The organism is Arthrobacter sp. Sr24 (assembly GCF_054511175.1).
On sequence record NZ_JBTNDB010000015.1, the window covers coordinates 1 to 57671 of the forward strand.

The 57671-nt window shown below is 60.3% G+C and carries 42 protein-coding genes and 4 tRNA genes (1 of these 46 running past the window's edge); 25 read left to right on the forward strand and 21 right to left on the reverse strand.

Going from position 1 to position 57671, the window contains the following annotated elements; genetic code table 11:
* Positions 1-109: 109 nt before the first annotated feature.
* The 5 genes from ACX80D_RS10985 to ACX80D_RS11005 all read right to left on the reverse strand — a co-directional run bounded on the left by ACX80D_RS10985 (position 110) and on the right by ACX80D_RS11005 (position 6661).
* Positions 110-1039, reverse strand: coding sequence for a dihydrodipicolinate synthase family protein (locus ACX80D_RS10985; protein WP_459322706.1), 930 nt, complete (start codon positions 1037-1039; stop codon positions 110-112).
* Positions 1040-1076: 37 nt separating this feature from the next.
* Positions 1077-1904 carry an ATP-binding cassette domain-containing protein gene (locus ACX80D_RS10990; protein ID WP_459322707.1) on the reverse strand — a complete coding sequence of 276 codons (828 nt, stop codon included), beginning with the start codon at positions 1902-1904 and terminating at the stop codon, positions 1077-1079.
* The gene (locus ACX80D_RS10995) at positions 1901-3940 is read right to left on the reverse strand and encodes a dipeptide/oligopeptide/nickel ABC transporter permease/ATP-binding protein (protein WP_459322708.1); all 2040 of its coding nucleotides are present in this window, start codon (positions 3938-3940) and stop codon (positions 1901-1903) included. The genes ACX80D_RS10990 and ACX80D_RS10995 overlap by 4 nt, the downstream gene beginning before the upstream one ends.
* Before the next feature lie 3 nt (positions 3941-3943).
* On the reverse strand, positions 3944-4900 hold the full coding sequence (locus ACX80D_RS11000) for an ABC transporter permease (protein WP_459322709.1): 957 nt from the start codon (positions 4898-4900) through the stop codon (positions 3944-3946).
* Positions 4901-5038: 138 nt separating this feature from the next.
* A complete protein-coding gene (locus tag ACX80D_RS11005; protein WP_459322710.1) occupies positions 5039-6661 on the reverse strand; it encodes an ABC transporter substrate-binding protein in 1623 nt (540 codons plus the stop codon).
* Positions 6662-7036: 375 nt separating this feature from the next.
* Here ACX80D_RS11005 and ACX80D_RS11010 point away from each other — a divergent pair, with 375 nt between their 5' ends.
* The 3 genes from ACX80D_RS11010 to ACX80D_RS11020 all read left to right on the forward strand — a co-directional run bounded on the left by ACX80D_RS11010 (position 7037) and on the right by ACX80D_RS11020 (position 9419).
* Entirely contained in the window at positions 7037-7768 is a 732-nt protein-coding gene (locus ACX80D_RS11010) for a FadR/GntR family transcriptional regulator (protein ID WP_459322711.1), read from the forward strand.
* Positions 7769-7926: 158 nt separating this feature from the next.
* Positions 7927-8664 (forward strand): alpha/beta fold hydrolase, encoded by a 738-nt coding sequence (locus ACX80D_RS11015; RefSeq protein ID WP_459322712.1) that lies wholly within the window; start codon positions 7927-7929, stop codon positions 8662-8664.
* The gene (locus ACX80D_RS11020) at positions 8661-9419 is read left to right on the forward strand and encodes an esterase/lipase family protein (RefSeq protein WP_459322713.1); all 759 of its coding nucleotides are present in this window, start codon (positions 8661-8663) and stop codon (positions 9417-9419) included. The genes ACX80D_RS11015 and ACX80D_RS11020 overlap by 4 nt, the downstream gene beginning before the upstream one ends.
* A 214-nt stretch (positions 9420-9633) precedes the next feature.
* Here ACX80D_RS11020 and ACX80D_RS11025 read toward each other — a convergent pair.
* Positions 9634-9706: transfer RNA gene (locus ACX80D_RS11025), tRNA-Arg, on the reverse strand.
* A 289-nt stretch (positions 9707-9995) separates the two neighbouring features.
* On the opposite strand from ACX80D_RS11025, the gene ACX80D_RS11030 reads away from it, so the two are divergent.
* A complete protein-coding gene (locus ACX80D_RS11030) occupies positions 9996-11825 on the forward strand; it encodes a phosphoenolpyruvate carboxykinase (GTP) (RefSeq protein WP_459322714.1) in 1830 nt (609 codons plus the stop codon).
* A gap of 129 nt (positions 11826-11954) precedes the next feature.
* Here ACX80D_RS11030 and ACX80D_RS11035 read toward each other — a convergent pair whose 3' ends face one another.
* The 4 genes from ACX80D_RS11035 to ACX80D_RS11050 all read right to left on the reverse strand — a co-directional run bounded on the left by ACX80D_RS11035 (position 11955) and on the right by ACX80D_RS11050 (position 15706).
* Complete coding sequence (locus ACX80D_RS11035) at positions 11955-13127, reverse strand: globin domain-containing protein (RefSeq protein ID WP_459322715.1); 1173 nt, start codon at positions 13125-13127, stop codon at positions 11955-11957.
* 109 nt (positions 13128-13236) lie between these two features.
* Entirely contained in the window at positions 13237-13686 is a 450-nt protein-coding gene (locus tag ACX80D_RS11040; protein WP_459322716.1) for an RrF2 family transcriptional regulator, read from the reverse strand.
* A gap of 3 nt (positions 13687-13689) precedes the next feature.
* Positions 13690-14196 carry a hypothetical protein gene (locus ACX80D_RS11045; protein WP_459322717.1) on the reverse strand — a complete coding sequence of 169 codons (507 nt, stop codon included), beginning with the start codon at positions 14194-14196 and terminating at the stop codon, positions 13690-13692.
* A 91-nt stretch (positions 14197-14287) separates the two neighbouring features.
* Positions 14288-15706 (reverse strand): phosphomannomutase/phosphoglucomutase, encoded by a 1419-nt coding sequence (locus ACX80D_RS11050; protein WP_459322718.1) that lies wholly within the window; start codon positions 15704-15706, stop codon positions 14288-14290.
* A gap of 96 nt (positions 15707-15802) precedes the next feature.
* Between ACX80D_RS11050 and ACX80D_RS11055 the strand changes: the two genes are divergently transcribed.
* Complete coding sequence (locus ACX80D_RS11055; protein WP_459322719.1) at positions 15803-17968, forward strand: RecQ family ATP-dependent DNA helicase; 2166 nt, start codon at positions 15803-15805, stop codon at positions 17966-17968.
* 112 nt (positions 17969-18080) lie between these two features.
* Here ACX80D_RS11055 and ACX80D_RS11060 read toward each other — a convergent pair whose 3' ends face one another.
* Both ACX80D_RS11060 and ACX80D_RS11065 read right to left on the reverse strand, forming a co-directional pair.
* Complete coding sequence (locus ACX80D_RS11060; protein ID WP_459322720.1) at positions 18081-18836, reverse strand: SDR family NAD(P)-dependent oxidoreductase; 756 nt, start codon at positions 18834-18836, stop codon at positions 18081-18083.
* Positions 18833-19735, reverse strand: coding sequence for a fumarylacetoacetate hydrolase family protein (locus ACX80D_RS11065; RefSeq protein ID WP_459322721.1), 903 nt, complete (start codon positions 19733-19735; stop codon positions 18833-18835). Before ACX80D_RS11065 ends, ACX80D_RS11060 begins: the two co-directional genes overlap by 4 nt.
* A 206-nt stretch (positions 19736-19941) precedes the next feature.
* Here ACX80D_RS11065 and ACX80D_RS11070 point away from each other — a divergent pair, with 206 nt between their 5' ends.
* The 8 genes from ACX80D_RS11070 to ACX80D_RS11105 all read left to right on the forward strand — a co-directional run bounded on the left by ACX80D_RS11070 (position 19942) and on the right by ACX80D_RS11105 (position 28761).
* Positions 19942-21291 (forward strand): L-fuconate dehydratase, encoded by a 1350-nt coding sequence (locus ACX80D_RS11070; protein ID WP_459322722.1) that lies wholly within the window; start codon positions 19942-19944, stop codon positions 21289-21291.
* A gap of 5 nt (positions 21292-21296) precedes the next feature.
* Positions 21297-22625: an alpha-L-fucosidase gene (locus ACX80D_RS11075; protein WP_459322723.1), complete on the forward strand. Its 1329-nt coding sequence runs from the start codon at positions 21297-21299 to the stop codon at positions 22623-22625.
* A gap of 71 nt (positions 22626-22696) precedes the next feature.
* Positions 22697-23011 carry an L-rhamnose mutarotase gene (locus ACX80D_RS11080; protein ID WP_459322724.1) on the forward strand — a complete coding sequence of 105 codons (315 nt, stop codon included), beginning with the start codon at positions 22697-22699 and terminating at the stop codon, positions 23009-23011.
* A complete protein-coding gene (locus tag ACX80D_RS11085; RefSeq protein WP_459322725.1) occupies positions 23008-23982 on the forward strand; it encodes an aldo/keto reductase in 975 nt (324 codons plus the stop codon). Before ACX80D_RS11080 ends, ACX80D_RS11085 begins: the two co-directional genes overlap by 4 nt.
* Entirely contained in the window at positions 23975-24916 is a 942-nt protein-coding gene (locus ACX80D_RS11090) for an amidohydrolase family protein (protein WP_459322726.1), read from the forward strand. The genes ACX80D_RS11085 and ACX80D_RS11090 overlap by 8 nt, the downstream gene beginning before the upstream one ends.
* Positions 24917-25138: 222 nt before the next feature.
* Positions 25139-26686 (forward strand): sugar ABC transporter ATP-binding protein, encoded by a 1548-nt coding sequence (locus tag ACX80D_RS11095; protein ID WP_459322727.1) that lies wholly within the window; start codon positions 25139-25141, stop codon positions 26684-26686.
* An 18-nt stretch (positions 26687-26704) separates the two neighbouring features.
* Positions 26705-27727 carry an ABC transporter permease gene (locus ACX80D_RS11100; RefSeq protein ID WP_459322728.1) on the forward strand — a complete coding sequence of 341 codons (1023 nt, stop codon included), beginning with the start codon at positions 26705-26707 and terminating at the stop codon, positions 27725-27727.
* A gap of 59 nt (positions 27728-27786) precedes the next feature.
* Entirely contained in the window at positions 27787-28761 is a 975-nt protein-coding gene (locus ACX80D_RS11105) for a substrate-binding domain-containing protein (RefSeq protein ID WP_459322729.1), read from the forward strand.
* A 223-nt stretch (positions 28762-28984) separates the two neighbouring features.
* Here the strand turns inward: ACX80D_RS11105 and ACX80D_RS11110 are convergent, their stop codons facing one another.
* The 3 genes from ACX80D_RS11110 to ACX80D_RS11120 all read right to left on the reverse strand — a co-directional run bounded on the left by ACX80D_RS11110 (position 28985) and on the right by ACX80D_RS11120 (position 32372).
* Positions 28985-29656, reverse strand: coding sequence for a FadR/GntR family transcriptional regulator (locus tag ACX80D_RS11110; RefSeq protein ID WP_459322730.1), 672 nt, complete (start codon positions 29654-29656; stop codon positions 28985-28987).
* A gap of 384 nt (positions 29657-30040) precedes the next feature.
* A tRNA-Ser gene (locus ACX80D_RS11115) sits at positions 30041-30128 on the reverse strand.
* A gap of 93 nt (positions 30129-30221) precedes the next feature.
* Positions 30222-32372 (reverse strand): prolyl oligopeptidase family serine peptidase, encoded by a 2151-nt coding sequence (locus tag ACX80D_RS11120; RefSeq protein WP_459322731.1) that lies wholly within the window; start codon positions 32370-32372, stop codon positions 30222-30224.
* Positions 32373-32570: 198 nt separating this feature from the next.
* On the opposite strand from ACX80D_RS11120, the gene ACX80D_RS11125 reads away from it, so the two are divergent.
* Complete coding sequence (locus ACX80D_RS11125; protein WP_459322732.1) at positions 32571-34541, forward strand: FAD/NAD(P)-binding protein; 1971 nt, start codon at positions 32571-32573, stop codon at positions 34539-34541.
* 400 nt (positions 34542-34941) lie between these two features.
* On the opposite strand, the gene ACX80D_RS11130 is transcribed toward ACX80D_RS11125, so the two are convergent.
* Entirely contained in the window at positions 34942-39801 is a 4860-nt protein-coding gene (locus ACX80D_RS11130) for an ExeM/NucH family extracellular endonuclease (protein WP_459322733.1), read from the reverse strand.
* Between the two features lie 574 nt (positions 39802-40375).
* Positions 40376-40463, reverse strand: a tRNA-Ser gene (locus ACX80D_RS11135).
* A gap of 96 nt (positions 40464-40559) precedes the next feature.
* Between ACX80D_RS11135 and ACX80D_RS11140 the strand changes: the two genes are divergently transcribed.
* Positions 40560-41543, forward strand: coding sequence for an NAD(P)H-quinone oxidoreductase (locus ACX80D_RS11140; RefSeq protein WP_459322734.1), 984 nt, complete (start codon positions 40560-40562; stop codon positions 41541-41543).
* On the opposite strand, the gene ACX80D_RS11145 is transcribed toward ACX80D_RS11140, so the two are convergent.
* Entirely contained in the window at positions 41540-42076 is a 537-nt protein-coding gene (locus ACX80D_RS11145) for a hypothetical protein (RefSeq protein ID WP_459322735.1), read from the reverse strand. The genes ACX80D_RS11140 and ACX80D_RS11145 overlap by 4 nt on opposite strands.
* A 198-nt stretch (positions 42077-42274) precedes the next feature.
* On the opposite strand from ACX80D_RS11145, the gene ACX80D_RS11150 reads away from it, so the two are divergent.
* From ACX80D_RS11150 to ACX80D_RS11195, 10 genes are all read left to right on the forward strand, one after another.
* Complete coding sequence (locus ACX80D_RS11150; protein ID WP_459322736.1) at positions 42275-42922, forward strand: PadR family transcriptional regulator; 648 nt, start codon at positions 42275-42277, stop codon at positions 42920-42922.
* On the forward strand, positions 42919-43644 hold the full coding sequence (locus ACX80D_RS11155; protein WP_459322737.1) for an ABC transporter ATP-binding protein: 726 nt from the start codon (positions 42919-42921) through the stop codon (positions 43642-43644). Before ACX80D_RS11150 ends, ACX80D_RS11155 begins: the two co-directional genes overlap by 4 nt.
* Position 43645: 1 nt before the next feature.
* Positions 43646-46573 (forward strand): FtsX-like permease family protein, encoded by a 2928-nt coding sequence (locus ACX80D_RS11160; protein WP_459322738.1) that lies wholly within the window; start codon positions 43646-43648, stop codon positions 46571-46573.
* Positions 46574-46892: 319 nt separating this feature from the next.
* Positions 46893-49160, forward strand: a complete 2268-nt coding sequence (locus ACX80D_RS11165) for a carbon starvation CstA family protein (RefSeq protein ID WP_459322739.1) — start codon at positions 46893-46895, stop codon at positions 49158-49160.
* Positions 49161-49162: 2 nt separating this feature from the next.
* On the forward strand, positions 49163-49363 hold the full coding sequence (locus tag ACX80D_RS11170) for a YbdD/YjiX family protein (protein ID WP_459322740.1): 201 nt from the start codon (positions 49163-49165) through the stop codon (positions 49361-49363).
* A 136-nt stretch (positions 49364-49499) separates the two neighbouring features.
* On the forward strand, positions 49500-50135 hold the full coding sequence (locus ACX80D_RS11175; protein ID WP_459322741.1) for a bacterial proteasome activator family protein: 636 nt from the start codon (positions 49500-49502) through the stop codon (positions 50133-50135).
* A gap of 5 nt (positions 50136-50140) precedes the next feature.
* Positions 50141-50638 (forward strand): hypothetical protein, encoded by a 498-nt coding sequence (locus ACX80D_RS11180; RefSeq protein ID WP_459322742.1) that lies wholly within the window; start codon positions 50141-50143, stop codon positions 50636-50638.
* A gap of 147 nt (positions 50639-50785) precedes the next feature.
* A complete protein-coding gene (locus ACX80D_RS11185; protein ID WP_459322743.1) occupies positions 50786-51850 on the forward strand; it encodes an iron ABC transporter substrate-binding protein in 1065 nt (354 codons plus the stop codon).
* Positions 51851-51912: 62 nt separating this feature from the next.
* Positions 51913-53469, forward strand: coding sequence for an ABC transporter permease (locus ACX80D_RS11190; RefSeq protein ID WP_459322770.1), 1557 nt, complete (start codon positions 51913-51915; stop codon positions 53467-53469).
* A complete protein-coding gene (locus ACX80D_RS11195) occupies positions 53466-54695 on the forward strand; it encodes an ABC transporter ATP-binding protein (RefSeq protein ID WP_459322744.1) in 1230 nt (409 codons plus the stop codon). The genes ACX80D_RS11190 and ACX80D_RS11195 overlap by 4 nt, the downstream gene beginning before the upstream one ends.
* A gap of 577 nt (positions 54696-55272) precedes the next feature.
* On the opposite strand, the gene ACX80D_RS11200 is transcribed toward ACX80D_RS11195, so the two are convergent.
* From ACX80D_RS11200 to ACX80D_RS11210, 3 genes are all read right to left on the reverse strand, one after another.
* Positions 55273-55348, reverse strand: a tRNA-Thr gene (locus ACX80D_RS11200).
* Between the two features lie 105 nt (positions 55349-55453).
* Entirely contained in the window at positions 55454-57004 is a 1551-nt protein-coding gene (locus ACX80D_RS11205) for an alpha/beta hydrolase (protein WP_459322745.1), read from the reverse strand.
* Between the two features lie 18 nt (positions 57005-57022).
* Positions 57023-57671, reverse strand: partial view of a DNA polymerase III subunit delta' gene (locus ACX80D_RS11210; protein ID WP_459322746.1) — the 3' portion only. 521 nt of this gene lie beyond the right edge of the window; the window shows 649 of its 1170 coding nt (coding positions 522-1170); its start codon lies off the right edge, out of view — the gene reads right to left on this strand; its stop codon occupies positions 57023-57025.

The window sequence follows — 57671 nt, forward strand, 5'->3', positions numbered from 1 at the left end:
AAAAAAAACAGTTTTTTTTTTGGGGGTGGTGTCATCGCCGGCGCCCCCCCCACCCCAGGGGCCCCCGACCGAACCCGCACCAGCGGATTCGGTCGGGGAAGGCATGGGGTTAGATCAAGCCCGTGCGCTCAAGGATGACCTTGATTGCTGCGGTCTCATCTTCGTCCAGCGCGAGCATCGGAGCGCTCATGACATTGGTCTTGATGATGCCCATCAGGACCAAGGCGGTCTTGAAGGCGCCCAAGCCTGCAGCGTTGCCGGAAACACGGCCCGGCTTCGGGGTGTAAACGATGTTGAAGACATCGGCAATGCGGTCCTGCTCTGCAGCGGCACCGGCCCAGTCGCCAGCTACGGAGAGATCGTACAGGCGGCGGTAAGCGGCCGGGTCAACGTTACCCAGGCCCGGAACAACGCCCTGGGCGCCGCCCAAGAGTGCACCGTCAACAACCACTTCGTGGCCGGTGAAGATGTCGAAGTTCGGGATGTCCTTGGCGCCGATGAGCAGCTGGCGGAAGGAAACGTCGTCACCGGAGGAATCCTTGACACCGGCGATGACGCCTTCGCGGCCCAGCTCCAAGAGCAGGTCAGTGGGCATCTTGAAGTGGGTGCGAACCGGGACGTCGTAGACGAACAACGGCACGTCAACAGCGGCAGCAACCGTGCGGATGTGGCGGCCGGTCTCTTCGGCGTTGCTGATGGCGTAGTACTGGCTGGTGGCCACGATGCCGTCGGCGCCGAGGGAAACCATGCGCTGGGCTTCTTCAACGACACGGTTGGTGGTCTGCTCAACAGCGCCTACCAACAGGGGAACCTGACCGGCGTTGACGCCGGCGATGGTGGCCATCACGGTGTCGCGCTCGGCGTTGGTCAGGTGGGTGACTTCGCCGGAGGAGCCGTTGACGAACAGGCCGGTCACGCCGCCTTCGAGCAGGTGGCGGGTGAGGTTTTCCAGCGAGGGGACGTCAATGGCGCCATCAGCTGTGCGGGGGGTGCAGACGGGAGGGATAACGCCCTGGAAACGGGTAGCGACGGTAGTCACGTGAATTGCTCCAAATTTGTATTGATTGAGTGAAAAATTAGATGTGAAGAAGTGACGGCGCAGCGCCGAGGAGCTTCTTCGTGTAGTCACTGCTGGGGTTGTCGAAGATCTGCTCCGCGGAGCCTTCTTCCACGATTTTCCCGTAGTACATGACTGCAATGCGGTCGGATACGTAGCGGACCGTCTGGATGTCATGGCTGATGAAGACCATGCCCAGATTCAGTTCGCGCTTCAGATCCGAGAGCAAGTTCAAAACCTGGGCGCGGACGGAAACATCCAGCGCGGAGGTGGGTTCATCGGCCACGATGATGTCCGGATCCAGCGCCAATGCGCGGGCAATAGCCACACGCTGACGCTGTCCACCGGAAACTTGCGACGGCGTGACCTCGGCTGCCGACTGCGGCAAACCAACCAGCGAGAGCAGTTCCGCGACCTTGGCCAGGCGGGATGCGCCGTTGCCAATGCCGTGAATGGTCAGCGGGTCAACCAGGATGTCCTGGATGGTCATGCGCGGGTTCAGCGCGGTTGAAGGGTCTTGAAAGACCACGGACACCGAGCGGCCGAATTCCTTGCGCATGGCGGCGTTCCGCTTGATGGCCGGTTTGCCATGGAAGAGCACTTGACCCGAGGTGGGCGTCTGCAACCCAACCAGCACGGAGGCCAAAGTTGATTTGCCACAGCCGGACTCGCCCACAATGCCAACGGTTTCGCCACGGCTGATGGAGAAATCCACGCCATTGACAGCCTTGACATAACTGGGCTTGAACAGGCTTCCGGAACGGGTCCGGTGATGGACGTGCAGGTCCTTCAACTCAATGACAGGTGTCTTGCCGCTGGCGGCTGCTCCTGATGCGTGCTTGCTCATGAGGCACCTTCCATATCTGCTCCGGTGGAAACCGTGGGGGCATCTTCTGATCTGTGGCTTGCCCAGAAATGCTCAATTGTCTTGCCGTCGCGGACAACAGGAACAAAGGACAGCTTCTGGGCGGGGTCAGCGTCGGGACGCTGGGAACGGCTTGCGAAACGATCGCCGTTGGCAAACTCACGCGGTGAGGGAACCGTGCCGGGGATCTGGTGCAGGCGGGCGGCGTCGGACTCAATGGAGAGTACGGCACCCAACAGTCCACGGGTGTATTCGTGGGTGGGGTGTGCCAGCAGTTCCGAAGCTTGACCGGATTCAACAACCTGGCCGGCGTACATGACGGTGATCTTGTGCGCCAGTGAAGCGACCAAGGCCAGGTCATGACTAACAAACACCATGGCGAAACCGAGCTGCTCGCGCAGTTCGTTCAACAGATCAACAACCTGCTTCTGAACTGTCACATCCAAGGCGGTGGTGGGCTCATCGGCGACCACAATCTTGGGTGAACGCGACAGTGCCATGGCGATCAAAACGCGCTGACGCTGGCCACCAGAAAGCTCATGCGGGTAGCTCTTGAGGGTTCGTACGGGATCGAGCTTGACCAATTCGAGCAGTTCTGCCGGGGTCTTGCGGCCGTTGCGGCGGGTGAGCTGCAACATCTGATCCTTGATCAGCATGGACGGGTTGAGGGAGCTCAACGCATCCTGGTAGACCATGGCGATCTGCTCGCCGCGCAAACCTTCGTAGGCCTTTGCTGAGCTGTGCTTGGTCGCAGGGTCGAGAAGTTCCTTGCCATCAAATTTGATGGAACCGGTGACCTCGGCGGTCTTGGGCAACAATCCCATGACAGCCAGTGAGGTGATGGACTTGCCGCAACCGGATTCACCCACCAGACCCATGGTCTCGCCTTCACGCACTGTGAAGGAGACGTCATCAACAATGGCCGTTTGGTCAAAGCGGCCGGGGAAGCGGATCGAGAGGTTCTTCACTTCAAGGATCACGCGAGCGTCGGAGTCAACCTGCGGGAGACGGTCCGAGCGGGACAGTTCCACAGCCTGCAGGCGGAGCAGTTCGGCATCCAGTGCAGCGAAAGGGTTCTCAATCACTGCGCGGGCAGCAGCATCAGCCTTGGCGAGCGCCAGAGCGGCAGCTGCCGAACCGTCGTCGTCCTTCACCGGAGCAGCCTTCTTGATGCGCGGGTTCACCATCGCATCGGTGAGGCCTTCCGCCAGAATGTTCAGTGCCAAAACCGTCAGCAAGATGACCAGACCGGCAAAGGTGGTTGCCCACCAGCCGCCGGAGAGGACCAGGTTGCGGCCGTAGGAGATGACGTTACCCCAGCTGGGATCGGGGTCCTGAATACCAGCGCCCAAGAAGGACAAGGAGGCTTCGAGGATGATCGCGTCGGCCACCATGACTGTGGCAAACACCAAAACGGGCGCGGCGGTGTTACGCACAATGTGCTTGAGCATGATGTATGTACGGCCAGCACCAATGACGCGCTCGGCACGAACGTAGTCTTCGCCGTACTGCGAGAGCACATTGGCGCGGACCACGCGGGCCAGCTGCGGGGTGTAGATGATGGCGATGGACAAGATGATGGTGGGGACCGAGTTGCCGAAGGAGGTCAGCAATACGGCGGCCAGGGCGATACCCGGGAACGCCATCAGGATGTCCATGATGCGCATGATGATTTCGTTGACGGCCTTGGAGGAGGTGGCCGCCAAGGCACCCAAGGTGGCGCCGATAATGATGGCCAGGGCAACAGAGCCAAGACCAATCATCAACGATGCCTGGGCGCCGTACATCAGACGCGAAAGAATATCGCGACCAATACGGTCAGTACCAAACCAGTGCGTGCCGTTGGGAGCTTGGGCTGGATCGCCGGTCTCCAGCGGATCATGCGGGGCAATGAATGGTGCCAAAATGGCGACGAGGGCAATGAAGACCAGGAAGAGTAACGCCAGTTTAGAACCAAAGGACAGAGCCTTGAAGCGCAGGCCTGGCGCGCTGAGCCGTTCGGCTAGTTTGCTACGCATGACTTAGACCGTCCTGATTCTGGGGTTGATGAGCAGGTAAAGTAGGTCCACCAAGATGTTGACCAGCACGAATGTCACGGCGATAACGAGAACAACGCCTTGGACCAGGTTCGTGTCAACGCTGGTGATGCCGTTGAGGATCTGCTGTCCCATGCCGGGCAAGGAGAAGATCATTTCAATAACGACGGCGCCACCGAGCAGGTAGCCAACGCGCAGACCCAACACGGTCACCGGCGTAACAAGGGCGTTGCGGAGCACGTTCTGGGAGACAACGGTCCGGTAGGGCACGCCGTTGCCGATCGCAGTACGGACGTAATCGCGGTCAAGTTCCTCAACCATGGAGGTACGCACCACGCGGATCAGAGATGCCGAAACGGGGATCGCAAGGGCCAAGGCCGGAAGGGCCATGGAGCTGAGCCAGCCGCCAAAACCGTCGTCCGGGTCGGCGAGACCGCCGGAGGGGAACCAGGATTTGTCGCCCAGTGCGAACCACTGGATGAGCAGAATGCCCAACCAGAAAGACGGCGTGGCAATGGCTGCGACGGAGAACACGCGGATAGCTTGATCTACCCAAGTGTCGCGGTACAGGGCTGCGAGGACGCCGAAGACTAGCGAGATGACAACGGCGATAATGACGCCCAGGAAGGTCAACTGCAAGGTCACGGGGAAAGCGCTGGCGATCACTTCAGTGATGGGCTTTGCTGGCGGCAGCGTGGTGCCGAAGTCTCCCGTAATGAGTTTGCCCAGGTAGTGGAAGTATTGAAGGAAGAGGGGATCGTTTAATCCGTTGACCTCGCGGTATTGGTCGAGGGCCTCTTTTGAGGCGCCTTCACCCAAGGCTGCTACGGCACGGTCGCCAGGCGCGAACTGCAGCACCACGAAGACGAGCAGGGTTACACCCAGGATCATCAACGGTAGTGCTGCGAGCCGGCGTCCCAGCAGTCGCAAAAAGTTTGCCAATGTACTTACTCCGGTTCTATTTGCAACAGCACAGAAGGGGGAACTGTGTGCTGCATCATAGGATAAATGGTTTCAGACCAGAGGGGCCGTGGCCAAGGAGCGGCCACAGCCCCTCTGGTCTGTGTTGAAACGGTCTAGCTATGCCGTGCGGCCAACTCCGACGAAGGACATGCCCGTGGTGGGCAGCGGCGCGAAGCCGGTGAGCGTCTTGGAATCCCAAGCTGTGGGCAGCTTGCGGTGGAAGATCGGGTACAGCGGAGCTTCTTCAGCAATGATGTTGATGATCTCGCTGTAGAGCTTCTTGGCGTCTGCCTCGGGTGCAGCCAAAGCGGCATCCAGCTTGGTCTGAACTTCCTTGTACTCTGCGGAATCGCTCCAGCCAAAGCGGTTCTTGGCCCAGGTGTCGCCGCGGTAGAACCAGCTCAGCAGGATGTCTGCGTCGTTGCCGAAGACAGAGGGATCGCCGGGGGCGGCCAGGATATCGAAGTTCAGGCCACCAACCTTCTCCGGGCCGTAAACAGCCGAGGAGGCCAAGGGCTCCAGCGTGGTCTGAACACCAATGGCGTCCCAGTTCTTCTTGATGAGCGGGATAACGTCCTTGACCCAAGCGGTGTCGGTGCTGGTCAGGGTAACCTTCAGGTCCTTGACCCCGGCTGCTTCCAACAAGGACTTGGCCTTGTCAGCGTCAAAGCCGTAAACGGTGGCAGCCTTCTGGTAGTTGGCGCTTCCCTCTTGGAAGTAGGAGGTTGCAGCGGCTGCGTTGCCCAAGAGTGCGGTCTTGATGATCGCATCCTTGTCCAGTGCGTAATGCAGCGCCTGGCGGACTTCCTTCTTATCGAAGGGAGCCTTGGAGAGGTTGAACATGAGGAACATGAGACCGAAGGACTGGACCGACTCAACGTCAACCTTGCCCTTGAGTGCGTCAACGTCCAAGTAGGGGACATCCTCAATGGCCTGAACGCGGCCGGACTGCATAGCGGTAACGCGTGCTGAAGCATCAGAGAGCAGGAACCAGGTCATGTCCTTGGCCAGTGCAGGCTTGGGGCCGTTGTAATCGTCGTTGCGAGCGAAGACGATCTTGTCGTCCTTGGCTGCGGAAACGAACTTGTACGGGCCGGTACCAACGGGATTGGCGTCGAAAGCAACCTGATCTGCGGAAGCAACAGCCTTGGGAACAACCTTGACCACGGAGATGCGCGGGCCGAAACCAGCGAATGCAGTGTTCAACTTGAACTCAACTGTCTTCTCATCCACGACCTTGACGCTGTCAATGAAGAAGATGAACTGTGCGAACAGGGCCTTGTTGGCCGGGTCCAGAACACGCTCGAAGGAGTACGCCACGTCCTCGGTGGTGACCGGGGTACCGTCGTGGAACTTGGCGCCGTCGCGGATAGTGGCCTGCCAGGTGAGGTCATCGATCTGCTTGGGATCTTCCTTAGCCAAGGCGTTGTAGGGCTCACGCGTTGCCGGGTGAAGTTCAACAAGACCTTCGAAGATGTGCAGGTTGGCAGCCAAGGGAGTGGCGCCCGAGGAGCTCATGGGATCAAAGCCGGTGGACAGCGAGTAAGAGATGCCAGCTTCGATGCTGAGATCCGTGTTTGCTGCTCCGGTGGATTCCGTACCGGTGTTGGTTTCGTCGGAGGAGCCGCAAGCGGCCAGGGTGGCGGTGAAGGCCGTTGCTGCGCCAAGGACGCCAGCGGCCTTGAGGAAGGTGCGCCGCGAAGCCGGGGTCGCAGGCAGGTTCTGAAGAGTATTGCTCATTCTGTTGACTCACCATTTCGTCTATTAGTTATCGGATGTAGGACGTCCGATGCTTATAATGAAACTGTAATAGCGATCACACGGGTTGGTCAAATGCTTTGAGGTCTCATTTTGGTATCCATGCCTCTGAGCTGGCATATAGCAGTGTTGCCGCCACGCCGTTGCTTGGCGGTAGCGTGTCAGATCATAGGACCCTGTTCGGACATCCGATATCCTATGGTCTGGATCACTTGGGCGCGCAGGTGGCGGCATGGCCCATAAATGGCGCTATTACAACGTTTAGGTTTGACGGCGGTTGGAGCGAGTCTGTTCCAAGGTTTCGCCAGTGAAGTGATAAATGCCAGTCCCGGCAGTGTTAGTTTCTGAGGAGTTTTGTTGCCTATTTCAACGGTTGTCCCAAGGGCCCGGTTCAGTGCACAGGCGCGGCTGCGCGCCCTACAAGCTGACATCATGGAGCTCATACTTGACCGGGATCTGGCTGCAGGAGACCCGATGCCCACCGAGAGTGAGCTCTGTGAAGTTCTCGGTGTGGGGCGCAATACCCTTCGTGAATCACTCAAAGTCCTGCAGGCCCTGGGTGTCATTGAAATCCGACACGGATTTGGCATGTTTGTGGCACCCAGTAATTTCGACGCTCTGGCCGATGGCCTGACTTTCCGTGGCCGACTGTCGCTGCGCCACGAAGGTTTGGAAGCGTTGCAGCTGGTGGATATCCGCCAAGCCCTCGAATCTGGTCTGATCAGCTCCTCTATTGCGTTGGTCAGCCCCGAACACCTAGCGCTTATTGAAGCCACCGTGGTCAAGATGGAGGAACTGGCAGCGCGGGCCGAACCATTTGCGGAGACCGACGCCGAATTCCATCGCCTATTGTTCGAACCGCTGGGCAATGATCTGCTGATGAACCTCATGAGCGTTTTCTGGAAGGTCTACAGGAAAATCCACGTGGAAATCGGTACCGACGGGCTGGATCTAGTGCACACCGCGGGCGAACACCGGGCAATCTACGACGCCGTTGTTGCTAAGGACGGACCGCAGGCCGCGGAGCTGCTCACCCGCCACTTCGACGGCATTCGCAAGAAGATCAGGAAGTTTGTCGAGCCCGAGTAGTCCCCGACTCGCTGGCCCGGTGAATCTCCGACAAATCTCCGACGAGGTTAATCTGACGAGGTTGACCGGGACCATGGAGCCCGTGGGCCCAGCCCCGGCTTTGCGCCAGCTGGCCCTTCTCCCGCTCCCAGCCCCGGCTTTGCGCCATACTGTGATGCATGAGTGTGCGAAAAGTTGTCTTGGGTGATCTCGAAATCATCACGACCGACACCGATAAGGTCGCCGACCGTACCTTCTTGCTGGTGCACGGCATTGGTATGGGCATCTCCTATTTCGCTCAACTCAGTTCCGAGCTGGAATCCTATGGCCGGGTGGTGGCCATTGACCTGCCCGGATTTGGTGATGCAGCCGAACCTGAAGCCGCTATGACCATGGCCCAAATGGGTGCCCTATTGGTCGAATTCGTCGAGGTTGAGGAACTTGGTAGACCGGTATTGGTGGGTCATTCCATGGGTACCCAGGTCGTTGCCGAGGCCGCCGCTCAGCGTCCGGAGCTGTTCCCAGAACTGGTGCTCGTGGCGCCCACCGTCAATCGTGTGGAACGCAGCATCAGGGCGCAGAGTTGGCGCATGATGCAGGACCTCTTTGGAGAGAGCCCCCGCGTCGTTTACCTTGGTGCCCAAAATTACGCCAAAACGGGACCGCGCTGGTTCGGCAAGAAGCTTCGGGCCATGATGACCCACACCGTCGAAGACACCCTGCCGCAGATTCAAGCGCACACACTGGTGATCCGGGGTAGCCGCGACCGAATCTGCCCGCGGAGCTGGGTCGAGGAAGTCACCGCGTTGATCCCGGACGCCACCATGGTGGAAGTTGCCGGTCGCGGCCACGAAACCATGGTCAAGGACGGTGCGTGCGTGGCCGGGTATATTGTGGCGCACGTGGGAGCTGCATGACATCCGTGCAGCAGCTGGGTTGGTGGACTCTGGACTACCTGTACGCGGGCCGGCAACAGCTCGCGTCCCTCTTCCGCGCCAGCCTCCCTGCCCGGTATGGTGCCGGTGATCCCGGTTTACCGCTGGTGGTGCTCTTGCCCGGCGTGTACGAAGGATGGCTGTTCCTCGAGCCCGCTGCCGCCCGGATAAACGCTCTGGGCTACCGGGTAGTTTCAGTCCCTGGTCTTGGCCTAAACCTTCGATCCCTGCCGGATTCTGCGGCCCTGGTCACCAAATTTCTCTCCCAGCTGGGGGAGTCGGAGGGTGACTCTGGGTGCATCTTGGTGGCGCATAGCAAGGGTGGGCTGATTGGCAAGCGGGTCATGCTTGATGCCGTGCTGTCCCATGACACCGCCCTGAAACACGACGCCGGAGCAACGGTGCCAGCCCCATCCTCCCCAGTGGATGTACTGGGGCTGGTATCGGTGGCAACTCCCTATTCCGGTTCGCCCTATGCCAGGTACTTGCTGTCTCGTACCTTGCGGGATTTCTCTCCGATGGATGCTGCACTGCTGGCGCTTCAGGCCGAGACGGCGCTGAATCACAAGGTCTTTTCGATCTATCCGGAATTCGATCCACACATCCCCGGTGGAAGCGCCTTGGACGGCGCCGTCAATATTGAGCTGCCGGTGGCCGGTCACTTCCGCACCCTGCGAGATGAAACTGTCCTGAATGCTGTCACAAAAGCCGTCGAGATACTCGCAGCAGGGCGCTAGCCCCCTAACTCGCTGTCCTTTTTTGCTTTCTGGGCCCTTCCTGGACGCGAGACCTCACGTTTGGCCCCCTCCGAGGCCGTGAGGGGGCCAAACGTGAGGTCTCGCGGAAGCCCGCGGAGCCCGGAAGTCGGCGCCAAGACCGTATAAGACCAGGGGTCGAGTTGGTGGTTAAACAAAAGAGTCCCAAGCCGAAGCTTGGGACTCTTTTATCAAGTGCGCGCGAAGGGATTCGAACCCCCAACCTTCTGATCCGTAGTCAGATGCTCTATCCGTTGAGCTACGCACGCATATTTTGTTTCTTTGTTTCTTTGTTGACCCTCGGGCCGTGAATAACTCTAACCCACCTTGGGCGGAGAGTACAAATCGAAGTGGTTCTAAATCGCGGTGTTCCCCGCCACTAGACCGGTATAGGTGACGTAGGTCACTTTTGGTAACGATCACAAAGTTGGAAAAGACCTAGATCCTGCGGAATCTATGGCACCCCCGAGGGGCATGTCCCATGTCCCATGCTGTCGACGGTCCAAAAACGAGTCATAGCATTTAGACACCACCTACCACCCAATGAAGGGAAACACGATGGGCCACGCGCCAGTGCAGGAATCCGTTGAGCAGGCAATGACTACCCACGAGGGCCTTGCCGCCTGGGTGGCTGAGGTTGCTGCTTTGACCTTGCCGGATAGCATCCGCTGGGTAGACGGGTCTGCGCAGGAATATGCCCTGTTGACGGACAACTTGGTAAACGAAGGCACCTTCACTCGCCTGAACCCGGAACTGTTCCCCAATTCCTTCGCAGCCTTCTCGGATCCCAAAGATGTGGCCCGCGTTGAGGATCGCACCTTCATCTGCTCCGAAAAGGAGCGAGATGCGGGTTTCACCAATAACTGGATGGACCCAGCCGCTATGAAGGCGATCCTGGAAGAAAAGTTCGCTGGCAGCATGCGCGGTCGCATCATGTACGTCATCCCGTTTGTTATGGGCTCGATCGATGCCGAAGATCCCAAGTTCGGGGTGGAGATCACTGACTCCGCCTACGTGGTGGCTTCCATGCGCATCATGGCCACCATCGGCACCAATGTTCTGCGCAAGATCGAAGACACCAATGCCTTCTTCGTCCCGGCGCTACATTCCGTAGGAGCTCCGTTGGTAGACGGCGAGAAGGATGTCCCATGGCCTTGCAATGAAGAGAAGTGGATTGTGCACTTCCCTGAAGAGCGCTCCATCTTCTCGTTTGGCTCGGGTTACGGCGGAAACGCGCTGCTGGGCAAGAAGTGCTTTGCGCTGCGCATCGCCTCGGTCATGGCTCGAGATGAGGGCTGGCTCGCAGAGCATATGCTGATCCTCAAGCTCATCAGCCCGGAGCAGAAGACCTACCACGTGGCCGCTGCTTTCCCCTCGGCCTGTGGCAAGACCAACCTAGCCCTACTGGAGCCGACCATCCCGGGATGGAAGGCCGAGACCCTTGGCGATGACATCAACTGGATGCGCTTTGGCAAGGAGGGTGAGCTGCGTGCAGTAAACCCGGAAGCTGGTCTTTTCGGCGTTGCTCCAGGTACGGGCTGGGCCACCAACCCCAATGCCATGGCTGCGATCGTCAAGGGCAACTCCATCTTCACCAATGTTGCTTTGACTGACGACGGCGGAGTGTGGTGGGAAGGCATGACTACCGAGGTGCCCGCTCACTTAACCGATTGGCAGGGGCAGGATTGGACGCCGGATTCGGGCCGGACCGCCGCGCACCCTAACTCGCGCTTCGCCACCCCGATCGATCAGGTCGATATGTTGTCAAAGGACTACTTCAGCCCAGAGGGTGTTGAAATCAGCGCCATCCTCTTCGGTGGCCGCCGTAAGACGACAATCCCCTTGGTCACCGAAGCTCGGGACTGGACCCACGGTATTTTCATGGGTTCCACGCTCTCCTCAGAAACTACCGCTGCTGCTACTGGCGCCGTAGGCGTAGTGCGCCGCGACCCCATGGCTATGTTGCCGTTCATCGGCTACGACGCCGGCGACTACCTCAACCACTGGATCAATCTCTCAGCCAAGGGAAACCAGGCCCGGCTGCCTAAGATCTTCTTGGTCAACTGGTTCCGTCGCACGGAAACTGGTGGCTTCGCATGGCCCGGATTCGGCGAAAACAGCCGCGTGCTCAAGTGGGCCATGGAGCGCATCGAAGGTAAAGCCGACGCCGTGGAAACACCTATCGGCTTCATCCCGACCCCTGATGCGATTGATATCGAGGGCTTGGATGTAACGGAGCCGGACTTGAAGGAAGCCCTGAGAGTGGTTCCGGCTGAATGGGAGGCAGAGCTGAAGGGTATTGATGAGTGGTACGCCCGCTTCGGCGACTCCCTTCCGGCCGCGTTGTCCGCTGAACTCAGCAGCCTGAAGGAACGCTTCGCCGCCTAACCACGTCTGAAGTCGAGCAATGCCGCCGATAATGCTCCACGCCGCTGACATATCAACGGCGTGGAGCATTATCGGCGGCATTTTTGCGTGGCGGTGGGGGGCCGACAGCCGAAGCCTTGCCTGCTGTGCTTATGCGGCGGTGCCGGCCAGCCAAACGTCGGGGCCGAAGACCTCGTAGTGGATCTTCGTCGACGGAATACCGGCTTCGATGGCCTGGTTGCGGATCGCCTTCATGAACGGCAGGGGACCGCACACATACATGGAAGCGTCGGTCGGCAGCTCTAGACCGTCAAGGGTCATGAAGCCCTTGTTGAAGCCCTCGGTGGGCTCCTCCAACCAGAGCTGCAATTTGGCGCCGTCGATGGCGTCAACATCAGCAGTCATCTGCTCGCGCAGGGCCCAGGCCTCGAGATTCTTCTCAGCGTGCAGCACCAGAACTTCGCGGTCCGCGCCTGCCGTGGCCAATGCCCGGAGCGCCGACGCGGAGGGGGTGCAGCCGATCCCTGCCGTTGCAAACACAACCGGGCCTTCGCCGTCGAGTGTCACATCGCCGTAAGGGTTGGACAGTTCGACGACGTCTCCGACCTTTACATCGCGGTGCAGCACGGGTGAGACCTCGCCGCCGTCGTCGCGCTTGGTAGTGAAAACGCGGCGGGTGGTGGCTTCCACATCAGCTGACAGTGAGTACTGGCGGACCTGCAGCAGGCCGTCTGGAAGGGCCACCTTGACGCTGACAAACTGGCCCGGACGGGCAACGGTGACCGGGGTGGAATCGGCAGGCTCGAGCACAAACGTCATGGCGTCGGTGCCGGCAGGATTCTTCTCAATGACCCTCCAAGGCATCCACATTTGATCGTTGGCCTGGAGAGCGTAGAGGCCCTTTTCAATCTTGATCAGGGCGTTGGCCATGAGCCAGTACACCTCGGTCCAAGCTTCGGCGATTTCGGCCGTGATGACATCGGCAAGCTCTTCGGCAATGGCTTCGAAGAGGTACTTGTAGACGATCTGGTACTGGTCTTCGGTGATGCCCAAGGCCGTGTGCTTGTGGGCGATTCGGCTGAGTAACTGCTCCGGAATAAGGTTCGGATTGGCCACCAATGCTGAGGCGAAACCGGCAATGGAAGCTGCTAGAGCCTTTTGCTGCTCCCCGTTGTTCTGGTTCGCGCGGCTGAATAATCCGTCGAGGAGTTCAGGGTGTGCGGCAAACATGCGGCTGTAGAAGTTCGGGGTGATGACGCCCAAACGCGAACCGACCAAAGGCAGCGTGGCTTCAATGAGTGGTCGCGATTTTTCCGAAAGCATCTTTACTCCTTGGGTAAAAGTCATGGTGACAAATCCAAAGTAGCATTTTAAATGCGAGTTTAAATCTACAACTTCTACGAGATGTAGAAAAATGCTGACGCGCCGCGGTTTAGTTCGGGCGCGATGTGCTTAAGCTCACAGGGATTGGACCTTGGTTGGTCTTCCCGGCAAGACTGTAAATGGTCACATTATCTAGCGAAGTGTAGAATGCCTCGCGAGCATGATTGAGGGCTCCGCGCAGGCCGCAATCATGCACCAAGGGGCAGTCGCCCATGTCGGTTTGGCATCCTGCGACGTCCGAATGGTCATCGAGCACACGCAGTACCCGCCCCACAGTGGCCTGTTTACCTGCGGGGGAAATGCGCACGCCACCGCTGCGACCACGGATGGCCTCCACGAGACCCATTTGGCGCAATTTGAGCACGGCTTTGCTGACGTGGTTGTAGGGGGTTCCTACCTGTTCGGCGAGTTCGCGCGTGGTGGGCAGGTCGTTCTCGGGCATGGAACTGAGCACCATCAGGAGCCGCAAGCTCACATCCGAAAACGAGTTAATCCGCATGATTTATTGCCATATCGTGATCTCGCCGGCTTCTAGGAAAGGATCGCCGAATTCCCATCCGGTGGGCGTTTGGCGGTAGGGTCGCACCGCCGAAACGCTCACTCCCGTGCTGTGCTCGGCCATCACGTGGATGGCGTCGGTAGCATCGTCCGGCAAATTGATATCACAGACGACGGCGGCCGCCCGGTTTTGTTCGCGCTGCTGGCGAAGTGCCTCGAACAGGTCAGCCACCATCTCATCGGCGTCCAGCTCTTCCTCACCTTCGCCTTCGACGGCGTTGGGGGAAACCGCCACCAAGTTCAGATCATCCTCGTGAGTGAGAACCAGACCCACCGGGAGGAATGCGCCATGAGACTCAAGCTGATCTCCGGCTACGCCCAACGCGGTGCCGATGAGCTTGTTTAGATCATCTTGCACCAGCTTGTCTGTTTTAGCCTGTGCTGTTTCAGCCTGTTCTGGCTGCTTAGCCTGTTCGGCCGGCGCTGACATGTCGGGGGTGTTTGACTCCATGGAGACTCCTGTACAAGTGCGGATGTGATGTTGCTGTGCGATTAGTTCTGAGCTGCCAGCTGCCAAGCTGCCAAGCCGTCAGGGTGTCGGATTACTGCCGGACTAGTTCGAGGACGGCGTCGCGGATGTCGGCCATGGTGGTGGCGTCGATGGCTTCGGCGTTTAGGCGTAGGAAGGGCTCTGTGTTGGAGGCGCGGAGGTTGAACCACCAGGAGCCGTCCTGGGCGGTGAACGTGATGCCGTCTAGTTCATCTATTACTACGTCATCGCGGGTGTAGGTGGCGCGGACGCGGGCTACTGCGGCGGGGACGTCCGCGAGTTGTGAGTTGATCTCTCCGCTGGAAACGTAGGGCTCGTACTCGCGGCCCAGTTCGGACAGCGGGCCGTCCTGCTCCCCTAGGGCGGCCAGTACATGCATGGCGGCCAACATGCCGGTATCTGCGTTGAAGAAGTCACGGAAGTAGTAATGAGCGGAGTGTTCGCCACCAAAAACGGCGCCCTCGGCGGCCATCGTGGCCTTGATGAAGGAGTGGCCCACACGCGTACGGACAGCCCGGCCGCCGTCCTGGGTGATTAGTTCCGGCACTGCGCGGGAGGTGATCAGGTTGTGGATCACGGTGGGGTGTTTCTCCCCTAACGCCTTCGCGCGGGCAATTTCGCGCCGGGCTACCAACGCGGTAACGGCCGACGGTGACACGGGAGCTCCCAGTTCATCGATGACGAAGCAACGGTCAGCGTCGCCGTCGAACGCCAGGCCAATATCCGCACCATGAGCTACCACGGCGGCCTGCAGGTCCACTAGGTTGGCCGGCTCCAGTGGGTTCGCGGGGTGGTTCGGGAAGGTGCCGTCGAGCTCAAAATAGAGCGGGATGATCTCAAAGGGCAGCTCGGGGAGCAAAGTGTTGCCCAGGACGGCGGGGGTGGTCATGCCGGCCATACCGTTGCCGGCGTCGACCACAATCTTTAGCGGGCGCGAGCCGGAGAGATCTACCAGTTTGCGCAGGTATTCCGAGTATTCCTTGAGGACATCTGCGGTGCCAATGGCGCCCACGGTCTCAACGTCGGAGGGGATGCCATCGGCCAAGTATTGCTGGGCCAGGTCGCGGATCGCGGTGAGTCCGGTTTCTGAGGAAACGGGGACGGCGCCGGGCTTGGTCATCTTCATGCCGTTGTATTCGGCCGGGTTGTGGCTGGCGGTGAAAACCACGCCAGCAGCCTTGTACACGCCCGAGGCGAAGTACAGCTCATCGGTGGAGATCAGGCCCAACAATTGCACGTTGGCGCCGCGCCCGGCAGCACCCTCGGCAAAGGCTTGGGAGAACTCGGGGGAGGAAGGGCGCATATCCCCGCCCACGAGAACGTTCTGGCCCGCGAGCCCCAGCACCTCGACAAAAGCAGCACCCACGGCCTTGACCGAGGCAGCGGTAATGCTCTTGCCAACGATCCCGCGCACGTCATACGCCTTGAACGAAGTGGATAGGTCAACCGGCGAAATATCTTCAGTAGTCACCCTGCCATCCTACCGCTGGGTACCAAACGCTGAAGTTGTCCACAGTTTGCACTCAGGGGCAGGCGGATGTCGGTGGCCGCTGGAATACTGGGGAGTATGACAACGCAACCAGCTTCCGCCACGTCCGCCACATCTAACAGTGTTCTCCCTTCCGCAACCAGAAGCCAGGCGCTGGAGGTACTGCGGGCACTGGTGGGCAGGCCAGATGCCGATTTTCATGACGGCCAGTATGAGGCCATCGAGGCACTGGTCGACGCCGGACGCCGCGCCTTAGTTGTTCAGCGCACCGGTTGGGGAAAGTCAGCCGTGTACTTTGTGGCGTCGTTGCTCTTGCGGGCCCGCGGCGCTGGCCCCACCTTGATTGTCTCGCCGCTCTTGGCGCTGATGCGTGATCAGGTGGCCGCCGCCGAGCGGGCTGGGGTGCGGGCCATGGCCATTAATTCCGCCAATGCAACGGAATGGGGAGAGATCTCTGCTGCCTTGGCTGCCGATGAGGTTGACGTGCTGCTGGTATCCCCGGAACGGCTGACCAACCCCTCTTTTCGGGAGAATCAGCTGCCCACGTTGATCCGCCGTACGGGACTGCTGGTGGTGGATGAAGCCCACTGCATTTCCGATTGGGGCCATGATTTCCGCCCCGACTACCGCCGCATCGCGGATCTGATCGCGCAGCTGCCTGCTGCGGTGCCGGTGCTTGCCACCACGGCCACAGCCAACTCCCGGGTTGTGGCAGATATTGAAGAGCAGCTGGGTGCCGGGGTCTTCACCATCCGCGGTCCGCTGGCTCGTAAATCGTTGCGGCTGGGAGTGCTGCGTTTGGCGGATTCCCGTGATCGCCTGGGCTGGTTGCTGACGCATCTAGCGGAACTGCCGGGCAGCGGCATCATTTACACGCTGACCGTTTCCGCAGCTGAGGACACTGCGCGTTTGTTGGCCGGGGCCGGGCATAAGGTCAAGGCGTACACAGGGCGCACCGACACCATGGAACGCGAAGCGTTGGAAGAAGCGTTGAAGAACAACCAGGTAAAGGCACTCGTGGCGACGAGTGCTCTGGGTATGGGGTTTGATAAACCAGATTTGGGATTTGTGGTGCACTTGGGAGCGCCGTCGTCCCCGGTGGCCTATTACCAGCAGGTGGGACGTGCCGGCCGTGGCAGCGCGAACGCCGATGTTTTGCTCTTGCCCGGTAGCGAGGATGCAGATATTTGGCGCTACTTTGCTACGGCCTCCATGCCGGCACAGGACAAGGCCATGGCGGTGCTCCAGACACTGGGTGAATCACCCAAGGCCATGTCCACCCCAGCGTTGGAAGCCAGAGTTGATCTGCGCCGCACCCCGCTGGAATTGCTACTGAAGGTACTCGCCGTGGATGGTGCCGTCCGCCGGGTGTCCGGTGGTTGGGAAGCTACGGGACAGCCGTGGGTTTACGACGAGGAACGGTACCGGCGGATCGCCCAAGCCCGGGTGGATGAGCAGCAGTCCATGGTGGAATACGAACGCATGGCCGGCTGCCGCATGGAGTATTTGGCTGCCGCCCTAGACGATGAAACCGCGGAACCCTGCGGTCGGTGCGATAACTGCTCGGGACGCTGGTTCAGCGGTGAGGTGATCTCCAGCGCAGCAGAGGCGGCCGGTGAGTCACTGCGGCATGCCGGGCTACCCTTAGATCCGCGGGCCATGTGGCCCACCGGGATGGACAAGCTGGGCGTCCCCGTCAAGGGCAAGCTCAAAGCCGGCGAGGTAAATTCCGCAGGCCGGATTCTTGCCAGGCTCAGTGATCTGGGGTGGGGCAATGCGCTGCGCAGTATGTTTGGCGCCGGGGCTCCTGATGCGCCCATTGATGCGGCCATGGCCCAAGCCGTGGTGGGAGTGCTGCGTGAGTGGGGACAACAGGGCTGGGAAGGTTCCGGGCGGCCGGTAGCAGTGGTTTCCATGCCGTCGCGGAACAAGCCGGTGCTTCTGCAATCTTTTGCTCAAGCGATTTGTGAGATTGGCAGGTTGCCATATTTGGGTGAGATGTCGCTGGAATTTGGTGGGCCCACGGGACAACGCGGCGGCAATAGCGCCTACCGTTTGGCAGGGGTCTGGGACCGCTTCGCTGTGGGAACGGAACTAGCCGCCGCAGTTGCCGCGCATCCGGGCCCGGTGCTCCTGCTCGATGATCTAGTGGACAGTCGCTGGAGCCTCACCGTGGCAGGCCGCGCCCTGAGGATTGCCGGGGCGGAGCAGGTACTGCCGCTAGTACTGGCCCAAGCCGGCTAAAAACGCTATCCCACCAATGGTGCGTTTCTTGGCGACGCTATCCCACAGGAACGGATGGCAAAAAAGTGGTGGCCGGACAAATGCCCGGCCACCACTTATTGATCAGCAGACTTTACTCGACCGGGCGCAGGCGCAGAGCCTGCATTCCACCGTCCACGGCAATGGAGGTGCCCGTGGTGGAACCTGACAGCGGGCTGGCAAGGTAAGCCACGGCGCCGGCGACCTCGTCGGCAGACACCAAACGGCCATGCGGCTGGCGGGCATTCAATGCTGCGCGCTCGGCGATGGGGTCCGGTGAGGAGTCCATGAGTCGGCCAATCCACGGGGTGTCGGCGGTGCCGGGGTTCACGGCGTTCACGCGGATGCCTTCTCGCAGGTGATCTGCAGCCATGGCCTGAGTTAGAGACAGCACGGCGCCCTTGGTGGCGGAGTACAGGGCGCGCTGCGGCAGTCCCGCGGTGGCGGCGATGGAGGACGTGTTCACGATCGCTGCAGCGGAAGACTTTCGCAGGTGCGGCATAGCGGCACGGGCCACGCGCACCATGCCGACTACGTTGATGTCCCAAACGCGGGCCCACTCGGCGTCGTCATTGTCTTCAACGGTGCCCTGAGCGCCGATTCCGGCGTTGTTGATCACAATATCAACGCCACCAAAAGCTGCAACAGTGCCATCAATGGCGGCCTTGATCGAGGCGTCATCGGAGACGTTGCAGACGAATCCGAGCTGGCCCTGGGGCAGTTCACCTAGGTTCAGGTCCAGGATGGAGATATTGGCGCCCATGGACTGCAACTTTGTGGCAATCGCTGCACCGATCCCGGAGGCTCCGCCGGTAATGACTGCGGTCAGATTGGTGAGTTCCTGGCTCATTTTGACCCCTGGCCGGCGCTGGTGGCGGCGGTGGTGGTGACGCGAGCAAATTCCTGGCGCTGGCGGCCCAATCCGTCAATTTCAAGTTCCACGACGTCGCCATCCTGGATGTAGGGGAAGCGGCCCGAGAGAGCTACGCCTTCGGGGGTGCCGGTCAGGATGACATCGCCCGGTTCCAGCACCATGTACTGGCTCAAGTGGTGGATCACGGTGGGCACATCGAAGATCAGATCTGCTGTGTTGGAATCCTGACGGGGTTCGCCATTGACCCAGCTCTTGAGCTGAAGGCTGTTGGCGTCCATCTCTTCGGCAGGCACAAACCACGGGCCCAATGGGGTGGACTTAGGTAGTGACTTGCCCTTGGTCCACTGGCCTGCGGCGCCAGGGATCTGGTATTCACGTTCGGAGAGGTCATTGGCTAGGACGTAACCAGCCACTGCGCCGGCAGCTTCTTCCACGGAGGAGAGGTAGCTGACCTCGCGGCCAATAATCACACCCAGCTCAACTTCCCAGTCGTACTTCTGTGCCAGCGGGGGGAGCGGAGCCACGTCGAAAGGACCCGTTACCGTGTTGTTCGGCTTCAGGAAAACCACCGGAATGGTGGGAGGCAAGGCGCCTGATTCGGCGGCATGTGCAGCGTAGTTCATGCCAATGCAGATGACGTTGTTGGGGCGAGCAACGGGTGCGCCAATGCGCAGCTCTGCGGCATTTTCCAGAACCGGAAGGGTGCCGTTTTCCAGTGCGGTGCGCAGCGCTGACAGGCCATCATTGGCCAAGAAAGCGCCGTCAATCTCGGCTGTCACCGGGCGGGCATCGTAGCTCTGCTCGGTTCCGTTGGAATCGGTGGCAATGACAACGGGAATTTCCTGGCCCAGTGCGCCAAGGCGTGCAATCTTCATGGAATTCATATCCTTACTGTGGCCGCGCGAGGGCGAGCCTGCTTGTGCGGAAACCCCTATCTAGAGGCTTAACATCTGAGCTTTTACGCTACTTTACCCACAGGAAGTGAATATTTCCGCATCTAAGGCGACATTGACATGCAAAACATCGGATGTTTAGCTTGATGTAACTTTTATTATCTTTAACACACTCCAAGGGAGCACCCGTGAGCACAATCATTGCCGTGGAAACCAGCGACGTCCGTTTTCCAACGTCCCGGGATCTGGACGGATCGGATGCCATGAACCCGGATCCGGACTACTCCGCCGCCTACCTGCGCGTGGTCACGGACAGCAGCGACGGCCATGAAGGGCACGGCTTTGTGTTCACCATTGGGCGCGGCAACGATGTGGAGACAGCAGCCATCAAGGCGCTGACCCCGTACCTCATGGGCCGCAACGTTGAAGAGCTCCTGGCCGACATGGGTGCCACGTACATGGAGTTCATCAACGACTCCCAGTTGCGTTGGCTCGGCCCGGAAAAGGGCGTCATGCACATGGCCATCGGGGCCGTGACCAACGCCCTGTGGGATCTGAAGGCTAAGCGCGCCGGTTTGCCGTTGTGGCAGCTGCTGGGCACCATGAGCCCTGAGGAAATCGTCAACTTGGTTGACTTTCGCTACCTCAGTGATGCCCTGACCCCCGAGGAAGCACTAGAGATCCTGAAGGCAGCAGAGTCTGGCCGCGAGGAGCGCATCGCCACCCTGATGGCCGAGGGCTACCCTGGCTACACCACCACCCCGGGCTGGCTGGGTTACTCGGATGAGAAACTCACCCGATTGGCTCATGAAGCAGTTGCCGATGGCTTCAAGCAGATCAAGCTCAAGGTTGGTGCTGATCTAAGCGATGACGTGCGGCGCCTGCGGACCGCACGCGCCGCCGTCGGGCCTGACATCAAGATCGCCGTTGATGCCAACCAGCGTTGGGACGTTGCCGAGGCCATCGAGTGGATGTCCCATTTGGCCGAGTTCGACATTGCCTGGATCGAGGAGCCCACCAGCCCGGACGATATTTTGGGCCATGCAGCCATTGCCCGCGGCGTTGCGCCGATCCCGGTAGCCACCGGCGAGCACGTCCAGAACCGCGTGGTGTTCAAGCAGATGCTGCAGGCGGACTCTCTGCAGGTCCTGCAGATCGATGCAGCCCGCGTGGCCGGCGTCAACGAGAACATTGCAATCTTGCTGTTGGCAGCCAAGTTCGGTGTCCGGGTCTGCCCGCATGCCGGCGGCGTTGGCCTGTGCGAGGCCGTCCAGCACCTGTCCATGTTTGATTTCGTAGCAGTCTCCGGCAAGAAGGATGACCGCATGATCGAATTCGTGGACCACCTCCACGAGCACTTCATCACCCCGATCGACGTTCACGACGGTTGCTACTGGCCGCCGGTGACTCCCGGTGGCGGCAGCGAAATGCACGCAGCCTCCGTAGCCGAGTACACCTTCCCGGACGGCGCCTTCTGGGTCGCCGACGCCGCAGTACAGGCCGCAGCCGTCACCGAAGCTGCCGCGGAACTGGTCTAAGAGCCATGACGCGCCGGGCCGCCTCCCCGCAGATTGTCATCCCGCACGCTCCTTGGTTTACCGAGGACCGGATGGGCATGTTTGTGCACTGGGGACTGTATTCCCTGGCTGCCCGGCACGAATGGGTCATGAACTACGAGGAAATTGCGGTAGAGGATTACCGCAAGTACTTTGAGCATTTTGATCCGGACCTCTACGATCCACGCGAGTGGGCCGCGGCCGCCAAGAACGCTGGCATGAAGTACGTGGTACTGACCACCAAACACCATGATGGGTTTGCGCTGTGGGATTCTGCTCTCACGGACTACAAATCAACGAATACTCCGTGCGGGCAGGATCTCCTCACCCCGTATGTTGCGGCACTGCGCGAGGCTGGGTTGAAGGTAGGTTTCTACCACTCCGTCATTGACTGGCACCACCCGGATTTCAGCATTGACGGGTACCATCCACAGCGGAATAATCCGGCGTGGCTGGAGCTCAATAAAAGCCGCGACAGCGCCAAATACCGCGCCTATTTGCATGGCCAGGTCCGAGAACTGCTCACCAACTACGGGCAGATCGATTACCTGTTCTTTGATTTCTCCTATCCGGATGAAGCCACAGCCAACCCCGACGGCGGATCCGCCTTCCGCGGCAAGGGCGCCTCCGATTGGGGCTCAGTTGAGCTCATGAGAATGATCCGAGAACTTCAGCCCGGCATCATTGTCAATGATCGCCTCAACGTGCCGGGGGACTTCGTCACCCCGGAGCAGTACCAGCCATCCGGCGCTATGGTCAGTGGCGATAAGGAAGTCCCGTGGGAAGCGTGCCAGACGCTGAACGGGAGCTGGGGTTATGACCGGGACAACCAAAATTACAAGTCGTGCGAGCAACTCCTGCACATGCTCATTGACGGTGTCTCCAAGGGCGGGAACCTACTACTGAACGTGGGCCCGACAGCTCGTGGCGAAATAGATCCACGGGCAGGACAGGTCTTGGCTGAGATCGGTGAGTGGATGCGGCTACACAACAAATCCATTTACGGTGCTGGAGCAGCTGACCTGATCGCTCCGCAAGACGGGCGCTACACCCGCCGTGGCAACAGGCTCTACCTGCACCTTTTCGCGTGGCCGTTCCAGTTTGTTCACCTGCCCGGTTTGGCCGGAAAGGTGCGCTACGCTCAATTGCTCAACGACGCGTCAGAGATTCCTCTGCTGGTTCTGGACCCAGGCCAAGCCGCCGGACACATGACCCCGGCAGGCCAAACTCCGGGCACCTTGACACTGAAGCTACCCGTCCAGCGGCCCAACGTGGCGGTGCCCGTTATTGAGCTTTTCCTGAAACCTGAGTTCTGAAACCTGAACCCTGAACTCTGAACCCTGCCCTTGAATCATCCGCTCTCAACTTCACTGAAAGAGACTCACGCATGAGCCAGAAAATTGCCCTGCATACCCGGTTGAAGCCCGGCAAAGAGACTGAGTATGACACCGTCCATGCCCGCATCAGTGATGAGCTGGACGCGGCCCTGCGCGCTGCCGGGGTCACCGGCTGGAACATCTGGCGCAGTGGGCGGGACCTGTTCCACGTCGTTGAAGTGACCGATTACCAGGCCATGCGCAAGGAATTAGCGCTGAATCCGGTGAACATCGCTTGGCAGGCCGTGATGGCGCAGCTACTGGAAGTCGAAGACGACTACTCGGGCAATGACATGGGCTTGGCGAAGGTGTGGGAACTGCCATGAGCACCAACATTCCCGAACTAGGCCGGCTGGGTTTTGGTGCCGCCGGGATCGGCAATTTGTACCGAGCCATTGACGACGACGTTGCTACCGCCGCCATAGCTGCTGGCTGGGACGCGGGTATCAGGTACTTTGATACGGCACCACACTATGGGCTGGGCCTATCCGAACGCCGGTTGGGCGCGTACCTGTCCACGAAGCCTCGGCAAGAGTTTGTTATTTCCACCAAGGTGGGACGCATTTTGGAGCCCGTGGCTAACCCCACTGGGGCTATGGACACCGAAGGTTTTGACGTCGCAGCTGATGCGGTGCGCCGCTGGGATCCTAGCGAAGCTGGCATCCGCCGCAGCATTGAAGAATCGCTGGAACGTACCGGGTTGGAGAGCATTGATATTGCTTACCTCCACGACCCCGATGTGTATGACCTTGAAGCCGGCATCAACCAAGCGCTGCCCGCCCTCGTGAAGCTGCGCGAGGAAGGGCTTGTAAAGGCCATAGGTGTGGGTGCCAACTCAGCTGATGCGTTGCGCGATTGCGTGCTCGGTTCGGATCTGGACATCATCATGTTGGCTGGCCGCTATTCGTTGTTAGAGCAGCCGGCCGCTGAGGACCTGTTGCCGCTGTGCCTTGAGCGAGGCGTTGCCGTGGCCAACGTGGGAGTCTACAACTCCGGTTTGTTGGCCCGCCCGGTGGTGCCCGATGATGCAAACTACAACTACGCACCCGCCCCGGCGCACATCTTGGCCCGCGCCAAAGCCCTCGGTGCCTGCTGTGACGAGTTCGGCGTCGAACTTCCGGTAGCAGCACTGCAATTCGCGGTGAGCCACCCGGCCGTGTGCACTGTGGTGGTGGGGGCGTCTAACGCCCGCCAGATCACTGAGAGCGCCGAACGCATGGCGGCTCCTATCCCCGGCGAGCTGTGGACCGCGCTGGTGTCCCGCGGGTTGCTGGATGGTGAGCTTGTCCATGGCTGACTCCCACGACCATGCCGGGCACGGGGCCCAAGATGCCAGGGATGCCAAAAGTGCCAGCGCTGAGCCGGGCCCTAGCGCAGAAGCCGTTGCAGGCAGGATCGATTCGCACCTGCACCTGTGGGAGCTTGCACCGGGGCAATATTCTTGGCTCAAGCCTGAACTGGGCGTGCTGTATGACTCGTTCACGGCCCAGCAGGCGCAGAAGGTCCTGACCGGCGCTGGAGTGAAACAGGCCATTCTGGTCCAGGCTGATGATGCGGCTAGCGACAACCGCGCCATGTTGGCTTCTGCCCAGGCTAATGAATGGATTATTGGTGTGGTCGGGTGGCTGCCGCTGGAGGAACCTGCCAAGGCTGCAGCCCTTTTGGAAGAGTTGCGGGAGAACCCCAAATTTTGTGGCGTCCGGACGCTTCTCCATGACGATCCGCGGGCTGACGTTCTAGAGTTTGCGACCGTGCGCGAAACCTTGGGACTGTTGGAGCGTGCCAGCATCGCTTTTGACGTGCCCAACGCCTTCCCCCGGCATTTGGGGCAGGTGGCGCAGCTTGCCAAGGACTTCCCTGAACTGCGGATTGTTATTGACCATCTGGGCAAGCCGCCACGCGGTGATGCTGCGGCCATGGCAGTGTGGGAGGCCCAGATGCGAACAGTTGCTCAGCTGCCCAACACAGTGGCGAAAATGTCCGGACTACACACTGAGGGTGCCGAATTTTCCGCTCGTGCACTGCGTCAAGTCTGGGACATCACGTTGGAAGTCTTCGGCCCACAACGGATCATGTTCGGCGGAGACTGGCCCGTGAGCCTCCTCGGGGCCAGCTATGTAGAAACCGTGGCGGTGGCGCAGAGCCTGATAGACCCACTGTCAACAGATGAGGCCCAAGCCATCTGGGCCGGAACCAGCCTCGCCACCTATTTATCCATAACATTTCCGTAAACATCGGATGTATTTGCGGAAAAGGTTCCATTTGATGCCGTAGGTAACATAACATGATGTGAGTTGAGTTACCGCCCGGACCTAGAAATAACGCGACAGTCCCTAGAAATCAGGGATGATCGATGATTTGTGAGTTTTGGCACCACGTCCCTCTCAACGACGAAAGGCTTCAAAAGAGGTCTGATGTTGGATCTATCGTTTTTGAGGTTTGGAAGGGCAGCAATGAGTAAAAAACTTCTTCGGATATCCGGGGTCAATAAGAGCTTTCCCGGTGTCAAAGCCCTGTCAGAGATGCAGTTGGAACTCGGCCACAATGAAGTATTGGCCCTGGTGGGCGAGAACGGTGCCGGCAAGTCCACGCTCATGAAGCTGCTCTCCGGCATTTACGTCCCAGACTCTGGCACGTTTGAAATTGATGGTCAAGAAGTCACCATTACCGGCACTAAGCACGCTCAAGAGCTGGGCATCAGCATCATCCACCAGGAATTCAACCTGATGCAGGATCTGAGCGTGGCCCAGAATATTTACATTGGTCGTGAACCACGTGTTGGCGGTCTGTTCCTGAGTGAAAGGGCCCTCAACCGCAAGGCCCGGATGCTCTTCGACCGGATCAATATTGACCTCGATCCCAAGGCGCGCGTGGGTGATCTCACCGTGGCCAAGCAGCAGATGGTGGAAATCGCCAAGGCTCTGTCCTACAAATCACGCATCTTGATCATGGATGAGCCCACGGCAGCTCTTAACGATGCCGAAGTGGCCACCCTGCACGATCTCATCCGCAACTTCACTAACGAAAACACCGGTGTCATCTACATTTCGCACCGCATGGATGAACTCAAAGCCATCTCCAACCGCATCACTGTCATTCGCGACGGCGAATACATTGAAACGGTCAATACGGCTGAGACCAGCATGGGTGAGGTCATCAACCTCATGGTTGGCCGAGAAATCTCTGGAAATCAGCGACCAAAAACTCACGAACCCTCAGATGAAGTTGTACTGAAGGTTACCGGGCTGTCCACCAAGGAACTTTTGCAGGACATTAGTTTTGAACTGCACAAGGGGGAAATCCTTGGCTTTGCCGGCCTCATGGGCGCCGGACGCACGGAGATTGCCCGCGCCATTGTTGGTGCTGACAAGATCTCCTCCGGAACTATTGAACTCAACGGTCAGCCGGTCACCATCTCCAATCCGGCAGTCGCCGCGTCGTTAGGCGTGGGGTATCTCTCCGAAGATCGCAAGCACTTAGGTTTGCTGTTGGAGCGCGACGTCAAGGACAACATTGCTCTGAGTTCGTTGAAGATGTTCAGCCGTTTTGGTGTCATTAATGATCGGGCCATGAAGTCCTCGGCGGCTACCTACATCGATAAGCTGCGGATTAAAACCCCCTCCAGTTCACAGATCGCCAAGAACCTCTCCGGCGGAAACCAGCAGAAGATTGTCATCGCGAAATGGCTGCTCAAGGACTGCGACATTTTGATCTTTGACGAGCCCACCCGTGGCATTGATGTTGGCGCCAAGGAAGAGATCTACGCGCTCTTGAATGAGCTGTTGGCCCAGGGCAAATCCATCATCATGATTTCCTCCGAACTGCCCGAAGTCCTGCGCCTTTCGCACCGCATCGCCGTCATGAGCGAAGGCAAGCTCACCGGCTTCCTCAGCAATGCCGAAGCCAACCAAGAAAACATCATGGAATTGGCAACTCAGAACACTCAAAGCGCCGTTCTGGCGCCCATTCCGTCTTCCAGCGCGCAGCGCTCCACGACGTAAGAAAGAAAAGGCACACAGATGACCTTGACAAAGGACGCTGCGCAAACTGCCAAGATTGCCAGTAACAAAAAATCCGAACTAAGCACCCGCCTGCGGGCCAGTTTCCAGCAATTGTTGGCCTTCGCTAGCCTCTTGGCCCTGGTGCTGTTCTTCTCCGTGGCAAGTTCCAACTTCTACCAGGCCGCCAACCTCTCCAACATTCTGCTCTCCACCGTGGTCACCGGCCTGCTGGCACTGGGCACCACCTTCGTCATCATCACCGGCGGCATTGACCTGTCCATCGGAACCGGCATGACGTTGGCCTCGGTCATGACAGCGGTATTCATGACCCAAATGGGCATGCCCATGTTCCTGGGCGTGATCTGTGGTGTGCTGTTCGGTGCCTTAATGGGTGGCGTTAATGGTTTTCTGGTAGCGGTGATGAAGATCCCCTCCTTTATTGCCACCTTGGCCATGATGATGGTGGCCGCGGGCCTAGCCCTGGTCATCTCCGGCACCAAGCCCGTCTACACCAATGAGGTTGAGGGCTTCCAGAGCATCTTCGCCTTGGGTAAGTCCATCCCGGGCTTGGTGATTCCCAACGCCGTGTTCATCCTGTTTGCCGCAGCCATTGTTGCCGGGCTCCTGCTCTCCAAGACCGTGCTGGGCCGTTACACGTACTCGATCGGAAGTAACGTCCAGGCCACCGCGCTCTCGGGTGTGAACGTGACCAAGTGGACTGTACTGATCTACACGGTTGCAGGTTCCTTCACCGGCCTTGCCGGCGTCATTGCTACGGCGCGGTTGAACTCGGCGCAGCCCGCAGGTGGCGCAGGGTTGGAGCTCCAGGCGATTGCCGCCGTCGTCATTGGTGGAACCTCGCTGGCCGGAGGTAAGGGCTCCATCATTGGAACCGTCATTGGCGCACTGATCATGTCGGTGCTGACCAACGGCCTGTCCATCATGTCCATCCCCCAGGAATGGCAGCAGGTTGCGGTGGGTGTGGTGATCTTGCTCGCCGTTTACCTGGACATGATGCGCCGCAAGAAGGCCACCAACTAAGTTTCTACACCGCATTTCTTCTCAGTCTCAAACGTGTTTATTACAAAGGAGTTATACCCATGCAAAGAAGAAAATTTCTCGCTCTCGCCTCAGTTGCTGCCCTGTCGCTAGGCGTGGCAGCCTGTGACACCGCTGCCGAGACACCCGCTGCTGGCGGCGACGGCAAGACCTACATCGCCATTGTTTCCAAGGGCTTCCAGCACCAGTTCTGGCAGTCAGTAAAGCAGGGTGCTGAGAAGGCCGCTAAGGAATTTGATGTTGAGATCTCCTTCGAAGGTCCTGACAAGGAAACTAACGTTCAGCAGCAGATGGATCAGCTGAACAACGCCATGGCGAAGAACCCGCAGGCGCTGGCACTGGCTGCCTTGGACTCCAAGGCAGCCGAAGGCGTGCTGCAGGATGCCAAGAGCAAGAACATCCCCGTCATTGCCTTTGACTCCGGCGTTGAGTCCGACATCCCCATGGCAACTGCATCCACCGATAACAAGGCTGCCGCCGCCGAGGCTGCAAAGCACATGGCTGAGCTGTTGGGCAACAAGGGTGAGATCGGCATTGTGGGTCACTCCCAGACGGCAACCTCAGGCACCGACCGCCGCGACGGCTTCGTTGACTACTTGAAGGCCAACGCCCCCGATATCAAGATTGTTGACATCCAGTATGCGGACGGCGACCAGGCCAAGTCCACCGACGCCGCAAAGTCCATGATGACCGCTTACCCGAACTTGGCTGGCATGTACGGAACCAACGAAGGTGCCGCTATCGGCGTCGTCAACGCGGTCAAGGAAGCCGGCAAGACCGGCAAGCTGGTCATTGTTGGCTTTGACTCCGGCAAGGCCCAGATGGATGCCATCCGCGAAGGCCTCATGGCTGGCGCCGTCACGCAGAACCCCGTTGGCATAGGCTATGAGACCGTCAAGGCTGCCGTTGCCGCCATCAAGGGCGAAACCGTGGAGAAGGTCATCGACACCGGCTTCTACTGGTACGACAAGATCAACATCGACGATGCAGACATCGCGGCGAACCTCTACGAGTAGAACTCGCTGAAACGGCCCGTGTCTTAGCCAGAACAACCCAGAGTGGTTGGCCCGGCTGAGGGCACGGGCCGCTTTGTTTGGGCCAAAGCCTATGAAACGTCCGAAGCCGGGAACCCGCCACCCAGCCTCCCAGGCTCCCATCAGAGAAGGTGGGGCAAAAGTGGGGGACGGGACGCGCCGTCGGACGCGATTTGCTGCGCCCCGTGCACCCGAGCTAGAGCGGCTAGAGCGCTTGGCGGAGCCAGTGCTCCACGCCGCTGATGTGGACTGTGAGCAGTGACTTGGCGAGATCGGCGTCGCCGCGTTCTAGAGCCTCGATGATGGCGCTGTGTTCGGCAAGGGTGCGGTCCACGGCCTTGTCCTGGGTGAGGCCGCGCCAGATGCGGGCCCTGACGGTACTGCTGGAGAGAGCGTCCAGGACGCTGGCTAGATAAGCATTGTCAGCAGCTGCGGTGATGAGTTCGTGGAAGATGAGATCGTGATCCACCAGCGATTCCACACTGGTTGAGTCGTCGATGTTTTCCATCGTGGCGCGCAAGGCCGCGATTTGATCAGCCGAGATACGGGTGGCGGCCATCGCGGCGGCAGCAGGTTCTAGGATTCGTCGGACCTCAAAGATGTCCAGAATGGATTTATCCTGGTGCAGATCCACAATAAAGGTCATGGCTTCGGTGAGAAGTTTGGGTTCCAAGCTGGTCACATAGGTGCCGTCACCACGGCGGACGTCCAAGACTCGAATGATCTCCAGCGCTTTGACGGCTTCCCGAAGGGAGCTGCGGGACAGCCCCAGTTTCTCGCTGAGTTCCTTCTCTGGAGGTAGGCGATCACCGGCCGAGAGTTCCCCGGAGATGATCATGTCCTTGATCTTGGTGATTGCTTCGTCAGTTACGGCCATGCCGTAAGTCTAATGGTCTGATGTTTGAAGTGCCCTACAGTAGGCACTATCTCTACGGCCTAAGACTCATTGTGACGGCCGGCCGTGAAGCCTGACCGCGAGGTCGAATCGTGGGCCCGCGGTCACAACTTGAATTCCAAACTGCAGCTGACGCGATCCCCGAATTCCAAACTGCAGCTGAGGCGATGAATCGCGCCGAAATTTCGCATGATCTGCGATTTCAAATCCCGGTGGACCCCGACAGTGCGCCAGCTCACCCCGATCTCGGTTGGCGCCAGCGCCGCCAAAACCGCCCAGCGCCCCAAAGCGGGGTCAACATTTAAGAGGTGTGCAACGCAAAGATGCACCCCTCGATTTATCATCAAGAGGTGCATCTTTATACTGCGGAGACGGGGAGATTTGAACTCCCGGTGGAGTTGTGCCCCACACTTCATTAGCAGTGAAGCCCATTCGGCCGCTCTGGCACGTCTCCAGCACTGGCTAAGGTAGAAGCCCCTAACCAGCATCCCAAACTTTACCCAGTAGAGGGCCCACAATGCAAAACGAGTGGCGGGTAGCTGAAAAATTAGAGTTGGCCAGTCAGTGCGCGCCACAGGAATTCATGCGACGCCGTATGTAGCCGCGCCGCTTGTTCGTTGTTCCCGGCACCAGCATGACCGCCCTCAAGGGCCTCGTGGAACCAAACAGGAATGCCCATGGATTCCATCCGGGCCGCCATCTTCCGCGCTTGCACCGGACCCACCCGATCATCGGAGGTTGCGGTCCAAATGAACGTGGGAGGATACCCAACTCCTGGGCGCAGTAAGTGGTACGGCGAAATAGTCTTGATGAATTCCCACTGCTCTTGCACGTCCGGGTCGCCATACTCGGCAATCCACGACGCACCGGCCGACAGCTTCGTGTACCGGCGCATATCCAGCAGCGGCACACCACAGGAAATCGCTCCGAACAATTCCGGATATTGCGTGAGCATATTCCCCACCAGCAGTCCGCCGTTGCTGCCGCCAGCACAGCCCAGATGCGCCGGGGAGGCTACCCCGCGCGTCGACAGGTCACGAGCGACCGCGGCGAAATCTTCATACGCGCGGTGCCGGTTCTCCTGTAGCGCGGCGGTGTGCCAGCTAGGCCCATATTCGCCGCCGCCCCGGATGTTCGCAACCACGTACACGCCGCCGCGCTCCAGCCATGTGCGCCCCACCGCGCCGCTGTATGCCGGCGTCCGCGATACCTCAAACCCGCCGTAACCACCTAGCAAGGTGGGGTTCGCGCCGTCGAGCTTCAGGTCCTTTGGCCCCACTTGAAAGTAGGGCACGCGGGTGCCGTCGGCGGAGGTGGCAAAGTGCTGCTCCACGCGGTAGTTTTCCGACGGGAAGAACGACGGAGCCTCCCGCACTAACGCTGCCTTTGCGCCTTGGGTGCCGCGCGGGCTGAGCGTGCCGCGCAGCACCGTGGTGGGGGTGAGGTAACCGGTGGCGACGAGCCAGTAGTCGTTGCCGGCGTCGGGGTCTTCGTCGTCAACGGCAAAGGCATCCACGGAGTGCAGCGGTGGGCAGGCGTCCAGTTCGGTGGCGGCCCAGTCCGAGGCCGGATCCAGCACCAAAATTTTGGAAGACACATCGGAGAGTAAATTCAGCAGCAGGAAGTCGCGGGTCCAGCTCCACGACTGCAAAGACTCAGACGCCGAGGGGGCAAAAATGGTGGTCAGCTCGCGGCTGCCGGACATGAACGCGTCCAGCTCAATCGCCAGCAGGGTTCCGGCGCCGTACACCGTGCCGTCTTCAGCGCCATCAACAGTGCCGGAAACGGTCCAGTCGGTGCGCGGGCGCAGCAGCAGCCACTCGTGATGGAGGGAGACGGACATGTCATCGGGGACATCGATGTGTACCCAGTCATCGCCAACGCGGAGGTAGCTGCGGCTGTTGTAGAAATCCAAGACGTCGTAGGCGAGGTCGCGTTCGAATCCCGGGGTGCTGCTGTGGGAGACGCCGCCGCTGAGGTGATCCAACGGGACGGAAAACAGCGGTTCCTTCGCGGCCAGCTGGGCGAGAGATTCGCCGCGACGTAACACCCGTGCTGCGGCGGGGTAGGAGGACACTGTCATGGAGCCTTCGCCGGTATCGGTGCCTACGTAGAGCGTGTCCACATCCACCCAGCTGAGACGAGTCTTGGCGGCAGGGAGTTCAAATCCACCAGTCACAAAGGTTCGCGTGGCGAGGTCGAATTCGCGGTACGCCACCGCGTCGCCGCCGTCGGGGGAGAGAGCCACCATGGCGTGGCGGTATTCCTCCCCGGCAGCCGGCCGCAGGAAGGAAGCCCCCGCCCACAACCATTGGGCATCCTCGGCGGCGCAAAGCGCATCCACATCGAGCAGGACGTCCCAAACAGGTGCATCGCGGAGGTAGCTTTCCCATGAGGTGCGGCGCCACAGCCCCCGCGGGTTCGTCTCGTCGCGCCAGAAGTTGTAATACCAGTCGCCGCGCTTGGACACCATGGGGATCCTGTCCTTGGAATCCAAAACCTCCAACACCCGCGCCTCTAGCGCCGTATATGCCGGGTTCACGAGGGTGGCATCGGTGCGCGCGTTGTGCTCTCGAACCCAGTTCATGGCATCCTCGCCGTGAATGTCCTCCAGCCACAGGTTCTCATCGGCAGGTTCAGGGGCGATCTCGTGGGCAATCTCAGGGGTAAGTGTGGGGCTCAGGGCAGCTTCAGTCATGGCACCATCTTCGTTGAAGCTGCGCGTGGTTGCGAGTTAACCACACGCCTCTTCTGGAGCTGCGCGTGGTTGCGAGTTAGCCACGCGCCCGTTCAGGGTTTCGTGCCGGGCCGCCACACGGGCCGCCACACGGACCCGGAACACCAGACACATTCCGCGGCAACAGATCCGTTAGGTCTGGTCAGTTAAACTCAAGGAGTGGAATCTTTGGGCGTACAGACGGTGGCAATTGTGGGGGCGGGGCCCCGCGGGACCTCCGTGGTGGAACGGCTGCTGGCACGCCGCGCCCAAAGCGGTGGCGGGGAATTGCACATTCACCTCATTGACCCCTTTGCTCCGGGTGCCGGCCACGTATGGCGTACGGAACAATCGCGCCTGTATTTGATGAACACCCAGAGCTTTTTTCCGACACTTATTCCGGACCAAGGCGTGGACGCTGTGCCCGTTGCTGGGTGCACCTTCAACCAGTGGCGCATGGCCCAAATGGACATTCCCTGGACAGGCCTGACAGAGGGCGATCAGCAGGAATTGGCGCTCCTTGCCGAGAATAGTTTCCCCAGCCGCGCCCTCTACGGCCGCTATCTGAGCTGGTGTTTTGAGCAGTTGCGCGAAAGCTTGCCAGCGGGCGTCAGCCTCTTCAATCACGCCACGGAAGCGAAGCGCGTGGCGCGCAATCACACCCGAGGCGGGTTCGAGATAGACCTTCTCGAGGGCCATAAACTCCACGCCGATCAGGTGGTGCTGGCCATCGGTCATGTGGAGTCTAAACTGAGCCCGGCCCAGCGCGGGCTTCGAGAAGATGCCCGGCAGCACGGCCTGACATACCTGCCCCCGGCCGTACCCAACGATGTGGATTGGGACCAGCTGCCCGCCGGCGAAACCGTGCTGGTGCGCGGTATGGGGCTGAACTTCTTCGATGTGGTGGGCCAGCTGACTGAGGGTCGTGGCGGACGTTTTGAGGACACTGGGAAGTCTGCGGGGCAGGCTCTGCGCTACGTGGCCTCAGGGCGTGAACCGGTTATTGTTGGCGCTTCCCGGCGCGGCACACCGTACCGTGCCAAGGCCGAACTGGCCGAGTACTATCCGCAGTCGATCACGCTGCGGTTCCTGGGCGAGGACGCCGTGGCGGCCATTCGCGCCATGGGGGCCACCGCCGGTTTTGACCACGATATTTGGCCGCTGCTGCACCGCGACACGCTCTGGGCGTACTACACCACGCTGGCGAGGACCCGTCCAGAGTTGGTCACCCCGGAGTTACTGCCGGAACTTGACGCCATGCTCCATACCGGGCTCGACGGCGGATCCCCGGCGTGGGAGCAGGAGCTCGCCGAGTTGCTGGCACGGCACGTGCGCGACGGTCATGTGCTTGATTTGCCTGGACTGGCCCGTCCGCTCTCCGGGCAAGCGGCTACCCGTGCCGGCCTTGCCGATCGCGGCGGTCTGCCGAGTGCGGGGCGGCGCTTTGCCACCCATGAGGAATTGGATGCAGCCGTGCTGGAGTACCTGGTGGCGGACGCCGCCGGCTCCGCGCTCGGGGAAGATGACCCGGTCAAGATGGCGATTGGTGCGCTGAACGCCGGGCGGGCCATTGTGAAATCGCTCGTGGCCGACCGAGGCATCACCCAGGCGTCGTGGCTGGGTGAGTTGCGCGGCTGGTTCGAAGGATTCGTGGAGGGCTTGGCTAGTGGTCCGCCAGCGATTCGCGTCGAGCAGTTGGCGGCGCTGGTACGGGCCGGGGTGGTTCATTTCACCGGGCCGGACCCGGTGTTCCGCGTCCAGCACGGAGTCTTCACCGCCAGTTCTCTGTGGGTGGCCGATGCCCCCTGGGAGGCGCGCCACCTGATTGAGGCGCTGGCCCCGTCCAACAACGTGCAAAACAGTGCCTCGCCCTTGCTGCAAAATCTCTTGGCCGACGGCATTGTCCGGCCCCGCCTGATGATGGCGTCCGACGGCGGACCTGTCACCACCAGTGGTTTGGACGTCACGGCTCCGCCGTACCAGCCGGTGGATGGGGTAGGTGTGCCAGTTGAGGGGATGTATGTTCTGGGGTTGCAGTTGTCCTCTACCCAGTGGGGCACGGCCATCGCGGCTGAGGCCTCTGCGAAGTACCGCAGTGGTTACCGCACTGTCCTGGACGCCGACGCGATTGCCGCAGCCATCCTGGGCTAAGGTTTCTGGCTGGCGTTGCCCGCTTCGTCGCTCCGGAGGTAGTCATTACCATTCGCAGACGGTAAGGCAGTCTCCTCCGCGCTCCGGGGGTAGTCATTACCATTCGCAGACGGTAAGGCAGTCTCCTCCGCGCTCCGGGGGTAGTCATTACCATTCGCGCCCGGCCGGCCAGCGGCAAATGGTAATAACTACCCCCGGGCCGGCATTGGTCATCGCGGAACCCGGCACCCGGGCAAGCACCCGGGCAAGCATCCGGCACCGCGCCAGCAGTTAACGCAGCTGACCCGCAGCGAAGAAGTGAGACTCAAGAGGATCCTGTGAGTCTCGCTTCTCCACTACGGGTCAGCGTGTCAGCGGGTCAGCGGGTCAGCGTTGGAACAGCAGCGCTATAGCTGAGCTGCTAGTGCTTGGCTGCCTTACGACGGTTAGCCACGGCAACCGCCGTACCGGCTCCGAGTAGGACCAAAGCGCCCAAGCCCAACGGCAACGAGGAAGCTCCGGTGTTGGAAAGATTACCCGCCCCGTTGCCCCCGCCAGCGGCTGGTGAGGTGCCCGGCGTCGTGCTTGAAGGTGCTGGGTTTGACGGGGAAATGCTCGGGGTTGTGGTGGGCGGAACAACCGTGCCAGCTGTCACCGGGATGGTGATCGGCAGGCGGGCGTACGTTCCACCGTCAGTGGTGATGGTGAAGCGGCCCGCGTTGAGCTCTGCGGGCACCGTGAAGCTCAGCGTTGCAACTCCGTCGGTGACGGGGGAGGTGCCCAGCACGGATGGCAGGACCGCTGCGGCCAGAACCGCGAATCCGGTTCCGCCGCCGCTGCCCGAAGGCTCGTAGCGCACTGTGACCGATGTGGACTCAGGCGTTCCGAGCGAGGTCAGATCCAACTTGTTCAAGCTAAGCGTGACTTTCTGACCTTCGGTGACCGTGGCCGGAGCATCGATGACATCCACGCCGCGGCGGGAGAAGTCAGGTGCAATCGGGGCGTCGGCAGACTTCTTGCCGAGGTAGGCAATCCAAGCATCGCGGTCAATGAGACCGGAATCCTTGGTGTTGGAACCCTCGGTGAAGATGCGGAAGTTGTCGCCGCCGGTGGCCAAGAAGCTGAACGTACCTACGCGGTAGGAACGTGCCAGATCCAGCGGTGCACCGTTGATGACCACGGAGGTGATGTGATCGCCCAGCTCGCGGGAGGAATCATAGGTGTAGTCCACGTTGGAGGACAGGCCCAGATTCAAGAACGGGCGGCTGGGAATGGTGCCGTCCGCGTTAGTCTGCCACTGCTGCTCCAACATGGTCTTGACCTGCGCGCCTGTGAGCGAGGTGGTCCACAGGTTGTTCACGAACGGCAGCACAGCGTTGGCGGCCGCGTACGTGACCACGCCGTCCTCGAGTCCTTCGTTCTTGTACAGCAAGTCCGCACGCAGGCCACCAGGATTGACGACGCCGATCTCGGCTCCTCCTGTCTGCTCACTTTGCAGGGCGTCCAAGAGCGAGTTGCCCACCAGATTGCCCAGCGTAGATTCGCTGGCACGATCATCGCGCTTGTAGGTGTCGGTTTCAGCGTCGTAGGTCTGCGCTGTGGTGATGTCAGCGGAGATCTTGCCGACGGGAACGCTACCGGCTTCTTCGGCTGCAGCCAGAGCTGCATCCGTAATGGTCGCGACCTCATCAACACGGGGGAAGGCGTTGATCAGGTGCGCGTCGTCGTTCTCTGCGCGGGGCACATTGCCCTGTGTGTAGGAAACCACGTTGTTCTCAGCGTCGACCGTCAAGACGATCTGGCCAATGAATTCGCCGTAGCTGCCTGTCTGGAGCACGGGGCGGGTCTTGACCACTGCGTCAGCAGAAACACCGGGAATGGGTGCATCCCAGGCATACTGCTTGTGCGTGTGGCCGGTGAAGATGGCATTGACCGAGGCGCTGGTCTTGGTGACGAGCTCGCGGAATGCACCCTCGGCAGCAACTTCCTGCTCGAGAGTTGCCTTCTCGGGGGTACCTGCGCCGGCGCCCTCATGGTATTCGGCCACGATGACATCGGCGAGGTTGCCGTCGACGATTTTCTTGGCCACACGGTTCACGGCTTCAACGGGATCGCCAAAGTCCAGCATGTTGATTCCAGTGGGAGTCACCAGCGTGGGGGTCTCTTGGGTGACGGCACCGATGATGGCAATCTTGACGCCGTCGACCGTAATGATTTTGTACTCATCGAGCGCCGGGGTGGTGGTGCCCTTCTTGTACACGTTGGCGCCGAGGTAGCTCCATTCGGCGGCGGGGATGACGCGGTCTGTGAGGTCCGCAAAGCCCTTGTCGAATTCATGATTTCCGACGGCGGACGTCTGGAGTTCCAGCGCGTTCAGCACGTCAATGGTGGGCTGATCATCCTGGGATGCGGAGGCAAAGAGGCTGGCACCAAGGTTGTCACCGGCGGACAGGAATGCTGTGTTAGCTTCCCCCACTGCGGCACGCAACTGCTCCACTGTGCCCGCAAACTTCACCGTGTTGGCGTCGATGCGGCCGTGGAAATCGTTGATGTTCAGTAGGTTGATGTCCTTGGTGTTTGCCGCAGCACCACTCAGCGTGAGACCAACAACCACTGGATCGTGATCGGAAGCGGCGAAGGCTGAAGCGTCATAGAAGTTCGTGACGTTGTAGTTGTAACGGCTGTAGCCCATGGCAATGGACTCTGCGGAGTTGATGTTCCAAATATCCGCACCGGTGATCAGCGCATTGGCAGCCGGGGTGGCCACAATGTGGTCCAGCGAGCCCACCATACCGCCGAAGGCGTAGGAGTGCTTGCCAGTTTTGGCGCCCTGATCAACGTAGCCGGCAGCGGCCATCACGAGCATGGGATCTTCAAAAGTGTAGGCATTGAAGTCACCCATGAGCAGGACCTTGTTGGTGCCCTGCGACGCCTGCAACTGGGTGGAGAACTTCACCAAGGCTTTGGCCTGGGCGGTGCGGGCAAGGTTGGAATTACCCTGGCCCTGATCGGTGTCATCCGGGGTAGCCGCCGAACCCTTGGATTTGAAGTGGTTCGCGATCAAGATGATCTTGGCTGAATCTGCATCACCGGCGAGGGTGAAGGCCTGAGCCAGTGGCTGGCGGGCAATGCCGGTGTAGGCAGGATCGTCCAAAATCACGGAGTCGCCTACGGGTTCGGCTACGGCTTTCCTGTAAATAAACGCGGTGCGGATGACGTCTTCTACGTCAACGGCCGGACGTGCCTCGGGGGAGCGGACGTAATCCCATACCCCTGCTGCGTCGACGTTGAGAGCAGCAACCAAGGTGGCCAGTGCCGCATCGCGGTCCGTGCCAAACTTGGCCGAGTTCTCAATTTCTTCCAGCGAGAGCACATCGGCTCCGGACTGGTGAATACCGGCAACAATCTTGTCCTGCTGGCGCTTGAGGTTTTCCGCATCCGCAGCACCGCGCTGATCACAACCGCTGCGGACAGCGATGGGGTTGCCCTCGCGGTCGTTGTAGAACTGGCAGGCGTTGTTCATGTCGCCGGTCTGCGTGAAATAGTTCTGGACGTTGAAAGTAGCTACCTTCAAATCCCCGCCCACTACTGTGGGTGTCGCGACGCGGTTGTTGCCAAACGCGATCGGTTGCACATCGCCAGCATTTGCCGGTGTCAGTGTTTCCAGCGGCTGGAACTTGTAGGCGCCATTGCGGTCATCGAGGATGACATTCCCGGCGAAGGTGCCGGTGGATCCCAAACGCATGGGTGTTGCGGCGCTGAGCCATGGCAGCGGGACCGACTGTCCTGCGGCGTTGAGGAAGTTGGTGCTAGCGCCGTCGTCGAGCTTGATGCCCTTGGCAGCGTTCGTCGCTACCTGGGCCGTGTGGGCATCGGATCCGACCGGGCCCACGGCGGTGGGCTGCAACAGCATCTGCGTGCCCACAGCCAAACCGACCTCGCCGTAGTTGTTCAGCGAGTAGTTGTCCGTGATGGTGAAATCGCCCTCGGGTGCCAGGAGCATGCCCTCAAGAGTTTCGCGGGCTTCCGTGGTTTCCGGGACACCAACGACGGCGGCCTTGACCTCTTCCGCTACCTCGTCCAGTTTTGTGATTCCATCCTCTGGGACGTCAATCTCGGTCATGGTGGTGCCGGTGGCGCCACCAAATTCCTTGACAAGTCCACTCACCTGAACGTAATCGCCAATCTTGACGTTGGCCACGGTTGCGGGGGAGTAAATAAAAATACCGTCGGAGGCCTTGTGTGTTGCCATATCAAGGTCACCGCCGGTACCGGGGGTCTGAATGAAGTAACCGTTGAATCCGCCAGTGGGATAGGCCGCGGTGACCTTGCCCTTGGTAGTGACGGTGGAGCCTTCTAATGGACTCTTGGCGCCCTCGCCCTGAATCTCGGCGATAGTCTTGGCGCCGGCCTCTTCCGGAGGTGCCGGTGGCTCGTCTCCACCAGCGGTGCCGGTGGGTGTGGGAGCTGAGGTGCTGAAGTCCGCTGAGTTATTGTCGGTGTCTGCGAAAGCTGTGCGGTTCAGCGAAGTGGTGACGCTGGCAGCCGTGGTTGGTGCTGTTTCGAAAGTGTTACTTGCTCCGTATCCGAGGAGATCAACAACTCCTTCCGTGCTAACCAATGAGCCGACGGCCAAGTCAGCCGGCAACTTGTCGGCTGAGTCAGAGAGAATCAACGTGCCGGAGCTACCTGAGAAGGAGAATCCGGAAGCGTCCCCATCGATCGCGGGCAATTCCAAGCCATTGTCTGCGTTGGAGCTGCCCTTAATCAGGTAGTAGTCATTGGCCTTGATGGTGCCTGTGAGAGCTGCAAGCCCGGTGGGTGCCTTATCTCCGCCGGATGAGCGGTACTGCAGCGACCAGCCACTCAAATTGATATCGGCAGCCGTGGGGTTGTACAGCTCCACAAACTTGTTCTTGTAGCTGGCGTTCGCGCTGCCACCGTTGAGGTAGGCCTCATTGATGATGACGTTCGGGGCAGCAGGAGCAGCGGCCAGCGGCTCAGTTCCAAGTGGTGCTGCCGCTGGTGCATCTGCGGAGGGTTCCGGTGCCAGATCCGGTGCCAGATCCGGTGCCAGATCCGGTGAGGGATCCGCCGTCGTGGTTTCGGGTGTGCTTTCAGGGGCAGCTGATTCGGTTGATTCGGTGCTAACAGCGGCCGTTGTTTCGGTTGTTTCGGGAACATCGTTAGCCAAAGCCGGCGAGATCGCCAGCGGGGCCACGGCGAGTCCAAGGGCCAAGGCGGCCCCCAATCCTGCCTTGTAGAAGTTGTTGCTCGTCATGTCTCCAACTCTCGAAAGGGCGGCACATCGTTGTGCCATGAGTGATGATCGGCTGCAGTTCGTGCGTTGAAAAGGAGCCAAAAGGCTTCGTGCAACGGGACGCAAAGCAGTCATGCGTCTGAGCGAATCACATACGAGTGAATCCTCCATGAACACACAACGACGGTCAAGCAAACAGGGACACTATGACTCAACTTGGCCGAATTTGGTCACTAGTGTGCGTTGTGAGCTGCATTACGCGCTTAACTGTGCGAAGAAGTTGACTCTTGGGGGCCACGAAAAGTGCTTTTATGTGCGTGGTGTGTGTTGTCGGTGCGGACCCGTCGCTACGCACTTATATACGTCGCCAGCGCCTGCGCCCATTGCAGCGCATGAGGAAACCTCTCACCGCGAGACCTCAGATCTGGCCCCTTAAATCGCTCTCAGGGGGCCAGAGCTGAGGACTCGCGGAGACTAACCCGCTAAATCGGACTCGCGGAGGCCACTAAACCGGAAACGCCCGCCCGCCGACCCTTAACCCGGGAAACGCAAAAGGGAAGCAATCTCGTGATGAGATTACTTCCCTCTTTTAGCGCGGAAGGTAAGAGATTCGAACTCTTGGTACGGGGTTACCGCACACTGGTTTTCAAGACCAGCTCCATCGGCCGCTCGGACAACCTTCCTTACCCTAGTAGTGTTTCATAAGCAGGGCCATGCCACCAAAATGAGTGGCGGCCCTCTTGAAGATTCGCAGGGTGAAAACGGCAATGGAGAAGGTTATGAAGGCGATTGTTACAACGGGTGCTGGCGGGCCGGAGGTTCTGGCGATGTCCGAGGTCCCCGCGCCGCAGCCTGGCCCCGGTGAGGTGCTTATTGACGTGATTGCCGCGGGAATCAACCGCGCAGACGTGCAGCAGCGCCGTGGTTTCTACCCGCCGCCGCCCGGTGCTTCGAACATTTTGGGCCTGGAAGTCTCCGGCCGAATTGCCGCCTTTGGCACGAACGTGACCAAGCCGTTCAGCATTGGGCAGAAGGTTGTGGCCTTGCTCACAGGTGGCGGTTATGCGGCTCAGGTGTGCGTTCCTGCCGGTCAGGTACTGCCATTGCCCGAGGGAATTGATGTGATTTCCGCCGCAGGTCTGCCCGAGGTTGCCGCCACGGTTCACTCAAACCTGTTCATGACGGCGCAGCTTCAGGCTGGCGAGACTGTCCTCATTCACGGCGGCGCCGGCGGCGTGGGTGCCATGGCCATCCAGCTCGCCAAAGCAGCCGGTGCCAGAGTTATCGCCACGGCCGGTAGCGACGAGAAAGTCGCCATGCTCACCAGCTACCTCGGAGCCGATCTCGCCATCAATTACCGCACCGAGGACTTCGAAAAGCGGGTCATGGAATTTACCGAGGGCCAAGGCGCAAACGTGATTCTCGACGTCGTTGGCGCCAAATATCTGGCACGCAATGTGGCTGCCCTGGCAACCTATGGCCGCCTAGTAGTCATTGGCTTGCAGGGAGGTGCGACGGGGGAGCTCAACTTGGGTGCGCTGCTCACCAAGCGTGCGGCCATCATCGGTACCACGTTGCGTGCGCGGCCAGTTGAGGAAAAGCAAGCCATTATGGAAGCTGTGCAACAGCACGTCTGGCCGCTGGTTGCCAGTGGTGCGGTCAAGCCTATGGTGGACAGGACTTTCCCGCTGGTGCAAGTGGCGGCTGCGCACGAATATCTTGATTCCGGTGAGCACGTTGGCAAGGTGCTGCTGACGCTTTAGCGCTTCTGGCCTCGACGCTGATGATCCATTCGCAGAGCTTGCAGGAGGCCCTTGCAACGCTCTATGTCTAAGATACGGCGCTGCTTGGCCCTACCATCGGGTAACGCATCGGCCTGGGCGAGTTCGTCGGCGGAGTAGGGCAGTGCCTGTCCGCGTCGCTGACCCGTTGGTGTCCTGGCATGCCAGTCGCGGTACCATCGCGGACCCAGGAATGGTGGCCACCAGATCCCGCCAAGGATCGCGGGCAAGCAGGTGATTGCCCAAGCCGTCATAATGGGCCAGCCCTTCGCGAGTTCGGGGTAATTGGTGTATTCGGCAGCAGTGTCGAACCACATCGTCAGGGCGAAGGCGCCGCCCGCTGCGGCCCTGAGTGGCAAGTTATTCAGATTTCTGGAGGAGCGAGATTGGGTGTAGAAATATTGGCTAAAGACCCAGCTGCGCCGCGTGCCCCGGAGCCCTCGCCAGGCGTAATAGAAGCTGGCGGCAGCCACAATCGGCATAAATATTACAAAGAACAGGTGTCCTTCAGACATTGCTGCAAAGTTTGGAATCACTGGATCTCTTGTCCTTTCGAATGATTTAAACGTTAGCAAGCCCCCCCGCGGTCATAACGCAGTAAGCCCAGTCCTTGCCATCACCATACTCAGTAGCTATATTTGCTATACGCGGTATGTATGCCGTTGTCGGGACTGTTCATTGGGGGCCGTCTCGCCGATCTGAGGGGGCAATTGATGTCCATCAAACATTCGTTATTGGCTTTATTACAGGAAAGTCCGCGTTATGGCTATCAGTTGCGCGGCGAATTCGAGGAGCGCACCGGCTCCACCTGGCCGCTGAATATTGGGCAGGTCTACACCACCCTTGACCGCTTGGAGCGGGATGAGCTGGTGGAAAAGGACGGGGACGACGGCGAAGGTCACGTCATCTACAGCATCACTGCCGCCGGGCGTGCTGAGGTGATGAGCTGGTTCGCAGCTCCTGTTGCCGCGAGTAACCCGCCACGCAATGAGCTGGCCATCAAATTAGCGCTGGCCTTGACCCTTGATGACGTGGACGTTGCCGCCGTCGTTCAGGCTCAGCGCACTGCGTCCATGAAACTCCTGCAGGATTACACGCGCCAACGCCGCGCAGCCGCCACGAATGCGGGCACCGGGCTGACCTCGGATCCGGGAACTGGCAGTGCTAATGACGCCGCGTGGTTACTTGTTCTCGATTCGCTCATCTTCACCACTGAGGCCGAAGTTCGCTGGCTCGATCACTGCGAAGGGTGGATGGCCAAGCGCGCCGCGTCGGCCACTGCTCCCAAAACAGTGACAGCGACAGGAACAGGAACAGCAACCACAACCGCAGCAGCTACGGAACGGGCGGTCGCACCATGAGCAACGAGATCCTGCAGCTAGCTGGCGTCAGTCGCACTTATGGCGAGGGCGCCATGTCCGTTGCCGCGCTGCGCAATGTGAACTTGACCGTCAGTACCGGAGAATTTGTGGCCGTCATGGGGCCCTCTGGCTCTGGAAAATCGTCACTGCTGACACTTGCCGGCGGGCTCGATCAGGCCACCAGCGGTGAGGTGTTCGTTGAGGGCACGCCGTTGGGCGGGCTGAGCATCAACGAACTGGCCCGCCTCCGGCGCAGGGCGGTGGGTTACGTGTTCCAGGACTTCAACTTGGTCCCCACCCTGACCGCATCTGAGAACGTGGCCCTGCCACGCGAACTCGATGGCACACCGGCCCGCAAGGCCCGCCGCCAAGCGAAGGACGCCCTCCGGCTGGTGGGGATTGAAGATTTAGCAGATAGGTTCATGGATCAAATGTCCGGCGGGCAGCAACAGCGTGTGGCCATTGCCCGCGCCATTGTGGGCCAACGCAGGCTGATTCTGGCCGATGAGCCCACGGGCGCGCTGGATTCAGCCACCGGGGACGGCATTTTGGAGGTGCTGCGGAACCGCGCCGAGGCCGGGGCCGCCGTCGTTATGGTTACTCATGAGGCTAGGCACGCAGGCTGGGCAGACCGCGTGGTGTTCCTGAAGGACGGCCGCATTGTGGATGAAGCCGCCTCCCAACAGGACCCCTCGGTATTGCTCGCCGGATTGGCCCACTGAGATGGCGCTTGACCTCAGCCCCGTCAAGGGCGGCGGGCGGCACCGGCTCAAGGTAGCCCTGAAAATGGCGTGGCGCGATATCCGCCGCCACCAAGGCCGCTCGGCACTCATCATCGCGCTCATTGCCCTGCCCATTTTTGCCATGTCCTTCGCTGCCACCGTGGGCATGAGCACGTTGCCCACGAGCGCCGAGACGGTCGCCATGGAGCTCGGTGCGACCCAGGGCCGCATTGCCGATATGCACGCCCAGAACTCCACGACCGTTCAGGACGTGGCCGGTGATGCCTCCGGACATGGCGGCGGGATGTCCCTCAATGAATCCGATTCCAGCTTCGTTCCCACCGCACCCACTAATGCCGTTCCGGCAGGATTCACCGCACTTCCGTGGCAGTCCACCACCCTGCACACGCCAGTTGGCAAGGCGCAAGTAGAACTGAGCGCCACGGTCACCGACGTGCTGAACCCCGCTTTCAAGGGTAAATACACACTGCTCGACGGCGTTGCCCCCACCACCGGCTCGCAAGCCTTGGGAACCCGCGGCCTGCTGGAACGCTTCGATGTAGCGCTCGGCGATGAATTGACGACGTCGGCCGGCACCTTCGCCGTTGTCGGCACCATCCGCCCGGAGGACCAAGGGGACGCCGAATCGTATCTGTTCCTGAAGTCGGAGCAGATACCGACTGAGGCGGTCGAGGATTTGGGACCGGCCACTATTTATTTGGTGGGAGAGCAGGCTTTGAAGTGGGCTGATGCGAAGGCCTTTAACGCCCAAGGTGTTGTCTTGACCTCCCGCAGCCTGATTCTGGATCCGCCGTCCAAAGCGGAGCTGGGGGCGGATGCGAAGTACATGCAGGATGACTGGCGTACCTCAAGCATGGCGTCCATGCTGTTGATGGGCGGGCTCATTGGCGTGCTGGCACTGTTGGAAGTGGGGTTGCTGGCTGGCGCTGCTTTCGCCGTGGGCGCTCGCAAACAACAGCGTGATTTGGCGTTGTTGGCAGCTTCTGGGGCTGAGAGTTCCATGGTGCGCGCCACCGTGACGGCCAGTGGTTTGTGGCTAGGACTGGCTGGCGGCGTCATTGGAGCCGTGCTGGGCAGCATTGCGGCTGCCGTGGTGGTGTTGGTGATTCGCAGCCAAGGCAACGTCATGTTTTCGGGGCTGCATCTCATGTGGCTGCCCGCCCTTGGCCTGATTTTGCTGGGCGTTGTGGCGGGGCTAGTTGCCGCCATGGTGCCAGCTCGCGCTGTGGCAAAACAGGCCACCCTCGCGGCTTTGAAGTCCGGACGTACGGCTGATGCTCCGGCCAAGTGGAGTACACGTATCGGGTTCGGGCTGCTGATTCTGTCAGCGGTGTGCATGGCGGCGTCCGGCGCAGCCACAGTTGCCCTGCGCGGTAGAGATGATCAGTATGTGTGGGGGCCATGGCTTGCCGGGCTGGTGGTAGTTGGTGCGGTGTTGTTGGTGTTCGCACTGATTCTCATGACGGGCCGGCTCATTGAATTACTGACCACTAAAACGGCGTGGTTGCCGGTACCGCTGCGGTTGGCGGCACGGGATTCAGCCCGTAACCGTGGCCGTACAGTGCCCGCAGTGGCTGCGGTGCTGGCCGCCGCGACGCTCTCGGGTGCGCTCATGGTGGGCATTGCCAGTGCCATGCAGGACTCCAGCGACAACCACCAATGGCAGTACAACATGAACCAAGGTGGGGTTCCGCTGCAGTTTGTTGACTACAACTATGTTGATATGGGTGGTGGGGCAATGTCGAGCGATTCGGCGGAGCTAAAAACCGTAGACCCAGTGGCGGCTACCAAGCTCCTGAAAGAGGAATTGGGCATTACTGCCACCACAGAATTGCTGCGCGGAACTCCACGAGAGAACCAATGTGACCTTGATGTGCAGAACGCCCGGACGGCCAATCAAGGGGAGGAACTACCCAACCAGGCGGTCTGCCCCAAGTGGACAGTGGCCGAACCTATTGCCAACCGCTGCAAACTCGAACTGGACTTCAGACCTGCAGACCTTGACGACTGGCGCTGCACAGGGCCCATGAGCGATGCCAATTATGGCTCCAGTCTTCCCGCCATAGTGGTGGGTGGTGAAGCGGAGCTGACCACATTGCTCGGCCATGCTCCCACCGCTGAGTCAAAGCAAGCCTTGGCTGCCGGAGGTATGGTGCTCACCAACAGGTTGTATCTGCAACCGGACAATACGGCCAAGATCATTAGTTACGATCCCAACGCTGAAGTAAATTGGGGAGGGTTTAACCCGGACGATCCTGCCACCCAGTACCTGCGCCAGCAACTAACGCCGCTCACGGCGCACAACCTCCCGGCGGTGGTGGAAGCGCCGGAGAAAGACCTCCAATTCTTTGGCGTGATCTCTCCCGCTACGGCGGAAGCCATCAAGATGCCCGTCAGCGACCAAGTGCTGCTGGTCAACGTTCCCCAACCGTTGAATCAAGCGGACAAGGACCAACTGCAATCGGTCATGACGCCATTGATGGGCCAGAACAATTACATTCATATTGAAACGGGTCCGCCCAGCAATATGGCCACCATCCTCTGGTTCATTGTCATCGGCGGTGCGCTCATCACGCTCAGTGCCGCTGGAATCACCGCCGGTTTGGCGCTCGCCGACGGTCGCGACGATCACGCCACCCTGGCCAGCATTGGGGCGGATACCAAACTCCGCAAGGCCATTTCCGGGTCACAGACTCTCATGACGGCGCTGCTAGGTACGGTCTTGGGCGTCATTGCCGGCGCCATCCCCACTGTGGTGGTGCTCGCCCAGCTACGTGGCTTTGCCATCGAGATTCCGTGGCTGCAGCTCGGGGCCTTGGCCATTGCGGTTCCGCTTTTCGGTGCGGGAGCTGCGTGGGTGTTCACCAAGGGCAAGTTGCCCATGACTAGGCGCCAAACCCTGGTCTGATCCCAGCAAGAACGCACTAAAGCCTCACAGAGAAATAACGTGGGCTGGGGTTAGCCGCGAAATCGGTAGTTACACAGCCGTTTTCGTGGCTAACCCCAGCCCAAGTTTTGCAATGTGCCCAGCGCCCGCTTTGCACTCTCGCCCAGCACCCGACTTAGCCACCCCCACTCACCAATTAGTGGCAACCGGGTGCCGCTGGCCGCGCATTCACTACCACTCGCCGCATCATATGCATGATTACCACCACATCGGCACTGTGACCCATAACCTATGCCTACTCTCAAAAGGCCGTAAATGAAGTCTTAGCGTAGGGAATAACATGACATTGCCGTCGAACAGGGCTGCGCAATCAGCCGATGTCTTAGTCCAGGATCCGGATCTTCCACCCGTTGCTGTGGACCTCGAAGAAGAGGCCCAAGCGCACAAGTGGACCCCGATCAAGATTGCCCTTTGGGCAGCCATTGCACTGTTGGGCGGTGTCGCCTGGGTTGTCTTGGCCGTTGTCCGCGGGGAAACCGTCAACGCCATTTGGTTTGTTTTCGCCGCAGTATGTACCTATCTGATCGCTTACCGTTTCTACTCCAAGGTCATTGAGAAGTTCCTGGTTCGGCCCAATGACAAGCGCGCCACCCCGGCCGAGTACAAGGCAGACGGCAAGGACTTTGTCCCTACCGACCGCAACGTCCTCTTCGGCCACCACTTCGCCGCTATTGCTGGCGCTGGCCCCCTCGTGGGCCCCATTCTGGCAGCCCAGATGGGTTACCTGCCCGGCACTATCTGGATCATCGTCGGCGTCGTGCTTGCCGGTGCGGTTCAGGATTACCTGGTCCTGCACTTCTCCATGCGCCGCGGCGGCCGTTCACTGGGCCAGATGGCTCGCGAAGAACTCGGCGTCATCGGCGGCACCGCAGCCCTGATCGCCACCTTGCTGATCATGATCATCATCGTCGCGATCCTGGCACTGGTAGTTGTCAACGCTTTGGGCGAATCCCCGTGGGGCGTCTTCTCGGTCTCCATGACCATCCCGATAGCACTGTTTATGGGCGTCTACCTGCGCTACCTGCGCCCTGGCAAGGTCATGGAAGTCTCCTTGATCGGCGTCGTGCTCTTGCTGGCCGCAATTGTTGGCGGCGGAATGGTCGCAGCTACCGAATGGGGCGCTGCCACCTTCCACCTGGACCGCACCACCTTGGCTTGGGCCATCATCATCTACGGCTTCATCGCCGCCATCCTGCCGGTCTGGCTCCTGCTGGCCCCGCGCGATTACCTCTCCACGTTCATGAAGATCGGCACCATTGTGATGCTGGCCGGCTCCATTGTGCTGGTCCGCCCCACCATTAACGTCCCGGCATTCAGCGAATTCGCTGGCCGCAGCGACGGCCCGGTCTTCTCCGGCGCACTGTTCCCGTTCCTGTTCGTCACCATCGCCTGTGGCGCGCTCTCCGGTTTCCACGCCCTGATCGCCTCCGGCACCACACCGAAACTGATCGAAAAGGAACGCCAGGCCCGATACATTGGCTACGGCGGAATGCTCATGGAGTCCTTCGTGGCCATCATGGCACTCGTCGCGGCGCTCTCCATTGACCGCGGCATCTACTTCGCCATGAACTCCTCCGGCGCAGCCACTGGCGGCACCATCGAAGGCGCTGCAGCATTCGTGAACTCGCTGGGACTGACCGGCGTCCACGTTGATCCGGCCACTCTGGCGCAAACCGCGGCCGACGTCGGCGAAGAGTCGATCGTCTCGCGCACCGGTGGCGCACCCACGCTCGCCGTTGGTTTGGCACACATCATGCAGCAGGTTGCTGGCGGCCAGGCGATGATGAGCTTCTGGTACCACTTCGCCATCATGTTTGAGGCGCTGTTCATCCTCACCGCGGTCGACGCCGGAACTCGTGTTGCGCGCTTCATGCTCCAGGACTCCATTGGTAACTTTGTCCCCAAGTTCAAGGACACCTCCTGGCGCTTGGGCTCGTGGATTACCACGGGCATCATGGTGGCTGGCTGGGGCGCGATCCTCATCATGGGTGTCACCGATCCGCTCGGCGGCATCAACACCTTGTTCCCGCTGTTCGGTATCGCGAATCAGCTGTTGGCGGCCATTGCGCTGGCTGTCTGCTTGGTGATCGTTTCCAAGAACACGCACGTGAAGTACCTGTGGATGGTGGCTTTGCCGCTCGTCTTCGTCACCGTCGTGACAGTGGTTGCTTCCTTCCAGAAGATCTTCTCGCCGGTTCCGGCCGTAGGTTACTGGGCTCAGCACACCGCGTTCAAGACGGCATTGGCTAACGGCGAAACCAGCCACGGTACGGCCAAGACCGTCGAGGCCATGGAAGCAGTGGTTCGGAACACCTTCGTTCAGGGCAGCCTGTCCATCATCTTCGTGGTGCTGTCCCTGATTGTGATTGCCACGGCCATCCTGGTCACCATCCGCGCTATCAAGGCCGGCGGCGGACCCAGTAAGGAAGACCCGGCCGTAGTCTCCCGGATCTTCGCTCCTGCCTCGGTGCTTCCCAACGCCGCTGAGAAGGCGCTCGTGAAGGAATGGGCAGAATCCGGCAAGCAGTCGGCCCGGTCCGGACACTAATCATGGATCTCTTGCGTAGCGCCAGCCGTGGCCTGAGTGCCGTCAACTCCTATCTCAAGGGGGTCCTCGGCGAGGATTCCTATGAGAAGTATCTTGACCACCACCAGGCCACGGGCTGCGCCACCGAGCCCATGAATATCAAGGAGTTCTGGCGCGACAAGACCGACCGCCAGGACGCCAACCCTGAAGGTCGCTGCTGTTAGATTTACGGGCAGTGTTTGAAAGCCAAGTACGACGGCGGGTGAGCTCACCCGCCGTCGTCCGTGGTTTAAGGGCACGGATTTAAGAGTGTCGGTGGTGGCCCGGCCGGATGTTGCCCTCACGTGAGAGACTGGCGTTATGAGTGAAAAGGCGCAGATCCCGGCCCCCGACGATGCGGCCGCGGACAAGGTAATGGCAGGTGTTCTGGACGGTGCAGTAGCGCAGGAGCCCGCCGCTACAAAGAAGCCGGCCAACGTTGCGGCGATGGTGGACCAGCCTGCGAAGGTCATGCGGATTGGCACCATGGTCAAGCAGCTTTTGGATGAGGTGAAGAGCGCGCCGCTGGACGACGCTGCACGGGCTCGCCTCGCCGAGATTCACCATGCTTCCATTGCGGAGCTTGAGGACGGGCTGGCGCCTGAGCTTGTGGAGGAATTGCACCGGCTCAGCCTGCCGCTGACGGATGATCGGACGCCCACAGATGCCGAGCTGCGCATTGCCCAGGCGCAGTTGGTGGGCTGGTTGGAGGGACTCTTCCACGGTATTCAAACCACTATGGCGGCGCAGGCCATGATGAATCAGCAGACAGCGTCGCGCTTGGCCCAGCACCAGTTGCCGCCCGGAACCGTCATCGCCCCCGGTGTTGTTGTGGGCCCCAATGGTGAGCCGCAGCGCGCGCCCGCTGGGCCGGGTGGCCAGCAGGTTGCCCCCGGCGAAGCGAGTTACGGGCGGGCCGGAAACACCGATTCCGGCGGCCCCGGACAGTACCTCTGACGCCCATGCTCAAAGGACTTTTTAGTGCGGGCCGGCAGGCCAAGCGGGATGATAACGAACTCGGTAAGGGTGTCTGGCGCCGAGCCCACGACCGTTTTCGCCGCGGCTTAGACCGCTTCCACCAAATGCTTGAAGGGCTCGCGGAAACGGAGGCGGCTTCCGCCGCCACCGCGCCTGCCCCCCATCATTACGACGCGATGGTGACGCTCGCAGACCAGCTCGCCGATCTTCTGCCGGTAGTGCGCGGCCTCGCTATGGAAGCGCAGGTACTTGGCCCCAGTGAAGGTATGGAAATCCCCGCCGGGACAGGCGGTTACCTCAATGACGTTCACCGGGAACTGTCCCGGGCGGGCAACGCGCTGGCTGCAACGGCTGAGTCCTTGGCCTTGCTGCGGCTGGGTGTGGGCACTCCTGTCGCCGTGGAACTCAAGGCGGATCTGGTGCGCCAGCACATAACGCGAGCCGGGGAGTTGCTACACGGAACGTCATCTACTCAGCAGTAAGCTGTCTCGCGCACATAGAAGTCCCTCGAAATCCACCAACGCAACGGTGAGCTGCGTCACAATTAGTCTTTTGAGAGATTAGCCTGCCCTTTGATCGATTACGATCAACTTATCTTCGCTAATTATTTCTACCGCCGAAAGGCTCACATGTTGACTTGGCCCACCCTGAAGACTTTGCGTAAAAGCACGCTGACCGCCCTTGCCGGGGCATCCATTTTTGCCCTTGCTGCCTGCGGCGGCTCCACCACACCCTCGGAAAGCAATGGCGCTTCCGGCGGTGCTGATGACACCATCACCGTCTACAACGCCCAGCATGAATCACTCACACAGGCGTGGGTTGACGAATTCACCAAGGAAACCGGCATCAAGGTCACCCTGCGTCAGGGGAGTGACCTCGAGCTGAGCAACCAGATCATCGCAGAAGGCGCCAAGTCCCCGGCTGATGTTTTCCTCACCGAGAACTCCCCGGCCATGACTCAGGTTGAAAACGCGGGCCTCTTCACAGACGTCAGCGCCACCATCCAGGAGCAGGTCCCGGCCGAGTTCCGCCCGTCCACCAACAAGTGGACCGGCATTGCTGCCCGCAGCACCGTCTTTGCTTACGACAAGACCAAACTCACCGAAGCACAGCTGCCCAAGTCCATCATGGATTTGGCCGATCCGGCTTGGAAGGGCCGGTGGGCTGCATCGCCTTCGGGTGCTGATTACCAAGCCATCGTTTCGGCCATGCTGGAGCTCAAAGGCGAGGACGCAACACTGTCTTGGCTCAAGGCCATGAAGGAAAACTACAAGTCCTACAAGGGCAACAGCACTGCCATGAAGGCGGTCAATGCGGGCGAGGTTGAAGGCGCCGTCATTTACCACTACTACTACTTTGGCGATCAGGCCAAGACCGGCGAGAACTCCAAGAACGTTGAGCTGCACTACTTCAAGAATGAAGATCCGGGCGCCTTCGTCTCCATCTCCGGCGGTGGCGTACTAGCCTCCAGCACGCATCAGTCCAGTGCCCAGAAGTTCCTTGAGTTCGTCACGAGCAAGGCCGGCCAGACCGTTCTGCAGACCGGCACCAGCTTCGAATACCCCGTGGGCTCTGACGTTGCAGCGAACGCGGCACTGACCCCGCTGGCCGATCTCCAGGCCCCCAAGATCGATCCCGCCAAGCTGAACTCGGCGAAGGTCACCGATCTCATGACGCAGGCCGGTCTACTCTAGAGTCAATGACTTCCCAACAACGTACGACGGCGGCGCCGAAGCTTGGTGCCAACATTTCGGTTATGCGCAACTTAGCTAAGCGGGCTGGGGGCCGGGGTTCACGCCTCGGCCCTTGGCCCGTCGTCGTGCTTTGTCTGGTGATTGCCGCGTTCTCCCTGCTGCCGCTGGGGTTCGTGGTGGTTGCTACCGCCAACACTGGGTGGGACACCGTAGTTAGTTTGGTGTTCCGTCCGCGCGTTGGCGAATTGCTGCTTAATACGCTGTTGTTAGTGCTGATTACCGTGCCGTTGTGCGTGGTGATTGGAGTGGGTGGTGCGTGGCTGGTGGAGCGGACCAGCCTTGCCGGGAACAAGGCGTGGGCGGTTCTGCTCGCGGCGCCGCTGGCGATCCCGGCCTTCGTTAACAGTTACGCCTGGGTCAGTGCCATTCCGTCATTGGGTGGGGTCTTTGGTGGTGTGCTGATCTCGGTTTTGTCCTATTTCCCGCTGGTCTACATTCCCGTGGCTGCGGTCCTGAGCCGGCTGGACCCGGCGTTGGAACAGTCGGCTTCGTCATTGGGGCTTGGTCCGTGGCGGGTATTTTTCCGTGTGGTGTTGCCGCAGCTGCGGCTCGCTACTGCTGGTGGGGCGCTGCTGGTGTCCTTGCACCTGTTGGCCGAATATGGCGCTTTCGCGATGATCGCGTTCGATACTTTCACCACCGCCATTTATGACCAGTTCCGCTCCACCTTCAATGGTGCTGCTGCAAATATGCTGGCCAGCGTCCTAGTGGTGTTTTGCCTGCTGCTCCTGCTCGCCGAATCCAGGGCACGTGGCAGCGCTCGGTATGCACGGGTGGGTGCCGGTGCGCAGTCGAGCCCTGTCCGCCTGAACCTTGGTCTCTTTCAAGGTCCCAGCCAGCTGTTTTTGGTCGCCGTGTCAGCGCTGGCTCTTGGTGTTCCGTTGTGGCATGTGGGCCGCTGGCTCATCGCAGGGGGAGCGGCCATCTGGCAGCGCTCGGATCTGTTGCAAACGTTACTCTCAACCTTTGGCTATGGTTTGGTCGGCGCGTTGCTGACCATTGTGTTGGCTTTCCCCTTGGCGTATTTGGTGGTCCGGCATGCGGGCCCCGTCAGCAAGGTGCTGGAAGCCGTGAACTATATTTCCAGTTCCATGCCTGGCATTGTGGTGGCGCTGGCCTTGGTGACCATCACCGTTCACAACGTGCCAGCCATCTACCAAAGTTCTTTGGTGCTGGTGTTCGCCTACGCGCTACTGTTCATGCCGCGTGCCTTGGTGAACCTGCGTGCCGGTCTTGCTCAGGTGCCGTATGAGCTCGATGAGGCGGCACAGTCTTTGGGCAAGCCGCCGCTAGCCGCGTTTTTGCGGGTGACGTTACGGCTCTCGGCCCCGGCAGCTGCTGGTGGAGCGGCTCTGGTGTTTCTGGGGATCGTCAATGAGCTGACTGCCACTTTGCTACTGGCGCCCAACGGAACCCGGACGCTGGCCACCCAATTCTGGTCGCTGAGTAGCGAAATCGACTATATGGGCGCAGCTCCGTATGCCTTGCTGATGATTTTGCTCTCGGCACCCATGACTTATCTTTTGTTCGTGCAATCCAAGAAGGCGGCCGGACAATGACCACCCCACCCAAGCAGCCCGGTGTGCCGGCGGCCGATGAAACTCTTCCGCCCAAGGGTCGGCGTGCGGACGGTCCCGGACGTATTGCGGACCGGCCCGTGCCGGAGGCAGCTGAGGCCCGAACCTTTGTGCAGGCTAGCAGCGAGGTTCCCGCTCATCTGCAAATCAGCAATGTGCGCAAGAGTTTTGGTAGCACCGAGGTGCTCAAGGGCGTGGATCTTGAAGTTGTCCAGGGGCATACGACGGCGATCGTGGGACCCTCCGGATCAGGAAAAACCACCTTGTTGCGGCTCATCGCAGGCTTCTCAGCGCCAGATTCTGGCCAGATCTCACTGGCCGGAAAAGAAGTTGCTGGACCGTCCCAGTGGAACCCGGCTCACAAGCGCAGTGTTGGCTACGTTGCGCAGGACGGTGCCCTGTTCCCGCACTTGAGCGTGGGCGCCAACATCGCCTTCGGCCTGCCACTGCGGGGTAAGGCTGCATCGCTCCGTGTGGGGGAATTGCTGGAGATGGTGTCGATGGATGCGTCGTACGCCAAGCGCCGCCCGCACCAGCTTTCCGGCGGACAACAACAGCGCGTGGCCCTTGCCCGGGCGTTGGCCCGCCAGCCGGAGCTGATGCTACTGGATGAGCCGTTCAGTGCACTCGATGCAGGCCTGCGAGTTGCCACCCGGCGCGCGGTCTCCCAAACGCTGAAACAAGCTGGGGTAACGGCCATCCTCGTGACGCACGATCAAGCCGAGGCCCTCAGCTTCGCCGACCAAGTGGCCGTCATGCGTGATGGAAAACTAGCTCAAATCGGCAGTCCGTTCGTGGTCTACACCCGCCCCTCAGACCGGGCCACAGCCGAGTTTCTCGGCGACGCCGTCATCATCGAGGCGTGGATGGAAGGCTCCCTGGCGCTCTGCTCGCTCGGCGGAATTCCCGTCCGCCGCCCACCTGTCCAGGGCAAAGTGCACCTGATGCTGCGACCAGAACAAATCCGCATCGCCAACGGCGGACCCATCCGCGGCCGCGTGGTTGATACCGACTACTTCGGTCCCGAAACCACCGTCCGCATCCAGCTGGAACCCATCAAGGTCGACGCTGAACACCCCCTCGATCCACACCAGCCAGTCGGCGGCGAAATTATCACCATCCGGCACTGGAACGCGATGCTTGCCCGCCCCGGCACCGAATTGTCGCTCAAGGTAGTGGGCGAAGGCGTCGTCTTCCCCTGGGACTAATCCCCACGCCCTCCCACCGCTGACAAGCTCATGCCGGGGGCCTCGGGCGTGTGGGCCCGCGCGGCGACTCTATCGGCGACCCTATAGGCGACCCTGCGGAGATGAGCCCAGAGTTGAACCTGCGGAGGTGAGCCCAGAGTTGAACCTGCGGAGGTGAGTCCAGCGTTGATCCGTGAGCTTTGGTCGTTTACAGCTTGCTAAACGACCAAAGCTCCCGGATGAATGGATACCGGTTCTTAATTCGGGCAGTCACGCCCCTGGGAGAGGTTGAAACAGCAGCTATGGCGATTTCGGGCCTGGCCAAAGTTGAAACAGCAGATAACGCGGTGTGTTGGAGCTCCGCCGATTCGAGACTGCGGATAATGCGGTAAAAGTTGCCGATTTATCGCCTTAGCTGCAGTCTAAACGTAAAAGGCTTGGGGGAATCGCATCAGCTGCAGTTTCGATGGCTTGGGTGCAGCCGTTCCGGGCAACTGGCCGAAGCAACTGGGCACAGCAATGGCTGAAGCAACGACTGACGTTGGTCCGAGGCAGATTGCGTAGGGAACCAAAAAACCCCGCCGTGGCGGGGTTTTAGTGGAGCCTCCAAACAGAATCGAACTGTTGACCTTTTCATTACGAGTGAAACGCTCTACCAACTGAGCTATGGAGGCCTGTGCTGGCTTTTACCCTTACGGGCTCAAGTACCGAACACAAGAAACCACTCTAATATGCGCGGGCCGGATGTACAAAATCGGGCCCCGCAGAACCGAGGGAACTTAGCATCGAGTTCCCTCGGTGGGGACTTTTCCGTCCACAAAGTAGTCGTCCACCACCGTGGTTAGGCAGGCATTCGAGCGGCCGTAGGCAGTGTGGCCTTCGCCCTCCCAGGTGACCAAGACGCCGGAATCTAGCTGTTTGGCTAGGGCCTCGGACCATACATAGGGGGTAGCCGGATCGCCGGTGGTGCCAACTACCAAGATGGGACCAGCCCCGGCAGCAGAAATGGCGGACGGATTGCCAGTTGCCTCATGCGGCCAGAACTTGCAGCTCAACCCTGAGTAGGCCAGCAGAGCCCCAAACGTGGGGGCGGCCTTCTTGAGCAGGTCAGCCTGTTCACGCATGTGGGCAAGGTCCGAGTTCATCGGGTAATCCAAGCAGTTGATAGCGGTGAACGCTGCAGAGGTGTTGGAGTTGTATTGACCATCGGAGTCCCTGTCCGCTGAGAAGTCAGCCAGCATCAGCATGCCCGAGGCATCACCAGCAAAGGCTTGCGTCAAAGCGCCGGTCAGGGGAGCCCACAGATCTGTGGAGTACATGCCAAATGCCAGTGCGCCACCAAATTCGGTGCCGGTCACCACGCGGCCTTCAGGTGTTTGCTGAGGCGTGGCGCTGTAGACATCGTTGAGTTCACGGACTTGAGCCATGGCCTCATCCACGGATCCGGAGACGGGGCAATCGGTGCCAGCCAAGCAATCAGCGGCCCAGGCCCGCAGTGCGTTCTCAAAGCCCACGGCCTGGCCCATCGAAACCTGGTCAATGTCCAGCGACGGATCCATGGCACCGTCCAAGGAGAACTTGCCCACCCGTTCGGGGAACAGCCCGGCGTACGTGGCGCCCAGCTTGGTGCCGTAGGAGAAGCCCATGTAGTTCAGCTTCGGATCCCCCACCACGGCTCGGAGAATATCCATGTCGCGAGCAGCGCTGACGGTATCCACAAACGGCAACGATGGGCCGGAATTGGTCTTACATAGCTCCGCTTGACGCTTAGCTTCAGTCTCGAACGCGGCCATGCCGGCGTCGGTGGATGGATCGAAATTTTGCTGGCGAGTAGCATCCATTTGGGCGGAGTCGAGGCACTTCACGGGCGCCGAACGCTGTACTCCGCGGGGGTCAAAGCCCACCACGTCATAGGCGCCGCGTAGCTTCTGAGAGAAATAGACCTGTGCGGCGTCCTGGACCATATCCACCCCGGATCCGCCTGGGCCGCCCGGGTTGACCAACATGGCGCCTTGCCGGTTTCCACTGGCCTGCAGCCGGGTCACCGCAAGCTTGATCGATTCCTTGTTCGGCTTCTCATAGTCCATCGGGACCTCGACCTCCGCGCATTGGAACCCGCCACTGCAGGAGGTCCAGGTCACCGCCTGAGTATAGAAATCCGTCAGGTTTTCGGGCACATCGCCCACCACCGCCGGGTCAGCGGAACTCACGGTGGGCTGCTCGGGAGCCAGCACCGAGCACGATCCCAGCATCAGGCCCAGCACAGCCATAGCGGCGATGAGGGGCAAACGGAGGTGGCGGGGGCGCCGTCGTGCATTGGGGGCAGTCATAGAAAGATCCTTCACAGCTTAGAGCAGGCTGACTGCCATGGCTTCAAGAGCCAGCAGTGGGGCAACATTGGTGGTGGTCAGGCGGTGGCGGACGGCATTGATGGCATCCATGCGCACCAGGGTGGTTTCGGCGCGCGAGCCGCCGGCAAAGTCATTCAGCTCCGCGCGCAGGGTCTCGTTGACCAGTTCTACCGAGTCACGTTCGACGCCGTTGCCTCCTCGGGCGTTGAGCTGAAGTACCAGCACATCTCGGTAGAAGGAGAGCAAATCCGTCAGTGCCCGGTCGAGGTGGTCCGTCACCGAGCGCTTGGCACGGCGTTTCTGGTCCTCTTCCAAGGCACGCACTTGGGCTCGCATGGGCGGCGGCAACGTCCCGGTCTCGGGTGCGCCAAGGTTCCGCAACAGTGTGGCCTTCTCGCCGGCGTCGCGCTCTTCATTTGAGGAGGACGCTTCATCCTGGGCCAAGGCCAGCAGGGAGGCGGCGGCCATGACGGCGGTAGTGACATCGTGCAGATTCAGGGGCAGCCGGACGGTAGTGTCGCGACGTTTCCGGGCACCGGTGTCTTGGGCGAGGCGGCGGGCGATGCCAATGTGGCTTTGCGCGGCGCGGGCGGCGATCAGCGCCAGCCCGGGTTCGATCCCGTCGCGGCGAACGAGTAGTGCGGCC

Bases quoted from the DNA above. Each gene is read 5' to 3' on its own strand.
- ACX80D_RS10990 (WP_459322707.1), bottom strand. From the start codon at position 1,904: ATGAGCAAGCACGCATCAGGAGCAGCCGCCAGCGGCAAGACACCTGTC.
- ACX80D_RS10995 (WP_459322708.1), bottom strand. From the start codon at position 3,940: ATGCGTAGCAAACTAGCCGAACGGCTCAGCGCGCCAGGCCTGCGCTTC.
- ACX80D_RS11005 (WP_459322710.1), bottom strand. From the start codon at position 6,661: ATGAGCAATACTCTTCAGAACCTGCCTGCGACCCCGGCTTCGCGGCGC.
- ACX80D_RS11015 (WP_459322712.1), top strand. From the start codon at position 7,927: ATGAGTGTGCGAAAAGTTGTCTTGGGTGATCTCGAAATCATCACGACC.
- ACX80D_RS11020 (WP_459322713.1), top strand. From the start codon at position 8,661: ATGACATCCGTGCAGCAGCTGGGTTGGTGGACTCTGGACTACCTGTAC.
- ACX80D_RS11030 (WP_459322714.1), top strand. From the start codon at position 9,996: ATGGGCCACGCGCCAGTGCAGGAATCCGTTGAGCAGGCAATGACTACC.
- ACX80D_RS11035 (WP_459322715.1), bottom strand. From the start codon at position 13,127: ATGCTTTCGGAAAAATCGCGACCACTCATTGAAGCCACGCTGCCTTTG.
- ACX80D_RS11040 (WP_459322716.1), bottom strand. From the start codon at position 13,686: ATGCGGATTAACTCGTTTTCGGATGTGAGCTTGCGGCTCCTGATGGTG.
- ACX80D_RS11045 (WP_459322717.1), bottom strand. From the start codon at position 14,196: ATGGAGTCAAACACCCCCGACATGTCAGCGCCGGCCGAACAGGCTAAG.
- ACX80D_RS11055 (WP_459322719.1), top strand. From the start codon at position 15,803: ATGACAACGCAACCAGCTTCCGCCACGTCCGCCACATCTAACAGTGTT.
- ACX80D_RS11060 (WP_459322720.1), bottom strand. From the start codon at position 18,836: ATGAGCCAGGAACTCACCAATCTGACCGCAGTCATTACCGGCGGAGCC.
- ACX80D_RS11065 (WP_459322721.1), bottom strand. From the start codon at position 19,735: ATGAAGATTGCACGCCTTGGCGCACTGGGCCAGGAAATTCCCGTTGTC.
- ACX80D_RS11075 (WP_459322723.1), top strand. From the start codon at position 21,297: ATGACGCGCCGGGCCGCCTCCCCGCAGATTGTCATCCCGCACGCTCCT.
- ACX80D_RS11080 (WP_459322724.1), top strand. From the start codon at position 22,697: ATGAGCCAGAAAATTGCCCTGCATACCCGGTTGAAGCCCGGCAAAGAG.
- ACX80D_RS11085 (WP_459322725.1), top strand. From the start codon at position 23,008: ATGAGCACCAACATTCCCGAACTAGGCCGGCTGGGTTTTGGTGCCGCC.
- ACX80D_RS11090 (WP_459322726.1), top strand. From the start codon at position 23,975: ATGGCTGACTCCCACGACCATGCCGGGCACGGGGCCCAAGATGCCAGG.
- ACX80D_RS11095 (WP_459322727.1), top strand. From the start codon at position 25,139: ATGAGTAAAAAACTTCTTCGGATATCCGGGGTCAATAAGAGCTTTCCC.
- ACX80D_RS11100 (WP_459322728.1), top strand. From the start codon at position 26,705: ATGACCTTGACAAAGGACGCTGCGCAAACTGCCAAGATTGCCAGTAAC.
- ACX80D_RS11105 (WP_459322729.1), top strand. From the start codon at position 27,787: ATGCAAAGAAGAAAATTTCTCGCTCTCGCCTCAGTTGCTGCCCTGTCG.
- ACX80D_RS11110 (WP_459322730.1), bottom strand. From the start codon at position 29,656: ATGGCCGTAACTGACGAAGCAATCACCAAGATCAAGGACATGATCATC.
- ACX80D_RS11120 (WP_459322731.1), bottom strand. From the start codon at position 32,372: ATGACTGAAGCTGCCCTGAGCCCCACACTTACCCCTGAGATTGCCCAC.
- ACX80D_RS11130 (WP_459322733.1), bottom strand. From the start codon at position 39,801: ATGACGAGCAACAACTTCTACAAGGCAGGATTGGGGGCCGCCTTGGCC.
- ACX80D_RS11140 (WP_459322734.1), top strand. From the start codon at position 40,560: ATGAAGGCGATTGTTACAACGGGTGCTGGCGGGCCGGAGGTTCTGGCG.
- ACX80D_RS11145 (WP_459322735.1), bottom strand. From the start codon at position 42,076: ATGTCTGAAGGACACCTGTTCTTTGTAATATTTATGCCGATTGTGGCT.
- ACX80D_RS11150 (WP_459322736.1), top strand. From the start codon at position 42,275: ATGTCCATCAAACATTCGTTATTGGCTTTATTACAGGAAAGTCCGCGT.
- ACX80D_RS11155 (WP_459322737.1), top strand. From the start codon at position 42,919: ATGAGCAACGAGATCCTGCAGCTAGCTGGCGTCAGTCGCACTTATGGC.
- ACX80D_RS11160 (WP_459322738.1), top strand. From the start codon at position 43,646: ATGGCGCTTGACCTCAGCCCCGTCAAGGGCGGCGGGCGGCACCGGCTC.
- ACX80D_RS11165 (WP_459322739.1), top strand. From the start codon at position 46,893: ATGACATTGCCGTCGAACAGGGCTGCGCAATCAGCCGATGTCTTAGTC.
- ACX80D_RS11170 (WP_459322740.1), top strand. From the start codon at position 49,163: ATGGATCTCTTGCGTAGCGCCAGCCGTGGCCTGAGTGCCGTCAACTCC.
- ACX80D_RS11175 (WP_459322741.1), top strand. From the start codon at position 49,500: ATGAGTGAAAAGGCGCAGATCCCGGCCCCCGACGATGCGGCCGCGGAC.
- ACX80D_RS11180 (WP_459322742.1), top strand. From the start codon at position 50,141: ATGCTCAAAGGACTTTTTAGTGCGGGCCGGCAGGCCAAGCGGGATGAT.
- ACX80D_RS11185 (WP_459322743.1), top strand. From the start codon at position 50,786: ATGTTGACTTGGCCCACCCTGAAGACTTTGCGTAAAAGCACGCTGACC.
- ACX80D_RS11190 (WP_459322770.1), top strand. From the start codon at position 51,913: ATGCGCAACTTAGCTAAGCGGGCTGGGGGCCGGGGTTCACGCCTCGGC.
- ACX80D_RS11195 (WP_459322744.1), top strand. From the start codon at position 53,466: ATGACCACCCCACCCAAGCAGCCCGGTGTGCCGGCGGCCGATGAAACT.
- ACX80D_RS11205 (WP_459322745.1), bottom strand. From the start codon at position 57,004: ATGACTGCCCCCAATGCACGACGGCGCCCCCGCCACCTCCGTTTGCCC.